This window comes from Leisingera daeponensis, from assembly GCF_019801465.1.
In the GTDB taxonomy this organism is placed as follows: Bacteria; Pseudomonadota; Alphaproteobacteria; order Rhodobacterales; family Rhodobacteraceae; genus Leisingera; species Leisingera daeponensis_A.
Window position 1 is genome coordinate 1 of sequence record NZ_JAHVJA010000002.1, and the last position, 54,956, is coordinate 54,956.

A 54,956-nucleotide genomic window follows, 5' to 3' on the forward strand; every position below is an offset into this window, starting at 1 on the left:
TGATCGACGGGCTGGCGGCCAACGGTGAAGAAGGCAACGCCGACGTGGAAGCCGCGGTGCGCGCCAAGGTTGCGGACCTCTGCGCCCGCTTCCCGCTGTACCCCAACCTGTAAGCCGTATCGGCATTGAAGAAACCGAACCGCCGCGGCAGCCCAGCCGCGGCGGTTTTCTTTTGGCCCGATCAGGGGAGCGCCCGCAGAGCAAGCCGCACCACACCAATTCTGTTTACTCCGGACATCCGGTCCCGGCGGTAAGCCTCCCTGGCCGTGAGGCGGGTCAGAACCTCTGCGGCGGCGGCGCTGTGAAGCGGAAATTCAAACCAGGCCGCGCCAGCGCAGAACCACCACCAGCAGGATCAGCACGCAAAGGACGGAAAACGCCATGCTGCCCAGGACACCCAGCCAGAATCCCTTGCGGCGGTCCGCCAGATCGATCTGTTCCAGATGCGCCTTCACTTCCCGCGCAGCACCGCGCAGCGGCTTCTCGTCGACCGTCAGCCGCAGCTTCGGGTGATCCAGGAGCGGCAGGGCGGCGGCAAGCCTCATGCCCTGCTTGTAGACCCTGCGCGGCAGGCGGCGGCGGACATGCTTCAGGGCAGCGGCAAGATCGCCTGACGCGTGCTCGCGCTCTTTCAGGAGGGAACGGATGTCTTCGATGTCCTGGTCCAGACTGGCGGCCATTCAGGCACTCTCCCCTAGCTGCGGTGCCAGGCCACCCTAGCCTGCCCCTGCGGCTGCCTCAATGGGGGTGGCAAGCCTCCGCCTGCGACGCTATCAAGGCGGCATGCTGAACACGATCACTCATGGCTCCGCCACCGGAAAAACCCCGCTTCTGATTGCCCACGGGCTTTATGGCTCGGCCCGCAACTGGGGCGTCATCGCCAAGCGCCTGTCGGATGAGCGGCAGGTGGTTGCGGTGGACATGCGCAACCACGGCGACAGCCCGCGCGAGGACAGCCATACCTATCCGGAGCTGGCCGGGGACCTGGAGGAAGTGATCGGCGCCCATGGCGGCCGGATGGATGTGATCGGCCATTCGATGGGCGGCAAGGCGGCGATGATGCTAGCGCTGAACCATCCGGAGGCGGTGAGAAAGCTAGTGGTTGCCGACATCGCGCCGGTCGCCTACGGCCATACCCAGATCCAGTATATACACGCCATGAAGTCGCTGGACCTGGAGACCATCGAGCGCCGCCCCGAGGCCGCCGCAAAACTGGGCGAGGCCGGGGTGGAGCCTGCGCTGCAGAGCTTCTTCACCCAGTCGCTGGACCTGCCGAACAAGCGCTGGAAGCTGAACCTGGACACGCTGGCGGATCAAATGCCGAACATCATGTCGTTTCCGCAGACGGACGCCGCCTGGGAGGGCCCTGCCCTGTTCCTGTCAGGCTCCGAGTCGGATTACGTGCTGCCGGAGCACCGTGAGGAGATCCGCGCGCGGTTCCCCAATGCCCGCTTTGCCAAACTGCCCGGCGCGGGCCATTGGCTGCACGCGGAGAAGCCGCGGGAATTCGAGGCCGCCGCGCGGGTGTTCCTGAACGCCTGATCCGGGGCAGGCGCCGCGGGCATAGAGCTGTTTCGCCACCAGCCAGGCCACCGGCAGGGCCAGCACCGCGCCCGCTGCGGCGGCACCGATGATGGCCTGGGTGGTGACCAGCCCGGCGGCCAGCACCGCAATCACCCCGGCCCCTGCCAGGCTGCTGCCGATCAGTGAATACAGGATGGATGCAAGGCGCAACATGGGCTTTCTCCTATAGCTGCCGGGTCTCTTCGAATACAGGCATAGGGGGACCGGGCCATCGCTGCCTTGATCCGGATCAGATGGCAGCCCGCCAATATCAAACGGCCCCAAGGGGGCCGCCGGCCGCAGACTAATCCGGGAAGAGCCGGTCAGCCGGTATTCACAAAAACCCGGCCGCCCTCGACCTTCACCGGATAGGTTTTGAGGTCTTCATGCACCGGTGCCGACAGCGCCTTGCCGGTGCAGATGTCGAAGCGGCCGCCGTGCAGCGGGCATTCGATGACGCAGTCGATCACCAGACCGTCCTCCAGGCTCTGCTCCTCATGCGTGCACATCAGGCCGGAGGCAAAGAAGCCCCTTTCGGTGTTATAGATCGCATAGGATTTTCCGTCATGCTCCCAGGCAATCAGGTCTTCCTCGTCGATGTCATCAGTGGCGCAGGCGTCAATCCATTGGCTCATTCTTGCGGCTCCTGGTCTTGGGATCGGGCGGGAATTACATGGTCCGCTGCGCAACGCGCTGCATCGGACCACCGTCGGTAATCATATGCGGCGCCTGCCGGATGGTGGCGGCCTTGGTCGGGCGGCCCAGAGTGCGGCGCAGCACCACAGACAGCACCTCGAGGTTGGTCCTGAAGAACCCCGGGTCCGGTTCGGGAAGCTGGTCCTGCACCGCCTCGGCCAGTTTTGGCAGCGCGTGGAACGGCACCTGCGGATACAGATGGTGTTCAACGTGGTTGTTCATCTTCAAATAGAGGAACTCAGCCAGCCAGTTGCTGCGGAACGAGCGGGTGCTTTCCAGGATCGAGGGCGAGTTTTCCTGCAGCTCCACATGCTGGATCAGGGTGAACAGCAGCATGACAGGCGCGCCCAGCACCCGCGGGATGGCAATCAGCCAGACCGGCCACCAGACGCCGAAGAACGGTGCTGCGGCGATCAGCGCATAGATCATCAGCATGATGCGCGCGTTGCGGGTCATCTTGGCGAACTCGCCCTCGGGCGTGACCATCTTCATCGTGTCGGTGTAATGGCCCGCCGCCAGATGCACGAAGACCTGCATGTGGAAGCGCAAGAGCGCAAAGCCGGTGATTTCGGCCAGCCAGCCGCCAAAGCCCATCGGCGTGTCGAACGGCATCTGGCTGTCCCTGCCGACCCACCAGGTGTGGGTGTGGTGGTTGGTGTGGGTGTAGCGGCGGTGCAGCGGCTCCTCCATGTAGAGGAGCGAGGTGACCCACAGCACCGTCTCGTTCAGCCAGCGGCTGCGGAAGGCGGTGCCGTGCGCGGTCTCATGGCTGAAGGAATAGGCCGGAACGGTCAGGAAGATGCCGTGCAGCAGCATCGCGGGCCACATCCAGATGGTGCCGAGCGCGGCCCACACCAGGGTGCCGGTGGCGGTCAGGAAAGCAAGCCATTGCGCCAGGTAGATCAGCCCGGGCCTGTCGCTGCGGGCGGCGATGGATTTCAGCGTCTTCTTGTCGAGCTTCACACCCGAGGACGCAGCATTGGTGGGGACGTAATCAGGCATCTGGACCCTTCTGGATGGCTGAAGTGAAGTAACGATTGGATGCAGCAAACCGCCGGCAGCTGAATCAACTGCCCGTGGCGTCACTGCCTGGATTGAAAGCCTATTCAGCTGGCGTAATTGGAGCCTTCGCCGTCGAGGATCGCCTTCAGCTCCGCCAGGTGTCGCTCCGCCTGGTCCGGATAGTCCTCAAGCTCCTGCGCGGTCTTCTCGGCGATCTCATCGCTCAGCACCCGCAGCTTCTGGCCGGTTTGCAGCGCCCGGATATAGGTCTCTGCGGCACGCTCGAAATAGTAGAGGCGGTTGAAAGTGTCCGCGACTGTGTCGCCGATCACCAGCACGCCGTGGTTGCCCATGATCATCACTTTGACCTTCGGGTCGCTCAGCATCGAGGCGCAGCGCTCGCCTTCGCTTTCAAAGGCCAGTCCGCCGAACTCGCCGTCGACCACATAGCGGTTGTAGAAGGTGGCGGTGTTCTGGTCGATCGGCGGCAGGGTGCTGTCGGCGAGGCAGGCCAGCACGGTTGCATGAATCGAATGCACATGCATCACGCAGCGCGCATGCGGGCACAGGCGGTGGATCGAGCCATGCAGCCCCCAAGCGGTCGGATCCGGCGCGTCGGGGCGCTGCATCGTCTTGGGGTCGTTGGCGTCCAGGAACAGGAGATCCGAGGCTTTGACGCGGGCAAAATGCACCTGATTCGGGTTCATCAGGAACTGGCTGCCATCCTCGTTCACGGCTAGGCTGAAATGATTGGCCACGGCCTCATGCATGTTGAGCCGCGCGGTCCAGCGGAAGGCCGCGGCCATGTCCACCCGTTCCTGCCAATGGGTGAGGTTCGGGCTGAGTTCCGCTTGCTTGTTCATTCTGAAGCCTCCCATAAGTTGCTGCGCCATTAGTGCCAGCTGCATTCTTAGCTGACAAATGATTGATTCAGCCGTTATGCATTAAGCAAACTAATGCATAGGTCATGCGTCGATGTCTTCGCCCGGTTCCCCTTCGCCCTCCCTGCCCCCGCTCACCTGGCTGCGCGCCTTTGAGGCCAGCGCCCGGCATCTTTCATGCACCCGAGCGGCAGGCGAGCTGAACCTGACCCAATCAGCGATCAGCCAGCATGTGCGCAGCCTGGAGAACTTTCTGGGCCGGGAGCTGTTCATCCGCAAAACCCGCGCGCTGGAGCTGTCGGAGGCCGGAGCGAACTATCTTCCCATCGTGCGCGAGGCCTTTGACCTGATCGCCGCCGGCACCCAGGCTTTTACCGGCGGCGATCAGGGGCGGCATTTGGTTCTCCAGTGCAACATGGCGTTTTCAGTGTTCTGGCTATCACCGCGCCTGCCCCGGCTGTACGAGAAGTACCCCTGGCTGGTGCTGAACATCGTTACGCCGATTTGGGACCCGGAGCGCCACGCCAGTTCCGCCGGGACCGAGATCCGCTTTGGCCGCCCGAATGATATGTCGGCGGCAGCGGTGCGGCTGACCCGGGACCGGTTCTATCCTGTCTGCGCACCAGGCTACCAGGGCGGCACGGTGGACTTCAGCACCGCAACACTGCTGGATTGTGCTGGGGTAACGGGATCTTGGGGGGCTTGGTTCAAGTCGCGGGAGCTGCCGTTCGAGCGCAATCACGAGATCAATCTGGCCTCGACCTACGTGATCGCCATGACCGCGGCGGTGAACGGGGCTGGAATTTCCATGTCGCACGACACCCTCGCAGGCGGGCTGCTGAAAAGCGGCCAGCTGGTGCGGGCCAGCCAGCACTCGGCGGAACTGCTGGAGAACTACTTTCTGATGCCGCCGCCCAGCCATGCCAGCACCCCGGCGTCGCGGGCGTTTCTGGAGTGGCTAAAGGGGGAACTGCCTCCCGTTTAGGAAGCCCGGCCCGGCTAATTGCCACTTTCAAATTTCCCCAACAAGTCCTGCCAAATGTTCGCAATACGCCCGCAGCTTGCACCATTCCCGCCATGCTGCTAAACGCGCGGCACCGGTCGCAGCCTACCCGGTCACCAAAACAAGGGTTCAAAAATGAAAACTATCGTTATCTGCTCGGGCGGGCTGGATTCCGTTTCGCTTGCCCATATGGTCGCTGAGGAGCATCAGCTGACCCGTCTTGTCTCCTTCGATTACGGCCAACGCCACAAGAAGGAACTTGACTATGCCGCCGCCGCTGCCAAACGGCTGGGCGTGCCGCATGACATCATCGACATGAGAGGCATCGGCGCCGCGCTTTCCGGCTCGGCGCTCACCGATGACATCGACGTGCCGGACGGCCACTACGAGGAAGAGACCATGAAGGTCACCGTGGTGCCGAACCGGAACGCGATCATGCTGACCATCGCCTATGGCATTGCCGCTGCAAACGGCGATGAGGCCGTGGCAACGGCGGTGCATGGCGGCGACCACTTCATCTATCCGGACTGCCGCCCGGCCTTTACCGAGGCGTTTGATGCGATGCAGCGGGCGGCGCTGGACGGCTATGCCAACGTGCGGCTCTACACTCCGTTTGTGCACCGCACCAAGGGCGACATCGTCACCGCGGGCGCCAGGCACAACACCCCCTTTGCCGAGACCTGGTCCTGCTACAAGGGCGGCGAGAAGCACTGCGGCCGCTGCGGCACCTGCGTGGAGCGGCGCGAGGCCTTCCACCTGGCAGGCGTCGAAGACCCGACAGACTATGCCGACCCGGACTTCTGGAAAGCCGCCATTGCAGGCAAGGACGGCGCCTGATGTTCCGGATCACCAAGGAGTTTCATTTCTCCGCCTCGCATCAGCTGACTCATCTGCCATCCGACCACCAATGCGCCCGGCTGCACGGCCACAACTACATCGTGGTGGTGGAACTGGCAGCCAAGGAGCTGAACAGCGACGGGTTCGTGCGCGATTATCACGAACTGAAGCCGCTGAAGGATTACATCGACGGCACCTTCGACCACCGGCACCTGAACGACGTGCTGGAGGGTCATTCGACGGCGGAGAACATGGCCAGGCACTTCTATGACTGGTGCCATGCGCGCTGGCCGGAAGTGACTGCTGTGAAAGTCTCGGAGACGCCCAAGACCTGGGCAGAGTACCGGCCATGACCCTGCGCATTGCGGAAATCTTCGGCCCCACGATCCAAGGCGAAGGCGCCCTGATCGGGGAGCCCACGGTGTTTGTGCGCGCCGGCGGCTGCGATTACCGCTGCTCCTGGTGCGACAGCATGCATGCGGTCGACAGCGCCTACCGGCACAACTGGGCGGTGATGGCGCCAGAGGAAGTTATGGCAGAGGTGCGCCGCCTGTCGGGCGGCAAGCCGTTGACGGTGTCGATTTCCGGCGGCAACCCGGCGATCCAGGACTTCGCCCCGGTGATCGCCTATGGCAAGGCCGAGGGCTACCGGTTTGCCTGCGAGACTCAAGGATCGGTGAGCAAGCCCTGGTTTGCGGATCTCGACACGCTGGTGCTGAGCCCCAAGCCGCCCTCCAGCGGCGAAACCGTGGACTGGAAGGCCTTTGACCAATGCCTTGAAGCGGCCAAGGGCTGCGGCCAGGCGGTGATGAAGATCGTGATCTTCGACGACAAAGATTACGCCTGGGCCAAGGCCGCTGCCGAACGCCACACGGAGCTGCCGCTGTACCTGCAGCCCGGCAACCCTGAGGTCGACCCGGAGCTGCCGGTCGATCTGAACCAGGCCACCGAGCGCCTCCTGTGGCTCATCGAAAAAGTGACCGGCGACGGCTGGTTCACCCCCCGCGTCCTGCCGCAGCTGCATGTGCTGGTCTGGGGCAACAAGCGCGGCGTCTGACAACAAGGAACCCTGACATGTCCGACAGCATCTACAGCAACCTGAAACAGCTGGGCGGCGACACCATCGTGCCGCAAAACCCGGAAGAGGCGGAACTGGAGCGGGTGCAGAACCCGCAGTCCGACGTTGCCTACAACGTGCGTTTCACCGCGCCGGAATTCACCTCGCTCTGCCCGATGACCGGCCAGCCGGACTTTGCCCATCTGGTGATCGACTATGTGCCGGGCGAGTGGCTGGTGGAAAGCAAATCGCTGAAGCTGTTCCTCACCTCCTTCCGGAACCACGGCGCCTTCCACGAGGACTGCACCGTCTCCATCGCCCGCCGCCTGGCGGATTTCCTGGAGCCCAAATGGCTGCGCATCGGCGGCTACTGGTACCCGCGCGGCGGCATCCCGATCGACGTGTTCTGGCAGACCGGCCCGATGCCGGAGGGCGTCTGGATCCCGGACCAGGGCGTGCCGCCCTACCGCGGCCGCGGCTGACACAACCCTAAGCCACTCTGACACGACCAGGCCCGGCAGCATGTCTGCCGGGCTTTTTCTTTTCAAAACAACCCCTACCGCGGGCGGCCTGCGGCACTTTGCGATGCCGCGCTTGCACAGAGAAGAAAGCAATTTACCGCAAAGGTGGTTAGGATTTTATTCAATCTGCGCGCCATGGCGGTGTCAGCGGACAAACCGGAATATCCCGGAATGAATTATTTGAGACGGGGGGCTTAATGAACGCACTTGATTTGGGGAAGGCGCTTTCGGTCTACCTGCACGCGCTTTCGCAGGCAGGCCTGCAGGTCGAAATGTTCACGGACTTTGAAAGAATTCCCGAAACGGCCGCCGCAACCGGGCGGCCGTTTCAAATGCCCGGCTTTGCCATTGAGCGCGCCGACCATACTCAGAACTCAGCCTTCTGGCTGTTCCTGCGGGAGGGCGGAACCTATATCGGCGGCGCTGCCTCCATGCTGCAGGACCTTGGCCGCGAAACATTGGCGGATTACCTGATGCGCACGTCCCGCCATCAGTTCCCCAACAACAAGGGCGGCGGGGTGGAAAGCGTTGCGGAACCTTTGGCCCGCGAAGTGCGCGGCCGGCTGGCATACATCGGCGAGCTGACCTTCCTTCCCGGCCATCGCGGCAGGCGGGCCGAGCGTCTGGAACCCTTCATGCGGATCTTCCAGATCCTTGCGATCCAGAAGTGGGACGTAGACTGGATCTATGCCTTCATTCCGGACCGCCACATGCAGGCCCGCCTGGACCTTGTCTACGGCTTCACACGGGCAATCCCGCGGGCCCAGAAATGGCGCGCCCCGGAACCGGAGGTGCGCAGCAGCACGGAATGGTTTGTCGGCGCTCCCAGGCTGGAGATGGAGCACATGCTGCAAAGCGATCTAGCCAAATTTGATGTCCTGTGAAAAATTGACCACCAGCAGCTTGCCGTCAGGCAGATAGACCGGGGCCAGCACCCGCCGGTACTGGCGGGTGAAGCGGCGTCCGTTCAGCAGCTTCACGTCGATGGACGGATGCGTGATCACCGGCTCGCCCCGGCTGATCGCCTCGCTGTGCGCCATCACCAGATCGGCGTTCAGCTTGGCACTGAACCCGTTCAGCGTGCTCCGCAGCTGGTCACTGTCTGAAATTTCAAAGCAAATCGACGCCAGGCTGGCCGGGCCGGACCGGATCGGTTGGATGCGGTTTTGCTCCTGATCCGGCGGGTCGAATATGTCGACCGCGTGCTGCAAACGGTCAAACCCTTCCAGCCTGCCGCTGTTTGCAAACCACCAGTCCAGGAAGTCCTGCAGCGAAACATCGCAGCCGCTGTACTGCCGGGTCCGAGCCGCAGCCTGCAACCGGGCATCGAGTATCTCAAACGCCTTGCGTTCCGCCAGATCGTCGTGGAGTTTCGGCAGCAGCTCCAGTTCCGCAGTATCCGAAGAGAAGTAATGGAAGGAGACGCCAAGCCCGCGCGCCAAAGCATCCAGCATGCTCCAGCCGATTTCCCGCTCATGTTTCAAGGCACTGTTGAACGTCCCATAGGGAATGCCGCACCTCAGTGCGGCCTGCCGGTTGGACAGATTCTTGTCAGCGAGAAGAGCTGAAATTTTTTCGTGAATTAGCGCCATATTTGCAGGATCTTTCACATTTTGCGAAACATCTTGCACAAAACCACTATCACAGCAACGCAGACCCTGTGAGACGGGCCAGGTTGCTATCCCATAGGACTGCCAGTATGAGGCACTGGCTTTTACCAAGGGTAAACAAATGGCCGCTGTGGCAGCCTCCATCAGCAGAATTCAGGATCTGGTGCGGACGGCGGGACTCGAACCCGCACGGCCATACGGCCAGGAGATTTTAAGTCTCCGGTGTCTACCATTCCACCACGTCCGCACACGGCGCCGGCACAAGGCGCCCTGGCCGCAGGTCTAGCCTCCTGATTTCAGGCGGACAATCCGTTTTCGGTCAGAATGGCAAAATTTTCCCGCAGCGCAGGCTGCGCTACAACTTCATATCGCCGCCGCCGGGCGGCGCCAGGGGCCCGCCGGGCTCCGCCAGATAGCGCTCCGGCAGCCATGGGTTCAGCGCCAGCGCCTCTGCCAGCGCGGAGCGCGCTTCCTCCAGCCGGGACAGGCCGTAAAGCGACAGCGCCCGACCGCTCATCGCGGCGATATGGCGGGGCGACAGTTCCAAAGCGCGGTCCAGATCGGTCAGGGCAGATGAAAAATCACGGCGCAGGTAGTGCACAAATGCGCGCTGGTTGTAGCCCTCGGCATAGTCCGGGCAGTAGGCGATCAGCTGATCGAAGTCCTGTATCGCGCCGAGGAAATCGAAGGCGGAGCGCTTGGTCATGCCGCGGTCGAGAATAGCCTGCGCCTGCGCATTGGGGGCATCGGCCCAGTATTCCCACATGCGGTTGGCGATTTCCCGCGCCTGGGCTTCGGTTTCGGCTTCCTGCACTTCGGTTAGCAGCGCCTCCAAAGGTGTGCTGTGGTCGGGGGCGTCTGGGCAGTCCGACGCCTGCACCGGGAAAGAAGCGGCGGCGAGAACCGCAGCACAGGCGGCGGCGGGAAACGGGGCGCGAAGAAAGGCAAACAACATGCCCCATGCTCGCACAATTCCGGTTTCAATCAAGTCAACTGGGCGTGCGCCGCCCGTGCCCCTCTTAAAGCGGACCCAGTGCGCCGTCTTCCTTGACCGCCTGCATCGCCACGTAGGTAGAGGTGGAGGCGACATGCGGCAGCGAGGAGATCTTCTCCCCCAGCACCGCCCGGTAATCGGTCATCGAGCGGGTGCGCACCTTCAGCAGGTAGTCGAAATGCGAGGCCATCATATGCGCCTGCTCAATCTCCGGCAGCCGCGCCACGGCGGCATTGAACTTGGCCAACGCCGCCTCGCGGGTGTCGTCCAGCTTCACCTCGACAAAGGCGACATGGTCCAGCCCCAGCCGGATCGGATCCACCAGGGCGCGGTAGCCTGTGATGACCCCTTCCGCCTCGAGCCGCTTGAGCCGGGTCTGGGTCGGGGTTTTCGACAGACCGATCCGCCGCGCGAGGTCGGCAATCGAGATGCGGCCGTCCACGCTCAGCGCATTCAGAATCGCCCGGTCGAAGCGGTCGAGATCAATGGAGTTCATTTGGACCTTCCTGAGTTATTTTTTCACTCATTTGACCTGTATATATCACATCTTCAGGCGATTGTCCTTTCTGAAAGGGTGTATTCTCCACAAAAGCCCTGCACGCATTTTGTGGAGTTCCCTGCATGACCGCTCAAACCAAGCTGCGCTACCGGATTGACGCCGGCACCTATGCCGATCAAACCGCGATGCGCGACCAGCTGGTGGCCCAAGCCGCCCTCACCGACGCAGACCGCGAAAAAATCTGCGCCAACGCCGCTGCGCTGGTGCGTGATATCCGGGGCCATTCGGCACCGGGGCTGATGGAGGTGTTCCTGGCCGAATACGGGTTGTCCACCGACGAGGGCGTCGCGCTGATGTGCCTGGCCGAGGCGCTCTTGCGGGTGCCGGATGCCGATACCATTGACGCGCTGATCGAAGACAAGATCGCGCCCTCCGACTGGGGGAAGCATCTGGGCAAATCCACCTCCTCGCTGGTCAACGCCTCCACCTGGGCGCTGATGCTGACCGGCAAGGTGCTGGATGAGGAACGCAGCCCGATCGGCGCCCTGCGCGGCGCCATCAAACGCCTGGGCGAGCCGGTGATCCGCACCGCCGTCAGCCGCGCGATGAAGGAAATGGGCCGCCAGTTCGTGCTCGGCGAAACCATCGAAAGCGCGATGAACCGCGCCGCCGGGATGGAGGCCAAGGGTTACACCTATTCCTACGACATGCTGGGCGAGGCTGCCCGCACCGAGGCCGACGCATCGCGTTACCACCTTGCCTACTCCAAGGCGATCTCTGCAATTGCCGCCGCCTGCCACAGCGACGACATCCGCAAGAACCCCGGCATTTCGGTGAAACTGTCGGCGCTGCATCCGCGCTATGAGCTGGCTCATGAGCACAGCGTGATGGAATCGCTGGTGCCGCGCCTGAAGGCGCTGGCGCTGCTCGCCAAGGCCGCGAAGATGGGCCTGAACGTCGATGCCGAGGAGGCCGACCGTTTGTCGCTGTCGCTTGAGGTGATCGAGGCCGTGGTCTCCGACCCGGCACTGGCGGGCTGGGATGGTTTCGGCGTGGTGGTGCAGGCCTACGGACCGCGCACCGGGCTGGCGATTGATGCGCTGCACGAAATGGCCGAGAAATACGACCGCCGCTTCATGGTGCGGCTGGTGAAGGGCGCCTATTGGGACACAGAGATCAAACGCGCGCAGGTCGAGGGCGTGGATGGCTTCCCGGTCTACACCTCCAAGCCGCTGACCGATGTGTCTTACATCTCCAACGCCCGCAAGCTGCTGGGCATGACGGACCGGATCTATCCGCAGTTCGCCACCCACAACGCGCACACGGTTGCCGCCATCCTGCATATGGCCGAGGGCAAGGACAAAGCCGCGTATGAGTTCCAGCGCCTGCATGGCATGGGCGAAACACTGCATCAGATGGTGCTGGAGCAGAACAAGACCAACTGCCGGATCTACGCGCCCGTCGGCGCCCACCGCGACCTGCTGGCCTACCTGGTGCGCCGCCTGCTGGAAAACGGCGCCAATTCCTCCTTCGTGAACCAGATCGTAGACGAAAACGTGCCGCCGGAGGTGGTGGCCGCGGACCCGTTTGCTGCCGTTGCGGATGTGACCCGCAAGATCCCGACCGGGCCGGAGCTGTACGCGCCGGAGCGCCCGAATTCCAAAGGGTTCGATCTGGGCCACGCGCCGACCCTGGCAAGGATTGAAGAAGCCCGGGCGCCCTGGCGCGGTCACCAGTGGCAGGCCGCACCGTTGCTGGCCGGCGACGCCCAGCCGGAAGCTGCAAAGGACGTGACCAGCCCCACCGATCAGAGCGTGGTTGGCACCGTCAGCCAGTGCAGCCCCGAGGATATCGAGCTGGCGCTGGCGCTGGCCGATCCCTGGGACGCCTCCGCAGCGGAACGCGCCGCGATCCTGAACAAGGCCGCTGATCTTTACGAGGAAAACTTCGGCGAGCTGTTTGCCATCCTCGCCCGCGAGGCCGGCAAAACCATCCCGGATGCGGTCGCCGAACTGCGCGAGGCGGTGGATTTCCTGCGTTACTATGCGGCACGCATTCCCAGCGATCCGCCTGCAGGCATCTTCTCCTGCATTTCGCCCTGGAACTTTCCGCTTGCGATATTCACCGGCCAGGTCTCGGCCGCATTGGCTGCAGGAAACGCGGTGCTGGCGAAACCCGCCGACCAGACCCCGCTGATTGCCCATCGCGCCGTGCAGCTGATGCATGAGGCCGGGGTGCCGCGCAGCGCAATGCAGCTGGTGCCGGGCCGCGGCAGCGTGGTTGGTGCCGCCATCACTTCCGACCCGCGGGTGAATGGCGTTGCCTTCACCGGCTCCACCGCCACCGCCCTGCGTATCCGCAAGGCGATGGCCGAAAACCTGCAGCCGGGCGCGCCTCTGATTGCGGAAACCGGCGGGCTGAACGCGATGATCGTCGATTCCACAGCGCTGCCGGAACAGGCCGTGCAGGCAGTGATCGAAAGCGCCTTCCAGTCGGCCGGCCAGCGCTGCTCGGCGCTGCGCTGCCTGTATCTGCAGGACGATATTGCAGACAACGTGCTGAAGATGCTGAAGGGCGCGATGGACTGCCTGAATCTGGATGATCCCTGGCACCTGTCCACCGACAGCGGCCCGGTGATCGATGAAGGCGCCCGCGCGGGCATCCTGGCCCATATCGATAAAGCCCGCAGCGAGGGCCGGGTGCTGAAAGAAATGCGCGCCCCGCAGGGCGGCACCTTCGTCGCCCCCACGATGATCGAAGTCCCCGGCATCAGCGCGCTGGAGGAGGAAATCTTCGGGCCGGTGCTTCATGTTGCGCGGTTCAAGTCGCAGGACCTGGACAAGGTGATTTCCGATATCAACGCCACCGGCTACGGTTTGACCTTCGGACTGCACACCCGCATCGACGACCGGGTCCAGCATGTCTGCGACCGGGTCCATGCGGGCAACATCTATGTGAACCGCAACCAGATCGGCGCCATAGTCGGCAGCCAGCCCTTCGGCGGCGAAGGGCTTTCGGGCACCGGCCCCAAGGCCGGCGGCCCGTTCTACCTCAGCCGCTTCTGTGCGCCGGACCGCCAGTCCAGCAGCGGCAGCTGGGAGGCGAGCATCACGGAACTCAAGGCACCCAGCGGCGTGCCTTCCGGTCCGGTCACGACCTCCCTGCCCGGCCCGACCGGCGAGTCGAACCGCCTGACGGTGTCGGCGCGCCCGCCGCTCCTGTGCATGGGACCAGGGCCGGAGGCCGCCGCTGCGCAGGCCAGAGAGGTGATCAGCCTCGGCGGCACCGCGATTGAAGCGCACGGCCTTCTGGACCTGCGCCAGCTGGAAACGATCCAGGGCATCGGCGGCGTTCTGTGGTGGGGCGGCGAGGCGACGGGGCGGGAGATCGAGCAGAGCCTGGCCAAACGGGACGGCGCAATCGTGCCGCTGATCCCGGGCAAGCCCGACCGCGCCCGCGTGCTGGCCGAGCGCCACGTCTGCGTCGACACCACAGCCTCCGGCGGCAACGCGCAGCTGCTCGGCGGCATGGCCTAAGCTCCCGGTGCTAAGCACTTGACGCTGGGCCGTTTCCGGCCCAGCGTTCCCCCATGTTTCCGATCCGCGACCACAACCCGTCCGGCCAGAGGCCCTATGTCGTCTATGCGCTGATTGCCGCGAATATCCTGGCCCACATCTACTATTCCGCCAGCTACGCCTCGCCCCGCGCGCTTGCCTATTTCTATGACTCTTACGCGGTGGTTCCCGCCGAGATCAGCCACGGCTACGGCTACGAAACGCTGCTCACCTCGCTGTTCATTCACGGCGGGCTGATGCACCTGGGCGGCAACATGCTGTTCCTGTGGATCTTCGGCGACAATCTGGAGGAGGAGATGGGCCGCCTCCCCTTCTTCCTGTTCTACCTCCTCAGCGGCATCGGCGCCGGGCTGATCCATGTTCTGTCGGCGCCAGGGTCGATGGTGCCCACCGTCGGGGCCTCCGGCGCCATCGCCGGTGTGATGGGCGGCTACCTCTTGATGTTCCCCAAGGCGCGGGTCGATATCCTGCTGGTGCTGATCATCTATTTCCGCATCTTCACCATCCCCGCCTTTGTCATGCTGGGAGTCTGGCTGGCAATGCAGTTCTTCGGCGGCCTCGGCGCCGACCCCAACCAGGGCGGCGTTGCCTATTGGGCCCATGCCGGCGGTTTTGCGGTGGGGCTGGTCCTGTGCCTGCCCCTGTGGCTGCGCCGCGGCGGCCCGGCGTTCTGGGACCGGACACATGGCACCCCGCCGCATCCGCAAAGCGAGTATGAGATTTCTGCCAGCCGCATTCCGAAGCTGCCGAGGAAGAAGCGGAATCCGGGGCCTTGGGGGAAATAGTGTTAAAACTGGAAGCCAATGAATGAAGAACTATACCGCCCAGGAGGGGCATCAAAAACCTTTTCTCAGTAGGTTTTGGGCCGAGATTAAGAACGATTTTCCACTTGCGACGAGCTTGTGGGCAGTACTTTTTTACGGGGTAAATTACGTTCCCCTAAGCTCACCTGACTCCGGATACCGTCTACCGGTATTATTCTACATTTATTACGGATTTCCGATCGTTTTGATTCAAATTGTTTTTCAAGGAATTAGGAAAACTCGACGCCAGTAGAACCAGGAAGTCCTGCAGACAACTCAGAAAAGCCAAAGATTGGTTGGAGTCCCATGCCCCACTTGAAAGCCACCTGCCACTGCGGCGCCGTTGAGATCGAGGCGGAGTTCCCCGAGGGCCTCGCCTCTGCCGCGCGCTGCGACTGTTCCTTTTGCCGCCGCCGCGGGGCGGCGGCTGTCACCGCCATTGCCGCCAGCCTGAAGGTGCTCAAAGGAGCAGAGAACCTCAGCCTATACACCTGGGGTTCTCACACGGCGAAACATTACTTCTGCAAGACCTGCGGCATCTACACCCACCACCAGCGCCGCTCCGACCCCAAGGAATGCGGAGTCAACCTGGGCTGCATCGAGGGCGCCAACCCGCGGACGCATCCGGAAACCTACGGCGAGATCCCCTGGAACGACGGGGTGAACCATCCATCGGATCAGTAGTTTTGCACGCTGAGGGCAGCACCCAATTCTCGGGGCGGGTGCAATAGCGCCCTCCCCGTAGGGAGGGTCGGGCGCTGCCCCGCCTATCGGCCATGCGAAACAAAAAACGCGGCACAGCGGCCGCGTTTCCAACACTCAAAGCTCCGCGGTGATTCAGCCGCGGATCACCTTGGCAAAATTCTCGAAGATCGGCTCGTTGGAGCAAACCACGGACCCGCTGTCGATGATGCCCGCTTCCGGGTCGATCGCCTCGGCCAGGCCGCCGGCCTCCTTCACGATGATGATGCCTGCCGCCAGGTCCCAGGGGTTCAGGCGGCGTTCCCAGAAGCCCTCGTAGCGGCCTGCGGCCACATAAGCCATGTCCAGTGCAGCAGAGCCCCAGCGGCGCACGCCGGCGCAGGCGGGCATCAGGCGCGCCAGATCCTGCAGCGTCAGCGGCAGGTCGGCCCGGCCGCCGAACGGCACGCCGGTGGCAAAGATCGATTCAATCATCCGGTGGCGGCCCGAGACGCGGATACGAGTGTCGTTCATCCAGGCGCCCGCACCCTTTTCGGCAAAGAACATCTCGTCCTTGGCGGCGTCATAGACCACGCCCGCGACGATCTTGCCCTTGTGCTCCAGCGCGATGGAGATCGCCCAGTGCGGCAGCCCGTGCAGAAAGTTGGTGGTGCCGTCCAGCGGGTCGACGATCCAGCGGCGGGTCGGGTCTTCGCCTTCGATCTCACCGCCTTCTTCGGCGATCCAGCCATAGGTCGGGCGGGCGTTGCGCAGCTCTTCCTTGATGATCTTTTCGGCGGCGATGTCGGCTTTGGAAACGAAGTCGCCCGCGCCTTTCATCGAGACCTGCAGGTTTTCCACCTCGCGGAAGTCCTTCACCAGGGAACGGCCTGCCTTGCGGGCGGCCTTGATCATCACATTGAGGTTTGCGCTGCCAATCATATCTGCAGAATCCTGTCACGTCGGGGAGATGCCGGGGTCAATGCGTGCCTATACGCGCCCTGCCCCAGAATGCCAAGGGGTTATGCCGGAAACAGCATTTCTGTGCTGACGCCGCGGCGCCAGGCATCCGGGCGGTTGAAATCCGCCCGAACGCCCCCCAGACTTTGCTGCAAACAGAACAAGGAATGCCCCATGCCCGACCAGATGCAGCGTGTCGTCCTGGCCAGCCGCCCCGAAGCCCAGGCCAGCGAAGAGAACTTTCGCCTTGAAACCGTGGACCTGCCCCGGCCCGGCGCAGGGGAAGTGCTTGTAAAGGTGCACTATATGTCGCTGGACCCCTATATGCGCGGGCGCATGAACGCAGGCAAATCCTACGCTCCTCCGGTGGAAATCGGCGAGACGATGACCGCGGGCGGCGTGGGCGAAGTGATTGCCTCCAACAGCCCGGATTACCAGCCCGGCGACTTTGCCCTTGGCATGTTCGGCTGGGCCAGCCACGCTTGTGCGCAGGCCTCTGAAATCCGCAAACTGGACCCGGAGATGGCGCCGCTCACCACCGCGCTTGGCGTTCTTGGCATGCCGGGGTTTACCGCCTGGCATGGCTTGGACGCCTATGGCCGCCCGCAAGCGGGCGAAACCCTGGTGGTTGCCGCGGCGACCGGCCCGGTCGGCTCCTTGGTGGGGCAGCTGGCAAAACAGAAAGGCCTGCGCGTTGTCGGCATCGCGGGCGGTGCGGACAAGTGCAAGCTGGCAGTTGACACCTTCGGCTTTGACGCCTGCCTCGATCATCGCGCCCTGAACTCGGCGGAGGCTCTCAGCGCAGCGCTGGCGGCCGCCTGCCCGGACGGCATCGACATTTATTACGAGAACGTCGGCGGCAAAGTGCTGGAAGCGGTGCTGCCGCTGATGAACAACTTTGGCCGCATCCCGGTCTGCGGCATGATCGCCTGGTACAACAGCGCCGAAACCGGGCTGACCGCCCCGGCGATCTGGCGGTCGGTGCTGACCAGGTTCCTGTCGGTCAATGGCTTCATCATCTTTAACCATTACGACCGCTACCCGGCCTTCCTGCAGGACGTCGCGCCAAAGATTGCCAGCGGCGACATCAAGTATCTCGAGGACATCGCCGAAGGGCTGGAAAATGCCCCCAAGACCTTCCTGTCGATGATGCAGGGCGGCAATACCGGCAAGCAGATCGTCAAACTGGTCTGAGCCGCACTCCGGCACCCGCCGGATCACGCAACCGCGCGGAGCGGGCACTGGCGCCGGAACGGCGCGGGCCGTTCCGCGCCTGTCACACGTGCTGCAGCTTGCGGGCTTCGACCTTAGCCAGGCGGATCAATTCCTGCATGTACGGCTTCTCAAGATCTTCCGCCCGGATCGCCGCATAAAGCCTGCGGGTGATTCCGGACCTGGTCAGCGGCCGGGTCACATAGTCCGAAGAGTACTTCACCTCCCGCACCACCCAGTCCGGCAGCACTGACACACCGCGGTTGGAGGCAACCAGCAGCAGGATCACGGCGGTCAGCTCCACCTGCCGGATTGAGGCAGGCTCCACGCCCGCCGGAATCAGCAGCTGGCTGAATACATCCAGCCGGCTCCTTTCCACCGGGTAGGTAATGAGGTTTTGGCCGATGAAATCCTCGGCTTCCACATAAGGCTTCTCCGCCAGCGGATGCTGCGCCGAGGCGACAAAGACGGCATTGTAATCGAACAGCTCGATGAACTCGACGCCGTTGATATCCTCCGGGTCGGAAGAAACCACCAGATCCACTTCTTCCTTCAGCAAAGCCGGCAGTGCATCGAAGGCCAGGCCGGGGCGGATATCCACATCCACATCGCCCCAGTTCCGGCGGAAGCCCTCCAGCACCGGGAACAGCCACTCGAAACAGGCGTGGCATTCGATGGCGATATGCATCCTGCCGGTATTGCCGTCGCGCAGGGACGAGAATTCCGCTTGCGCCGCCTCCACTTGCGGCAATACCTGCTCTGCCAGCCGCAGCAGCCGAAGGCCCGCCGGCGACAGCTTCATCGGCTTGGACCGGCGGATGAACAGCTCCACGCCGGCCTGATCCTCCAGCCCCTTCACCTGATGGCTCAGCGCGCTTTGGGTGATGTTAAGCTGATCGGCAGCCCGGGCCAGACCGCCGGCCTCATGGATGGCCTTGATGGTGCGGAGATGGCGGAATTCGATATGCATTCTATCAGATCGCTCATGTTAATCTTGAGTATTATGAAATTGTCTCACATTGCTGCGCGTGCAACAAGAGCTGACATCAACCTAGCGAGAGACCTGAGATGACGACGCCCAAGATTTCCTTTGAATTCTTCCCGCCGCAAAATCTCGAAGCCTCCTTCCGGCTTTGGGACACCGTGCAGGTACTCGCCCCGATGAGCCCGCGCTTTGTTTCGGTGACCTATGGTGCCGGCGGCACCACCCGCACCCTGACCCGCGACGCGGTGTCGACGCTGCACAAAACCTCCGGTTTGAACGTGGCCGCGCATCTGACCTGCGTGAACGCCTCCAAGGCGGAGACGCTGGAGATCGCGGACCAGTTCGCCGAGGCCGGTGTGACCGAAATCGTTGCCCTGCGCGGCGACCCGCCCAAGGGGGAAGGCAAGTTCACGCCGCATCCCGACGGCTTTGCCAACTCGGTTGAGCTGATCAAGGGGCTGTCGGCACGCGGCAACTTCAATATCAAGGTCGGCGCCTACCCGGACCGCCATCCGGAAGCTGCCGATCAGGCTGCGGATGTGGAATGGCTGAAACGCAAGCTGGATGCCGGCGCCGACGAAGCCCTGACCCAGTTCTTCTTCGAGGCGGAGACCTTCTTCCGCTTCCGCGATGCCTGCGAGAAGGCCGGCATCGACGGCAGCAAGCTGACCCCCGGCATCCTGCCGATCGAGAACTGGAAGGGCGCACGCAACTTCGCCAGGCGCTGCGGCACCATCATTCCCGACTGGGTCGAGGACGCCTTTGACAAGGCGCTGCGCGACGGCCGCGAGGAACTGCTGGCGACCGCGCTGTGCACCGAACTGTGCTCGGACCTGCTGGAAGGCGGCGTTGACAAGCTGCACTTCTACACGCTGAACCGTCCGGAGCTGACCCGCGACGTCTGCTTCGCCCTGGGTGTCACCCCCAAGGTTGCGCTTCAGAACGTGGCGTAAGCGTTGCGCACACCGGCGCGCGGTTTCTAATGGCAGGGATTTCCCGCCAAGGACCCGCGCGCCATGTTTTATGCCAAACAGCCCTCCGACCTTCTGACGATCGATCAGATCACCCGGATTTCCGGACTTGATTTCATGCAGGGCATTCTCGACGGCCATCTGCCCGGCCCGCCGATTGCGGAGACTCTCGGCTATCACCTGCACAGCGTCGAAGACGGTGAGGTGGTGTTCCGCGGCACTCCGGAGTTCCATGTCTGCAATCCGATGGGCACCGTGCATGGCGGCTGGTACGGCACGCTTCTGGACAGCGCCATGGCCTGTGCAGTGATGACCAAAGTACCCTTGGGTGCGGTCTACACAACGCTGGAATACAAGATCAACATCCTTCGGCCGATTCCGCTGGGCACCACCATCGACTGCACCGGCAGCATCGACCACGTGGGCCGTTCAACAGGCGTGGCGCATGGCGAGATCCGCGGGCTGGAGGACGGCAAACTCTACGCCACCGGCTCCACCACCTGTATCGTGATGCAGATCGCTCCGCGCTGAGCACACGGCAGGCGGCCGCGGGCTTGCCACCTGCGGCTTTTCACCTAAGTCTGTGCAAGCATATGAAAAACAGCAGAAAGGCAGGCCATGCCGCCAAACAGCCTCGCCCGCGCCGCAACTGCCCGCATCCAGGTTCTGGCCCCTGTTGACAAGCTGGATTTCCTGGACACCCAATCGGCAGTTCTGCCGGTTCAGGTCACGCCGCTGGAAGCCTGGAACATCATGCACGCCACGCCGCTGCCCGGCCTGAAGCTGGCCTTCCGGCTGCGCGATGCCGTTTCCGCCTTGTTCGGGGTCAAGCGCATCGGAGGCTTCTCCGGCCGGGGCCGGCTGAATGTGGAGGCCGGGGAGAAACTGGATTTCTTCCTGGTTGAAGCTGTATCAGACGACGTTTTGACACTCACGGTCCGGGACAGGCATCTGGACGTGATGACCTGCGTCACCAGCAACAGCGGCGTGCTGAGCATCACCTCTTCTGTGAAAACCCATAACCTGTTCGGCCGGATCTACATGCTGCCGGTCCGCCCGGCGCACAAGCTGATCGTCGCGCTGTCTCTGAAACGGCTGCAGAAAGAATTGCAAAGGCGCCGCGCGGGCGGCCGGTAAAACCGGCTCAGAAATACGGTTTCAAGGTCTCCAGGCTGCCGGCGCCCCGCCCGGTCAGGTTTTCGAGAACCTGGCCAGCCATCCCCCGGCCGGCGAAGCGTCGGGGCGGACTGCATTTGCACTGCTGTGCAGACGCTCGCTGGGATCCAGCCCGACCCGCCTGCGGCTGCGCAGCAGAAAAATCTTGGCCCAGCCTTGCCAGGTTCCGACGGACGGCGCGTTCGGGTCCACAGGGAACCGCATGCGCCAGTCACTGGGCAGCGGGAGGCCGCGCTCCTCTGCCTTCTCCAGCATCCAGATCAGCGAGACATTGGCCAGCGGGCGCGCGTCTTCAAAGCCGCCAAGCTGACCGCCCACATCGCCGTGCGCGCCGCGGAACCAGACCTGCTCGACATGGCCGTTCCAGCCCTTCGGGCAGTCCCAAAGAACCGGTTTGAACACATCTCGTGTCTCATCCAGAGCCAAGGCGTGATAGCCGCTCTTGATATGCGGCCCCAGTGTATGGTTGTGGAAGTTGTGCTGCTTCTCCGCCCAGCGCCACAGAAGCGGCAGGCGAAGGCCCAGCGCCTTCACCGTATCCCAGGCGCCGACCATCTCGATTCCGACCTCTTCATGGCAATACGCCTTGCTGAACGCCGCACCCGTCTTGGACCGCCCGTTCAGCCGGTAGTGACGGTAGGCGGTGCGGATGTGGCGCACGGTGGCATGTTCGGGTTTCAGCAGGCCGATCCGGTCGATGACTCCGGCCAGTGACCGCACCGCATAGGCGCCGCGGGAATATCCGAACAAATAGATCCTGTCCCCGGGGCGGTACCGGGAGGCAAGGTAGCCATAGGCGCGGCGGATCTGCCGGTTGATGCCGCGCCCCATCATCACATCCGGTGCGCTGCCCCACCCTTTCCACTGCACCCCGGATTCATAGAAGACAGACACCTGGCCGCCCATTTCCCGGCACAGGCGGTAAAGCTGGCCGGCATGGGTTTCACGGCCGGTTTCCAGTGTCGACATGGTGCCATCCAGGATGATCACATGGGCCTGCGGCCCGCGCAGCTTGGTTTCGCCGGAATGCTCCGACCGAAGCGGCCGTCCCAGCCATTCTAAAACCCGTCTACTCAGCTGCCTCAGTAACATCCTTAAGCACTTCCCAAATCCTCAGCGGGGTGAACGGCATGTCCACTTGCCGCACGCCGCGGTCCCAGACCGCGTCCTGCACCGCGTTTGCAACTGCTGCCAGCGCGCCGACGGTGCCCGCCTCGCCGCAGCCTTTCATCCCCATCGGGTTTTGTGTCGAAGGCACCGGCTCGGAGGTGAATCCAATCATGGGAACGCCGCTTGCCCGCGGCAAGGCATAGTCCATGAACGAAGCTGTGAGCAGCTGTCCGTCCTCATCGTAGACAACGCGCTCCAGCATGGCCTGTCCCAGCCCCTGCGCCACCCCGCCATGCACCTGGCCTTCGGCCAGCATCGGGTTGATCAGATTACCGAAATCGTCAACTACAGTGTAGCGCTCCACATCCGCTTGCCCAGTCTCCGGATCGATAACAATTTCGGCAATATGCGCCCCATTCGGAAACGAACGGCCCGGCAGCCGGGCCCGCGCCGCGTGACGCAGCAAATCATGCCGCCCTTGCGCGCGGGCCATCTCTGCCGCCTCCAGCATGCCGGGGGTCATGTTCGACCCGGGCGCGCGGAATGTTTCGCCATCGAATTCAACAGCTTTCTCTTCCACCCCCATCTCCTGCGCCAGGAAGGGCTTGAAGGCCGCGATCATCTTTTCCACCGTCGCGAGGGCCGCATTGGCCTGCGTGGTGACAGAGCGCGAGCCGCCGGTGCCGCCGCCCTGGGCGATGCGGTCGCTGTCCCCCTGGATCACCTGGATGCTTTCCGCCGGAATCCCGCTCTGGTCGGCAAGAAACTGCGCATAGACCGTCTCATGGCCCTGCCCGTTGCTTTGGGTGCCGACATAGATGTTCACCCGGCCATCCTCCAGAAACTCCACTTCCGCGCCTTCTGAAGGATCGCCCAAAATGCTTTCGATATAGTAACAGACCCCGACGCCCCGGTACTTGCCGCGTTTACCGTCCGCTGCGCGGCGGGCCGCGAATCCCCCGAGGTCCGCCTCTTCAGCCGCCCGGCTCAGCACTTTGTCGAAATCGCCCACGTCATAGGTCTCCCCGGTCACGGTGCTATAGGGAAACGCCGCAGGCCTGATGAAGTTCCGCCGCCGCAGCTCAAGCGGATCAACGCCCAGCTCCCGCGCCGCGCGGTCCATCGCCCGCTCCAGCACATAGATCGCCTCCGGCCGCCCGGCGCCGCGATAGGCGTCCACCTGGGTGGTATTGGTATAGATCCCCTCCACCTGCAGCCAGGCGGTCCGGATGTCATAGACACCGGCCAGCACCCGGCTGAACAGCTGGGTCTGGATCGGCTGCCCGAAATGGGAGTTGTAAGCGCCGAGGTTGCAACGTGTGCTGACGCGGTAGGCCGTGATCTTCAAATTCTTGTCAAAGGCCAGCTCCGCCAGCGAGGTCAGGTCCCGTCCGCCGTTGTCGCTCAACATCGCCTCCGAGCGGTCCGACATCCAGAACACCGGGCGGCTCAGCACGGTGGCGGCGTGGGCCACGGCAAAATATTCCGGGTAGGCAAAAGCCTTCATGCCGAAGCCGCCGCCGACATCCGGCGTGCTGACTTTGATGTCATCTTCATTCAGCCCCAGCTTCGCCGCCAGTTGGGACTTCATGCCCCAGACGCCCTGACCGCCGAAGGTGAAGTGCAGCCGCCCCTGCTGCCATTCGGCAAAGCAGCCGCGCGGCTCCATGGTGCTGACCATGATCCGGTTGTCCTCGACCTGCAGTGCCACGGTATGGGCAGCGGAGCGGAATGCCTCTGCCGTTGCTGCCTCATCCCCCATGCCCCAGTCAAAGGCGCGGTTGTCCGGCACGCCGTCATGCAGCGGCTCGCCGCCGGGCACCAGGTCCAGTTTGATCGGCAGATCGTCAATATTCAGTTCGATCAGCTCACCCGCGTCGCGGGCCTGGTCCAGCGTTTCGGCCACGACAACCGCAACCGGCTCACCGACATAGCGCACCCGGTTGCGCGCCAGCATCGGGCGTTCCGGCGACGCGCCCTCCGACCCATCCCGGTTCTTCACCGTGGTGCCATCCATCGAAACATTGATGCCCGCCGCCTCAAGCTCCGCCAGGGTGATAACCGCATGGACCCCTTCGGCTTCCAGCGCATCCTCTGTGTGCAGCGCCGTAATCACCCCGTGCGCCACCGGACTGCGCAGCACCCATGCGCGCAGGGCGCCTGCCGGGGCAGCGTCTTCGATATAGTTACCCTGCCCGGTCAGGAACCGGATGTCCTCGACCCGTTTTACCGGCTGGCTTTTCCCGAACTTGTCCATGCTCGCCCCCCTGTCCGTGCTGACTGACCTTAAGGGGGCGAGAGTACCTTCAGCTGACGGCTTGTCCAGCCAGCTCAATGACCGTCGCCACGTCAGACAGGCCGTAACCGTTGAATTGCGTGCTCATGGCGGAAGAATAGGCGCCCAGTCCCGGGAACAGAACATAGTCCCCGGTCGCCGCATCGCACGGCAGCGGCAAGCCGTCCGGCAGCCGGTCGAGGCTGTCGCAGGTCGGGCCGAACACCACCCGCGGTTTGCGCTCGCCCCGGCGGAGCTTGCCGTCAGCGCCGACAACCTCGACCCGGCCCGGCAGACCCATATCGCGGATATCAACCAGCCCGCCATAGATGCCGTCGTTGAGGAACACCACCTCGCCCGCCTTGCGCATTCCCTTGATGCGCGCCGCCAGGGTGAAGCTTTCGGAGACCATTGCCCGGCCCGGTTCGCAGATCAGCCGGGGCTTGTCCGCACCAAAGGCCGCATCTGCGGCCGCGCCGATGGCAGCAAAGACCTTCTCAAGATCCGGCGCCACGCCATCGCGGTTGGCGGCAAAGCCGCCGCCGACGTTCAGCCGGGCGATCCGGACACCGGCCATATCAATGATCCGTTTGGCGGCGTGGACATATTCAACCCAAGCGCTTTCGTCCTCGCACTGGGTGCCGGGGTGGAAGCACAGCGCCGGGGTCCAGCCGCGGGCAGCCACTTGTTTCAGCAGGTCAACGGCCTCCTCCGGCGCAGCGCCGAACTTGCTGCCGAAGTCATAGGCCGCACCCGCCACGGGCAGGGCAAAGCGCACGGCGATTTCACAGGAGCGCGGCACCGCGTCCAGTTTTTCCAGTTCGCTCAGCTCATCCACCGACCAGCTGGCAACGCCGTATTCTATTCCGGCGGCGATCTCTGCCTCGGAGCGCATCGGGTTGTTGTAATGCATGACCGCATCGGGGCTGGCGGCGCGCACTGCCTCCATCTCAGCGGGCGAGGCCACGTCAAACGCCGTTATACCGGCAGCCACCAGATTGGACAGGACCGCCGGGTGCGGGTTTGCCTTCACCGCGTATGTCACCAGCCCCGGAAACCCCTCGCGGAACCGCCGCGCCACCTCATGCAGGACCCGCGGCGAGAAATACAGGATCGGATGATCCGGCGCGCTGCGGGAGAGGTGGGATTCAGGCGAAAGCCATAGCGGGGGAATCTGCTGCATCGTGTAACCCTCATTCGTTTTACACATTTTCCGAGAATATCTCGTCGATTCCGCCCGTCACATTGCCTATAGTGACGAAATCTTTCGGCAAATCGCAGGACACACATGCAAACCGACGAAACAGATCAGCGGCTTGTCATTCTGCTGCGGGAAAACGCCCGCCGCCCGGTGGCCGAACTTGCCCGCCACCTCGGTCTCGCCCGAACCACCGTGCAGGCACGGATAGAGCGGCTGGAAGCCACTGGGGTCATCGCGGGCTACACGCTTAAATCTTCCGCCGCGTCCCGCCCGCCTTTGCAGGCGACCGTTCTGATGTCGATCGAACCGCGTTCAGGGCCGGAGGTGCTTGCCCGCCTGCGCAGCCTGTCCGGCGTGGAAGTGGTGCACACGACGTCCGGCCGGTTCGACCTGCTGGCGCAGGTGGTGGCGCACAGCACCGCGGAACTGGACGATACCATCGACCGCATTGCCGAGGCCCGCGGCGTGCGCTCTTCCGAAAGCCTGATCCATCTCGCAACCAAGCTGGACCGGACCGGGCAATAGGCATCAGCCGGTTCTTACGTAGTCCAGCAGCCAGTCCCGGAACAGCCTCGCGGCTGGCCGCATGGCGCCGCGGTCCGGGTAGATCAAATGGTAAGCCTCCCGCCCCGGCACTTCGACCTCTGGCAGGCAGCGCACCAGCCCGCTGGCCCTGACCACTGCGTCTGATGCAGGCGCCCGCGCAAGCGCAATCCCCATTCCCTGAGCCGAAAGCTCAGCCGCCATCAGTGAGTTGTCGGCAAAGAAATAGCGTGCCTGCCTGTGGGACAGCCGCAGGTTTTCGAACAGCTGCACCCAGCTGGCCCGGTGGGTGGAGACTTCGATCAGCGGAAAGCGGAACAGATCCTGCGGCGACCGGATCTGCGCAGCAATCTCCGGCGGTGCCACCGGATAGAGCACCTCGCGCAGCAGCTCGTCGCCCTCGGTTCCGAACAGCGACGGATTGCCGAAAACGATCTGCAAGTCTGTGAACTGATTGGCAAAGTCCGCTGCCATATTGCCGGTGCTGAGCGCCAGGCTGACCTGCGGATGCCCGGCTTGGAACTGCGGCAGCCCGCGCGCCAGCACCCCGTGGGCAAACAGCAGCACCGACTGCACGAACAGCCGCTGCTCCCGGCTTTCTCCGAACAGACCGGTGGTGGCGGTCTCCAGCATCAGCAGCGACTGCTGCACCGAGGGCAGATAGGCCCGCCCGGCCTCTGTCAGCGTCACCGCATGGGCGTGACGGTGAAACAGCGGTGTGCCCAGCTGCGTCTCCAGCGCCTTCACCTGCTGGCTGACGGCGGCAGCCGACATGTTCAGCTGCGCCGCCGCACGGGCAAAGCTCTCGGTACGCGCCGCTGCTTCGAACACGCGCAGCCAGTTCAGGGACGGGATCCGGGTCGCCATGCAAAGCAGGCTAAGCAGAACTTAGCCTTACCGGCAAGACATACCGTGCTGGGAAATTCCGCCACTCGCCTAGGGTTCTCTGCAGCAAACACCCCGCCGCCACGGCGGCATATCCACCATCCAGATGAGAGACGAGACATGACAAGTCCCGCCAACACCCCGCGCCCCAAACGGAAGATTTGGAACTTCACCCCGCATCTGCCAATCCAGACCTCCCCCTATTGGGATTGGCCGATGAAACCCCTGGCCTCGATCAGGTACCTGCTGCAAAGCTGGAACCCGCTGGCACTACGGGCGCTCTTGCTGGTGTTTGCGACTATTACCTGGAATTTCTTCACCCCGTCACTGGACCGCATAGCCACCTTCAGCTGGCATTGGGTCGCTGAAATCTGGTTCCGCAATTTCTGCATCCTGATGGTGGTGGCCGGCGGGCTGCACCTGGCGCTGTGGAAGTTCCGGACGCAAGCGGATGAATACCGCTATGACATGCGCCCGATGATGAAGGGCGCCAAGGTCTTTACCTTCAGGAACCAGGTCTGGGACAACATGTTCTGGACCCTTGGGCCGTCGCTTACCTTCTGGACCTTCTGGGAAAGCCTGATCCTTTATGCCTATGCCAACGGATGGGTGACGATGATCTCGCTGGAAGACAACCCTGTCGCCTTCATCCTGATGACCATCTTCATCCCGATCTGGGCAGGCTTCCACTTCTACTGGCTGCACCGTCTTCTGCATGTTGGCGTTCTCTATACAAAAGTGCATGCCTGGCATCACCGCAACATCAACACCGGCCCCTGGTCCGGCCTGGCGATGCACCCGGTGGAGAGCTTCTTCCTGATGTTCGACACGATGATTTTCTTCCTGCTGCCCGGGCATCCGGTTCTGGCAATCTTCCTCCTGTTCCACCACGGCATCGGCGCGCCGACCTCGCATGCCGGGTTCGAGCATGTGAAAATCGGCAACACGGCCAAATTCCTGGTCGGCGATTTCTTCCACCAGCTCCACCACCGGTTCTTCGACTGCAACTACGGCACTTGGGAAACCCCGTGGGACGAATGGTTCAACACCTTCCACGACGGCACCGATGCGGGCAACGAAATGGTCAAGGAACGCCGCCGCAAGATCTGGAACACCGGCTGAACCGGTCAGCTTGCCATAGCACAATGAGTAAAATCGTGCGCCCGGCCCCTACCGCGGAAGCCGCGTCAGCAGGGGCCGGGCGTCTTTGATTGCGGCGCCGCTGCCGGACGCCTGAAACCGGATGCGCCACACCCGGCGGCGCAGCGCATAGTGCAGGGAAAACGCATCCGCCTGCATCCGGTTCCGGAAAATCACGCCCCGGCCCGCGGCGTGCCTGCCCCGGCGCGGCTGGGACTTTCCCTTTGCCGCCCCTTTCGGTAAGGGATAGCCCGACCCGAAATAACACGCACGCAGGATCGAGCGCATGGCGATGGAAAAGACATTCAACGCGGCCGAAGCCGAGAGCCGGCTTTACAAGGCCTGGGAAGAGGCTGGCTGCTTCAAGGCAGGCGCAAATGCCAAGCCCGAGGCCTCCACCTACTGCATCATGATCCCGCCGCCGAACGTGACCGGCGTGCTGCACATGGGCCATGCTTTCAACAACACCCTGCAGGACATTCTGATCCGCTGGAAGCGCATGCAGGGCTATGACACCCTGTGGCAGCCGGGCACCGACCACGCGGGCATCGCCACCCAAATGGTGGTGGAGCGCGAGCTGGCCAAGACCCAGCAGCCGTCGCGCCGCGAGCTGGGCCGCGAGAAATTCCTGGAGAAGGTCTGGGAGTGGAAAGAGAAATCCGGCGGCACCATCGTTGAGCAGCTGAAGCGCCTTGGCGCCTCCTGCGATTTCTCCCGCACCGCCTTCACCATGGCGGGCGCCCATGGCGACACCCGCGTGGGCCACGAGAACTCCCCCAATTTCCACGACGCCGTGATCAAGGTCTTCGTGGAGATGTACAACAAGGGGCTGATCTACCGCGGCAAGCGGCTGGTCAACTGGGACCCGCATTTCGAGACCGCGATCTCCGACCTTGAGGTCGAGAACATCGAGGTTGCGGGTCACATGTGGCACTTCAAATACCCGCTCGCAGGCGGCGCGACCTACACCTATGTGGAGAAGGACGCCGACGGCAACGTGATCCTCGAGGAAGAGCGCGATTACATCTCCATCGCCACCACCCGGCCCGAGACCATGCTGGGCGACGGCGCTGTGGCCGTGCATCCCTCGGATGAGCGCTATGCACCCATCGTCGGCAAGCTGTGCGAAATTCCGGTTGGCCCCAAGGAGCACCGCCGCCTGATCCCGATCATCACGGATGAGTACCCGGACAAGGACTTCGGCTCCGGCGCGGTGAAGATCACCGGCGCGCATGACTTCAACGACTACCAGGTTGCCAAGCGCGGCGGCATCCCGATGTACCGCCTGATGGACACCAAGGGCCAGATGCGGGCCGACGGCGCGCCTTATGCCGAGGCCGCGGGCATTGCCATGGCCGCTGCCAAGGGCGAGCAGACCCTGAGTGAGAACGAAGCCGACGCCGTCAACCTGGTGCCGGACGACCTGCGCGGGCTGGACCGGTTCGAGGCGCGCAAACTGGTGGTCGAGCAGATCACCAGCGAAGGCCTGGCAGTGATGGTCAGCGAGACCAAGACCGTCAAGGGCGAGGACGGCGAGGAGACGCAGGTCACCGAGACTGTGCCGTATGTCGAGAACAAGCCGATCATGCAGCCCTTTGGCGACCGCTCCAAGGTTGTGATTGAGCCGATGCTTACAGACCAGTGGTTTGTGGACGCGGAAAAGGTGGTCGGCCCGGCGCTGGACGCTGTACGCAACGGCGATGTGAAGATCCTCCCGGAATCCGGTGAGAAGACCTATTACCACTGGTTGGAGAACATCGAGCCCTGGTGCATCTCGCGCCAGCTGTGGTGGGGCCACCAGATCCCGGTTTGGTATGGGCCGAGCCTTAAGATCGTTCACGAACCCGGCATGGCGCAGGGCGAAGCTGAAGACTGGGATAACCCAGTAAGCTTTTGCGGTGCTACCTTCAACGAAGTAAAAGAAAGGGCTCAAGCATACTACAATGAGCATTCGCACTTCCCTCTGACAGTTGCAGGTGAAGCAGAAAGCGCTCAAGACGCCATCGCCAAGAATGATGACGGGGATTATTCCGAAGGTGATCCCATTTATCTCTACCGCGACCCCGACGTGCTGGACACCTGGTTCTCCTCCGGTCTCTGGCCGATCGGCACGCTGGGCTGGCCGGACACCACTCCGGAAATGGAGAAGTACTTCCCGACCTCGACCCTGGTGACCGGTCAGGACATCCTGTTCTTCTGGGTCGCCCGGATGATGATGATGCAGCTGGCGGTTCTGGATGAGAACCTGCCGGTCAAGAAGCGCATCCCCTTTGACACCGTCTATCTGCATGGCCTTGTGCGCGACGCCAAGGGCAAGAAGATGTCTAAGTCCACCGGCAACGTGGTCGACCCGCTGGAGATCATCGAGGAATTCGGCGCCGACGCGCTGCGCTTCTCCTCCGCGGCGATGGCGGCCCTGGGCGGCGTGCTGAAGCTGGATATGGAGCGCCTGAAGGGCTACCGGAACTTTGGCACCAAACTGTGGAATGCGGTGAACTTTGCCCATTTCAACAACGTCTATGACGAAACCGTCCCGGCCTATGCCTGCCCGGATGCCAAGGCTGCGGTGAACCAGTGGATCATCGGCGAGACCGCCAAGGTGCGGGTCGAGGTGGACGCCGCACTGGAAGCCTACCGTTTCAACGATGCCGCCAATGCGCTTTATGCCTTTGTCTGGGGCAAGGTCTGCGACTGGTACATCGAGCTTTCGAAGCCGCTGTTCGGCTCCGAGGACGAGGCGGTGATCGCAGAGACCCGCCAGACCCTGGGCTGGGTTCTGGATCAGTGCATGATCCTGCTGCATCCGATCATGCCCTTCATCACCGAAGAGCTGTGGGGCAATACTGCCAGGCGCGAAAGCATGCTGGTGCATCAGGACTGGCCCGCCTACGGCACCGAACTGGTAAACCCAGAGGCCGACGCCGAAATGAACTGGGTGATCACCGCAATCGAGAACATCCGCTCCACCCGCGCGCAGATGCATGTGCCGGCCGGCGCCAAGATCCCGATGGTGGTGACCGAGTTCTCCGACCAAGCGCGCAGCGCCTGGGAGAAGAACGAGGCGATGATCCGGAAACTCGCCCGCATCACCTCGCTGGAGCAGGTGGAGAGCTTCCCCAAGGGCTGCGCGTCGGTCGCCGCCCCCGGCGCCTCCTTCGGCCTGCCGCTGGCGGATGTGATCGACGTGGACGCCGAAAAGGCGCGTCTGGAGAAAACCCTGGGCAAGCTGGCCAAAGAGCTGGGGGGGCTGCGCGGGCGGCTGAACAACCCGAAATTCGCGGCCTCCGCGCCGGAAGAGGTGGTGGCCGAAGCCCGCGAAAACCTCAGCCTCCGCGAGGAAGAGGAAGCTAAGGTCAAGGAAGCGCTGGCGCGGCTGGCCGAACTGGGCTGATCCTGCCTTTGACGATTACTGCAAACGCCCGCCCCTATGGCGGGCGTTTCGCTTTGCCCCGCAGCGCCATGAAACCATTCGGCTTTTCACGGGTACGGGAAAATTCCCGGTATCCGCCCCATTGTCTTTGCAGCGGTTTTGTATCAGCCTGCCCGCAACCATAATAAGACAGGAGGCTGCAGCCCATGCCCGATGGCTCCAGACCCAAGGGATACTGGGTGGCCCATGTGGATGTGCACGACATGGAGCGCTACAAGGATTATATCAACGCAAACGGGCCTGTCTTTGCCGAATACGGGGCTAAATTCCTGATCCGCGGCGGCGGCCGCGAAGTGCGTGAAGGCCAGTTCCGTGCCCGCACAGTGGTGATCGAATTCAAGGATTTCGAAACCGCAAAAGCCTGCTATGATTCAATGGCCTATCAGGACGCCAAGGCGCTTCGCGATCCGGTCTCGGCGGGTGATATGCAAATCATTGAGGGCTATGGCGGCTGACCCCGCCTGCCCTGCTGCTCTGCCTGAGGTCTGCCGATGCCCTTGCTCAAGAAGTTTTTCCAAGCCTTCCGCCCGTCCGAGCCGCCCGCTCTGCCGGATCCGGATGCCGAACTGGCGCTGGGGGCGCTTCTGGTCCGTGTCGCGCAGTCGGACCGGGAATATCAGCTGGAGGAGATCAGCCTGATCGACCGGATCCTGGCCCGGCTCTACCAGCACAATGCGATCGAAGCCGCCAAGGTGCGCGCCACCTGCGAGAAGCTGCATGCGGCGGCGCCGGAGACCGACACCTTCGGCCGCCTGATCCGCGAGACCACCGGACTGGAGGAACGCCTGGCCGCGCTCGATGCGCTGTGGGAGGTGGTGCTGGCAGACGGCAGCGCCCATGAGGGCGAGGTCACCATCGTCGAGGATGCACGCAAGGCCATGGGGCTGTCCTACTCCGACAGCGAAAAGGCCCGCGCCCGCGCGGCAGAAAAATTCGGCGGCACAGCGGAGGGCAGCTGATGTTCAAGGAACTTCTGAACCGGTTGCTGGAACCGGCGCCCGCACAGCTGGACGATGAAGGCGCCCGGCTGGCGCTGACGGCGCTTCTGGTGCGGATCGCCCGCTCTGACCACAATTATTCCGAGGTGGAAAAGGACCGCATCGACCGCATCCTGGCCGCCCGCTACCGGCTGGATACCGGCAGCGCGCTGATCCTGCGCGAACAGGCCGAGGCGATGGAAGCCGAGGCTCCCGATACCGTGCGCTTCACCCGTGCAATCAAGGATGCCGTCGCCTATGAGGACCGCGCCGGTGTGATCGAGGCATTGTGGCAGGTCGCTCTGGCGGACGGGCACCGGGACGCCAACGAGGATGCGCTGCTGCGGCTGTCCGCCAGCCTGCTGGGCGTTTCGGACGTGGACAGCGCCATGGCGCGCAAACGGGCAGAGGCCGCAAAATGATTGCACATCTTGGAATGTACGACCGCCCGGAAACCGCGGCGGCCAACGACAGGTTCTGGGCTGAGATCCGGAAGCATCTGACCGGCGGGCCCGAACAGCTGACCAGAGGCGCCGATTTCTGGGAAGTGTGGAAATCCCCGGACCTCTTGCTGTCGCAAACCTGCGGCTGCCCCTACCGCACCCGGCTCTATGGCGAAGTGGAGCTGGTAGGCACCCCAGATTACGGCCTGCCCGGCTGCCAGCCCGGCTATTACAACAGCGTCTTAGTTGCCCGCAGGGAAGATGCGGGCCAGCCCCTCTCAGCCTTTTCCGGACGTCGCTTTGCCTACAACGAACCGCTGTCGCAGTCGGGTTGGGCAGCGCCGATGGTTCATCTGCATGAGCGCTCCATCCTGCCCGGCACACTGCTGGAAACCGGCGGCCACCGGCTGTCCGCGCAGGCAGTCGCGGAAGGCCGCGCCGATTTTGCCTCGCTCGATGCACTGTCCTGGGAAATGATCCGGGAACACGACGGATTTGCAGCCGGCCTCTGCGAGATCGAACGCACCGAACCCACGCCGGCCCTGCCCTATATCTCAGCCCTCGGCAGGGACGCGGATGAACTGTTCAGCGCAATTGAAGCAGCCATCGGCGGCGTGGACGGGGACACAAGGGCGCAGCTGCACCTGAAAGGTCTGGTGCGGCTCACCCCCGGCGACTACCTGGCGGTGCCAACCCCGCCCGGACCGGTACTGACTGAACAACGCATCCGCGCCGCAGAGCTGACGTAACACCTCTTCCGGAATGGGCCTCCGAACCCGCCGATTTGACACCTGAAGCGCCAGCTTGTGCGGTTTGAACGTTGCATTCGGTCTTTTTTTCGGTCCAATAAGAACGAATTTCCACTCACAGGGACAAAGACACCTTGACCGATACAACGCCCGTTCTGCAAATCCGCGGCCTGCATAAATCCTATGGCGAGCTGGAAGTGATCAAAGGCGTCGACATCACCGCCAGGAAGGGCGATGTGGTGTCGCTGATCGGGTCCTCGGGGTCGGGCAAGTCAACGTTGCTGCGCTGCTGCAATCTGCTGGAGGACAGCCAGCAGGGCGAAATCCTGTTCAAGGGCGAGCCGATCACCTGGACCGGCCAGGGGCTGGCGCGCCGCCCTGCCGACGCCAAGCAGGTGCTGCGCATCCGCACCAACCTATCGATGGTGTTCCAGCAGTTCAACCTGTGGGCCCATATGACCATCCTGCAGAACGTGATGGAGGCCCCGGTCACGGTGCTCGGCCGCGACAAGGCCGAGGTCGAGGAAAAGGCCCGCCACTATCTGGCCAAGGTCGGCATCGGCGACAAATGCGACGTCTACCCGGCGCAGCTGTCGGGCGGCCAGCAGCAGCGCGCGGCAATCGCCCGCGGCCTCTGCATGGAGCCCGAGGCGCTGCTGTTCGACGAGCCCACCTCGGCGCTGGACCCCGAACTGGAGCAGGAAGTGGTCAAGGTGATCAAGGACCTGGCCGCCGAAGGCCGCACCATGCTGATCGTGACCCACGACATGAAAATGGCGGCGGACGTGTCCAGCCACGTGGTGTTCCTGCACCAGGGCCTGATCGAGGAAGAAGGCTCTCCTGACGAAGTCTTTGGCGGCACCCGCTCCGAACGGCTGCGCGCGTTCTTGTCATCGACCCGCCACGAGCAATAATAATGAAATTAATAACCAACCAAAATGGGAGTAACCTGATGAAATCACTGATCCTTGGCACCGCCGCCCTGGCGCTGACCGCGGGCATGGGCCTGGCGGAGACCGTTCGCCTGGGCACCGAGGGCGCCTATGCGCCGTGGAACTTCGTCAACGACGCCGGCGAAATCGACGGCTTCGAGCGCGAACTGGGCGATGAGCTGTGCAAGCGCGCCGAACTGACCTGCGAGTGGGTCAAGAACGACTGGGATTCGATCATTCCGAACCTGGTGTCCGGCAACTACGACACCATCATCGCCGGCATGTCGATCACCGACGAGCGTGACGAAGTCATCGACTTCACCCAGCCCTACACGCCGCCGGACCCGTCCGCTTATGTGGCACAGTCGGCTGACGTGGACCTGGAGAACGGCGTGATCGCGGCCCAGGCCACCACCATCCAGGCGGCCTTCGTGGCCGAGCAGGGCTGGACCCTGGTCGAGTTTGCGACCCCAGAAGAAACCGTCGCGGCCGTGCGCAACGGCGAAGCTGACGCGGTTCTGGCCGACAAGAGCTTCCTCGACACCGTGGTTGGCGACGGCCTGGTGATGCTGGAGAAATCCGAGTCGCTGGGCGGCGGCGTCGGCATGGGCTTCCGTGAATCGGACGCTGAACTGCGCGGCAAGTTCGACGCAGCCATCCAGTCGATGAAAGACGACGGTTCGCTGAATGAACTGATCGCCAAGTGGGAAGTTTCCTCCCAGTGGTAACCTGATCCTGGTTCAGGATCTTGCAGGCCCGCCGCCGCGGCGCGCGGGCCTCATTCATTCTCTTCCAGCGCGCACCGCGCCGGGCACGACCGGAGAAAGACAGGCTCAAACATGTTTTCCTACTGCACGGACCCATCAACGCTTGAGGGGCTGAGCTGGCTCAGCTGCTACCTGACCACCGGCAAGCATGTGAACCTCTACATCTCGGTCTTCGTGGTCTTGACCCTGCTGGCCATCACCGCGCCGACAGCCCTGGTGTTCGGCTTTGGCGCTGCCAGTGCCGCTCGCTCTAAATTCCTGCCGCTGCGCTGGTTCGGCAAAGGCTACACCAGCATCGTGCGCGGCGTTCCCGATATCGCCTTTTTCCTCTTCTTCGTCATCGCGCTTGACCAGGCGTTTGAGTGGATGCGCCACAAGGTGAAATGCCCCGACTGGGACCAGCCGATCCGCCAGGGCATCGACTTTGTGGTCTGCGACGCGGCCAAGCTGCCGCTCTCGACCTCGCCGCAGTGGGTGCATGAAACCTACGGCTTCTTCCTGGCGGTGCTGACCTTCTCCATCGTGTTCGGCGCCTTTGCGGCCAACGTCCTGTACGGGGCGATGCGCGCCGTGCCGCGTGCTCAGATTGAAACGGCTGAGGCCTATGGCATGACGCACCGCCAGGCGTTCTGGCGCATCCTGGTGCCGCAGATGTGGGTCTATGCCCTGCCCGGCCTGTCGAACCTGTGGATGGTGCTGATCAAATCCACGCCGCTGCTGTTCCTTTTGGGGGTTGAAGACATCGTCTATTGGGCCAAGGAACTCGGCGGCACCAAGACTGCGCGCTTCACCGACTACCCGCACCCGAACTGGCATGTTGAATACTTCTTCGCGCTGCTGGTGTTCTACCTCTGCTTCACCAAAGTATCTGAGGTTGTACTGGACCGTGTCATGACCCGCCTGACCAAGGGCCAGGCCACCGCAGCGGGCGAAGCACAAAGAAAGGCAGCGGCATGAGTTGCGTTGAAACCATCCAGGCCTATGCCTTCCGCTCCCTCGGCTTTGGCGAACGGCTGCTGCCGCGCGGCGAATATACCCTGTGCGAGCATTTCACCCTGATCGGATCGGGTCTGATCTGGAACGTCTACTTCGGCGCACTGGCGCTGATGACCGGCTTCTTCCTCGCGGTGGCGCTGGCAGTAGGGAAATCCAGCCCGAACCCTATGTTCCGCAAGCCCGCGGAGTGGTTCATCTTTGTGTTCCGCGGCAGCCCGCTGTTCATCCAGTTCTTCTTCGCCTACGCCTGCTTCCTCAGCCTGAAGGGCGTGTCCGGCTTCTTCGATCCATTCACCTCTGCCTGGCTGGGGGCGCTGATTGTGCTGTTCTGCAACACCGCGGCCTACTCGGGCGAGATCTTCTACGGCGCGCTGCTGTCGATTCCCAAGGGTGACATCGAGGCCGCCGACGCCTACGGCATGACCGGATGGAACCGGTTCCGCCGCATCACCTTCCCAACCATGCTGCGGCTGGCCTGGCCTGCCTATACCAACGAGGCGATCTTCCTGTTCCACGCCACCACGCTGGTGTTCTTTTCAGGCTTCCCGGCCTGGCGGCAGCAGGGCGACGCGCTCTACTATGCCAGTTATTTTGCGGACAAGACCTTCAATCCCTTCATCCCCTACCCGATCCTGGCCTTCTACTTCATCCTGCTGACACTGGTGATCATTTCCCTGTTCGGCGCAGTGAACCGACGGCTGAACCGGCACCTGCCGCAGGAACGGCGGCAAAGATTTCGCTTGCGTCCTAATCTGATCCGGTAGTATCCAATATTTGATCAAATTCAAAACGGCCTCCTGGAAACGCAATCTCAATGCTGTTCCTGATAAATCGGCGGCACCGAGAATTTATGATCAAATAGTGGAACAGGGGGCTTGCCCTACCCTGGCCTGATGCGCAACCCTTTGCGGGACGTGTGCGCGGGCCGCCGGCGCCCCGAAACCGTCAGGTGATTGGATGAAGAACTGGCTCAGGAAAAACCCGCATGTACGCACAATCCGCGTGGCAGCGGCAGACATCAACGGTCAGGCCCGGGGCAAGCGTGTCCCGGCGCGTTTCGCCGACAAGGCGGTTGAGGATGGCACAAGGTTCCCGCTGTCGGTCCTGAACCTGGACATCTGGGGCGAGGACATCGACGACAGCCCGCTGGTGTTTGAAAGCGGCGACGCCGATGGCGTGCTGAAGCCGACCGAGCGCGGCTTTGTACCGATGCCTTGGCTGGACGCGCCTTCTGCCCTGCTTCCGATCTGGATGTACCGCGAAGACGGCCGCGCCTACGAGGGCGATCCGCGGCATGCGCTGCGGGCGGTGGTGGACCGCTACAAAGCGCTGGGGCTGACCCCGGTTGTGGCGGTGGAACTGGAGTTTTTCCTGATCGACGACAGCGGCAAGAACCTGCAGGTGCCGACCTCGCCCCGTTCCGGGAAACGCCGCAAGGCGGCCGAGACCATGTCGATCCGGGCGCTCGACCAGTTCGACACCTTCTTCACGGATCTTTATGACGCCTGCGAGGAGATGGACATCCCCGCCGACACCGCCATCTCCGAGGCAGGCCTGGGCCAGTTCGAAATCAACCTGATGCACGGCCCGGACGCGCTGCGCGCTGCCGACGACGCCTGGCTGTTCAAGATGCTCGTCAAGGGCCTGGCCCGCCATCACGGTTTTGCCGCCAGCTTCATGGCAAAGCCATACGAGGATTATGCCGGCTCCGGTCTGCACACCCATTTCTCGGTGCTGGATCAGGACGGTAACAACATCTTTGACGATGGCGGCCCCAAGGGTACCGACGCGATGCGCCACGCCGTCGGCGGCTGCCTCAGCGCAATGAACGATTCAACGCTGGTCTTTGCCCCGCACGGTAACAGCTATGACCGGATGGTGCCGGGCGCCCACGCCCCCACTGGCGTCTGCTGGGCTTATGAAAACCGCACTGCCGCCATCCGCGTGCCCTCCGGCAGCCACAAGGCGCGCCGGATCGAACACCGCGTTGCGGGCGGCGACGTGAACCCCTACCTGATGCTGACCGCAATCCTGGGGTCCGCGCTGTACGGCATTGAGAACAAGATCGAGCCCCCGGCGCCAATCACCGGCAACGCCTACGCGCTGGACCTGCCGCAGGTTCCCAACACCTGGAAGGATGCCATCGACGCCTTTGAGGGATCCGAGGTGGTTCCGCATTTCTTCTCGGCGGAAATGATCCGCAACATGGTCCTGACCAAGCGGCAGGAGCTGCGCTACATGGAAGAACTCACCCCGGAAGAGCGGGTGGAGATCTATCTGGACACGGTCTGACACCGGCCCTTGCCCGCCGTCCCAGCGGCGGGCTACCTTCCGCGCAGCGAACTCTATCTATCTGGTGACTCATGAAAATCGGCATCCTGCAAACCGGCCATTCCCCCGAAGACCTGTTCGGCTCCTTTGGCGATTACGACGCCATGTTCCGCGATATGCTGGACGGCAACGGGTTCGAATTTCAGACTTGGGCCGTGGTGGACGGCATCCTTCCCGAAGGCCCTGAAGCGGCAGACGCCTGGCTGATCACCGGCTCCAAGCATGGCGCCTATGAGGGACACGCCTGGATTCCGCCGCTGGAAGACCTGATCCGCGCCATTCACGCGCGCAAGCAGCCGCTGGCCGGCATCTGTTTCGGCCACCAGATCATCGCCCAGGCGCTTGGCGGCAAGGTCGAGAAATATGAGGGGGGCTGGGCCGTGGGGCCCGTCACCTATCAGGTGGACGGCAAGGATCTGACATTGAACGCCTGGCACCAGGATCAGGTGGTGAAACTGCCCGAAGAGGCGCGGGTGCTCGGCGGCAACGATTTCTGCCGCAACGGCATCCTCGCCTATGGCGATCACATCATCTCCTGGCAGCCCCACCCCGAATTCCCCAATGCCTTTGTCGGCGGCCTGATTGAAAAACGCGGCCGCGGCGTGGTGCCGGACGACCTGCTGGACCGTGCAGCCGCTGAGCTGGACGCCCCCGTGGACAACCAAGAAATCGCAACCTTCCTCGCAGAGTTTTACAGGAAAGAGAGGACCTAATGTCAGCCTGGCTCGACGCCCTTCCCGAAGCAGCAAAAACCTATCTGGAGGGCCGTCGTCTCGACGAAGTTGAATGCGTTATCTCGGACCTTCCCGGTATCGCCCGCGGCAAGGCGGTACCGGCATCGAAATTCGCAAAAACCGACTATTTTCATCTGCCTGACAGCATCTTCTACCAGACCATCACCGGCGACTGGGCTGATGCGGCGGACGAAGACGGCTGGATCGAAAAGGACATGATCCTGCGGCCTGACATGTCCACAGCAACCGCCGCGCCCTGGACCGGCGACTGGACCCTGCAGGTGATCCACGATGCCTATGACAGGCACGAAAAGCCGATCCCCTACAGCCCGCGCAACGTCCTGAAGCGGGTGGTGCAGCTGTACCGCGACAAGGGCTGGAAGCCGGTCGTGGCGCCGGAAATGGAGTTCTTCCTGGTTGCCCGCAACATCGACCCGGCCAAGGAAATCGAGCCGATGATGGGCCGCTCCGGCCGCCCGGCCGCCGCACGCCAGGCCTATTCCATGACCGCCGTGGACGAATTCGGCCCGGTGATCGACGACATTTACGATTTTGCCGAGCATCAGGGCTTTGAGATCGACGGCATCACCCAGGAAGGCGGCGCCGGCCAGCTGGAGATCAACCTGCGCCACGGCGACCCTGTCAAGCTGGCGGACGAGGTGTTCTACTTCAAGCGCCTGATCCGCGAGGCAGCTCTGCGGCATGACTGCTTTGCCACCTTCATGGCCAAGCCGATCGAGGATGAGCCGGGTTCGGCCATGCACATACACCATTCGATCCTCGACATCGAAACCGGCCATAACATCTTCTCCGGCCCGCAGGGCGGCGAGACGGATGCGTTCTACAACTTCATTGCCGGTTTGCAGAACCACCTGCCTGCGGGCCTAGCGGTGATGGCGCCCTACGTGAACTCCTACCGCCGCTACGTGAAGGACCATGCCGCGCCGATCAATCTGGAATGGGCGCGCGACAACCGCACCACCGGTATCCGCGTTCCGCTGTCCGGGCCCGAGGCCCGGCGGGTGGAAAACCGCATCGCGGGCATGGACTGCAACCCCTATCTGGGCATCGCCCTGTCGCTGGCCTGCGGCTATCTTGGCCTGATCAACGAAGAACGTCCGCGCAAGCAATTCAAGGGCGACGCCTATGAAGGCGACGGCGATATCCCGCAAGTAATGGGCCAGGCGCTGGACCTGTTCGACGAGGCCAAGGAACTGCACGAAGTGCTTGGGCCGGACTTCGCCCGTGTCTATTCCGTCGTCAAGCGGGCGGAGTACGAGGAGTTCCTGCAGGTGATCTCCCCCTGGGAGCGCGAGCACCTGCTGATGAACGTGTAAGGCGTCCGGCGCTGCGCCCCGGTGCAGCGCCAGTGCAATTAGGTATTTACGGAAAGATGTAGTGCAGGCTGCCCAAGCGGGTGCCTGCAGTCAGAAGAGGTGCGTGATGGGCATGAACCTGCTCTATTCCAATGACCGCAAGGGCGAATACCCGGACAGCTGGTATGCCGCGACCGCCGCGCCGCTGGAGCGGTTCCCGGCACTGGACAGCGATGCAAAGGCAGATGTCTGCATCGTTGGCGGCGGCTACACCGGCCTGTCAGCCGCCCTGCATCTGGCGGAAGCCGGCCTGTCCGTCGTGCTGCTGGAAGCGCAGCGGGTGGGGTTCGGCGCCTCGGGCCGCAACGGCGGCCAGCTGGGCAGCGGCCAGCGGATGGAGCAGGACGGCCTGGAAAAGCTGGTCGGCCGGGATGATGCCCGCAAGCTCTGGGAGCTCGCAGAAGGTGCCAAGAACCTGGTGAAGCATTTGGTTGCCCGCCACGAGATCGACTGCCACCTGAAGCCTGGCGTCGCCCACGCCTGTTTCTCCAAGGGCGAAACGGCGCATGAGCACGCCTATGCGGAGCATCTGCAAAACCGGTACGGCTACGACCAGATCGAATTGCTGGACCGCGACGCGATGCAGGCCCTCTGCCCCTCCCCGGCCTATGTGGGCGGTTCCCTGGACATGGGGGCGGGCCATCTGCATCCGCTGGCCTATGTTCTGGGCCTGGCCCGTGCGGCTGCCGCGGCCGGTGCCAGGATCCATGAAGGCAGCGAGGTGCTGGACATCCAGGAAGGCGCCAAGCTGCGCATCCGCACCGCGGGCGGCACCGTTACCGCGGATCACCTGATCCTGGCCTGCAACGGCTATCTCGGCGGGCTGAACGGTCAGGTCGCAGCGCGGGTGATGCCGATCAACAACTTCGTGGTGGCCACCGAACCGCTGGGTGAGGACGCCGCCCGGGTGCTGACCCGCGACGTTGCTGTTGCGGACACCAAATTCGTGGTGAACTACTTCCGTCTCAGCCATGACAAACGGCTGCTGTTCGGCGGCGGCGAGAGCTATGGCTACCGCTTCCCGGCCGATATCTCCGCGACCGTGCGCAAGCCGATGACGGAGATCTTCCCGCACTTGAAAGACGTGAAGATCGATTACGCCTGGGGCGGCACCCTGGGCATCACCATGAAGCGGATGCCGTATCTGGCGCGGCTGTCGCCCAATGTGCTGACCGCCTCCGGCTACTCCGGCCACGGCGTCGGCACCGCCACTCATGCGGGCCAGCTGATGGCGCAGGCCATTCAGGGGCAGGCCGAGGGGTTCGAAACCCTGGCCCGCGTCCCCGCCCCGCGTTTTCCCGGCGGGCCGCGGATGCGCTCGCCGCTGCTGGTGCTGGCCATGACCTGGTTTGCCATGCGCGACCGGCTGGGGGTCTGACGCCCCCGCGAGGCCGGCTGGTTTCCGCGCAACTCCGCAACAGTTCTGTGAAATTTCGCCGGGCGCGGCAAATTCCGCCGCGTCCGGGCTTGGCATCCCGGAAAGTTAGTTTTAAATTTCTCAAAGAAACTATTCAGGATTTTGAAATATGGCCCTGCCGCCCAACGTTCATGACGCTGAACCCATCCCCGCAGCTGCCCGCGATGCCATCGACGCCCTGATGCAATCGGGCGACCTGTTCCGCTACACCGCGCCGGAAGATGCGCCAGTGACGCTGCTGGAACAGGAATACGCGGCGCTCCTGGGCAGCAAATACGCGCTGGCGGTCTCGTCCTGCTCGGCGGCGCTGTTTTTGTCGCTGAAGGCGCTTGGCCTGCCCCGCGACGCCCGGGTTCTGATCCCCGCCTTCACCTTTGCCGCGGTGCCCTCCTCGGTGGTGCATGCAGACTGCGTGCCGGTGCTGTGCGAGGTGGGCGAGAATTACCGCATCGACATGGACGATTTCGCGGCCAAGCTGGACAGCGTGCAGGCTGTGATCATCAGCCATATGCGCGGCCATACCTCCGACATGGACGCGATCATGGCGCTGTGCGACGCCCGCGGCATCCCGGTGGTCGAAGACGCGGCGCATTCGCTGGGCACCACCTGGCACGGCCGGAACATCGGCACTATCGGCAAGGTGGGCTGCTTTTCCTTCCAGTCCTACAAGATGGTCAACGCCGGCGAAGGCGGCATCCTGATCACCGACGACGCCGACCTGATCGCCCGCGCCGTGATCATGTCCGGCGCCTATGAGCACAACTGGAAAAAGCACAAGGGCCCGCACGGTGAAAACACTCCGGACCTTGAGCAGGCCTTTGCCAAGTGGCAGAACCAGCTGCCGCTGTATAACCTGCGGATGAGCAACCTCTCCGCCGCCGTGATCCGCCCGCAGCTGCCGGAGCTGGCGCGCCGGGTGCGAGACGGGCTCGCCAATCACGACTATGTGGGCGAACGGCTGAACGCCTCACCCTACTTTGACGTTCCAGCACCACTGGCTCCGGAACGCCGGGCGCCGGACTCGATCCAGTTCAACCTGGCGGACCTCAATGAGGCGCAGACCCGTGCTTTTGCCGCCGCGGCAGAGGCCAAGGGCGTCAAGGTGCAGGTCTTCGGACTGTCCACTGACAACGCCCGCGCCTTCTGGAACTGGCAGTTCCTGCGCGACATTCCCGACCTTCCGCAAACCCGCGCGATGCTGATGAAAGCCTGCGATGTGCGGCTTCCGGTGCGCCTGACCCGGGCTGAGCTGGACGTGATTGCCGACATCCTGCTGGCTGCGGCCGAGGAAACCATGGGCCTGGCCGCGGCCTGAGAATACCTGGCGCTTCAGAGAGACACAGCCCCGGCCCTGCGCCGGGGCTTTTTCATGATTGCAATCCAAGCTTGTGCCATCCACGGTGCCGCGCATGAAAGGCCCATTGAAATTCAAGCGGCGCCCGGCCACCGCGCTGGTTGCCATGGCAAACTCCCTGAGCATGGGGGACGCCGTCCCCGGGGACGACCTGGGCCAGATCATCGGCGCAGTGGTGACGGACCGGGCGGAACGGGCGGCGCTGCTGGCCGCCATCCGCGCCTCCAACGACCCGGACTGCGGCCTGGCGGTGGCCGACCTGCTGACTGCTTTTGCCGTTGAGGCAGCGGAGGCCGAGGCCCAGGCAAGCGACGCGGATCAGGTCATCGGCCAATGGGCCCAACGGCTCGCGGCCGGCGCGCTCCTGGCAAGCTTTGGCGCGGCGATTGCCGGAACGGTGACCGGCGGACTGGCCTTCGGCCTCACCCTCCTGTCGTTTTCAGGTTTTGTCTTCGCCACCGCCTCCCGGATCGGCGGCCGGGTCAAAATGCGCCACCGCGCCCAGGAACGCGAAAGCGCCGACACCCTGGCCCGCCACGTCCTGGAAGCCGGCAAACTCGGCGCTGACGGGAAGTGATATGGAATTTTCAGCTTTCCTCCCTTATATTGCCAATGCAACCGGAGAAACGCATGTTTGAAGCCATGGGACTTGAGACTGTCATCGTCAGCACGATCATCGGCGCCTGCGCCCTGTCTTTTGGCGCCAGTGCCTATCTGTTCATGCGCGCGCGTCCGGCGCCGGAGGCAAAGGACCTGGACAAGATCGTGAAGAACGCGCCCTATCACCGGCTGCACAATGTGCTGAAGGTCGAGGCCGGCTCCTGATCTTTAACTGCATGCGGTAACTGCATGCGGTTGCGCATCAAAAAAAGCCCCCGCCGAACCGGACAGGGGGCTTGTATGCGGGCTTCACTGCCAGCGCCAGGCGCCGGGCTTCACTTCATCTTCGACAGTTTTTCCTGCAGCGCAGCCAACTGTTTTTTGATGTCGTCCAGATCCTCGCCGCCGCCCTCGGACTTTTCGTCCTCCTGCGCGCCGCCGGTCCAGCCAGCAGCGCCAAAGCCGCCGGTCATCGCCTTCAGGAAAGCCTCCTGCTGCGCCTTCATCGCCTCGAAGCCCGGCATCTTGGACATCGGGTTCATCGCGTTCATGTTTTCCATCATCTTCGACTGGCTCTCGCGCAGCATGTCGAACGAAGACTGCAGGAACTGGGGCATCACCCCGCCGCCCGGCACCATGTAGCTGCGCACCAGATCATTCAGCACATTGACCGGCAGCACATTCTCGCCGCGGCTTTCGTGCTCGGCGATGATCTGCAGCAGATACTGGCGGGTCAGGTCATCGCCCGTTTTCAGGTCAACGATCTGAACTTCCCGCCCTTCCCGGATGAACCCCGCGATATCTTCCAGCGTGACATAATCGCTGGTCTCGGTGTTATAGAGCCTGCGGCTCGCATACCGTTTGATCAGCAAGGGTTTGTCCTGTTCTGCCATGTGATCCCTCCCCGGTCATGACGCATTGCAGCGAAGCCTATGCCACCGCAGAACAAAAGGGAAGCCTTGGCGTGTTTTCCGCAACAATTGTTCTGTACAGCCCTGCTGCATCTGCATCGGAAAGCGCTTGACCTGAACCAGGCTTGAGCTTTTATCAGTACGCCCGCACCAAAATTTGCAGCGGGAGACCCCATAGAAATGAACATACTGATCCTGGGCGGCACCGGCACGATCGGCACTGCGGTCACCCAAGAACTGCTCCGCCATGGCCATGACGTGACCGGCCTCAGCCGTTCAGACGCTTCGGACCGGAAACTGGAGGCGATGGGCGCCCGCCCCTTGCGCGAGGATCTGGCGCGAGCCTACCGGCTGCTGCTTGAGGCCCCCGGCCTCACCGGCCACTTCAATGCCAGCGCCGAAGCAGGCGTGCCGGTGGCGGACATCACCCGTGAGATTGCACGCCGCCACGGCCATGATGGCGGCTACGTGGTGCGCAGCCTGAAACATGTTCTGCTCAAGTACGGAGCTTGGGCGGAAGGCCCGGCTCTCGACCAGCAGATGGGGTCCGCAAAGCTGCGCAGCCTGACCGGCTGGCAGCCGCAATTTTCCAGCTTCCGGACCGCGCAGTTCTAATGCCGGAACGGAACCCATTGAGCCAAATAAATAATTTTTTGCATCTAAATTTCAGCAATAGATTCTCAATGTGATATAATGGGCGGCAAGTCTTTGAGTCTGTGGTGGCAGGAAAGATGGCTGACCAAGGGGACAGACAGAGACAAGCTGCCGTTCTGATTGCCGACGTGGCCGGGTTTTCCGCGATAGTGGAGACCGGAGAGGCCGAAGCTGTAGCCGCGGTCCGCAATCTGGCCGACCAGATCATCGTGCCTGCGGCGCAGCAGTATGCGGGCCAGCTTGTCAAAACGCTGGGGGACGGCTTTCTGCTGGAATTCCCCACAGCCGTGCAGGCGGTGAAAGCCGCCCTGCTGATTTCCAAGAAAACCGCGAACCGGAACGCCCTCCGGGCGCAACCGCGCCTGGCGCTGCGCATGGGCATCCACACAGGAAGCGTAATCTCTGCCGGTGACGATCTGTTCGGCAATTGCGTAAACATCGCGGCCCGTCTCGAAAGCCTGGCCGGGCCGGGCGAAATCTGCGTCTCGGGCACGGTGCAGGAACAGGTCAGGGGCCGGATCAATGCGGCCTTTGACGATCTAGGCCTGCAAGTCATCCGCAACATCTCGGACCCGGTGCGGATCTTCCGCATTGCCGAAAACCTCCTGCCCCGCCTGGAATCTGAAGGCCCTGCCTACGAGATCTCCGTCGCAGTCCTTCCCTTCGCCAGCAAATCCCCCGAGTCAGCGGCGGCGGCCAGCCTGGCGGAAACCCTGACTGAGGATATCACGATCGGCCTCTCCCGCTTCCGCGACCTGCGCGTCATCTCCCGCACCACCGCGCTCCGCTTTGCTGCCAGCGCGTCCGAAACATCCGTGGCGGCGGTGGAGCTGGGTGTCCGCTACCTGGTCGAAGGCACCGTGCGGCAATTGCCGGACAAGCTGCGGGTAAATCTTTCCCTGGCAGATGGCTGCAACGGCATATCGCTGATCAGCGAACAGTATGACTGGGACGACAGCGCCGGGTTTTCCCAGCAGGATGCGCTGGCCCGGCAAATCACACAAGTCCTGGCAGGGCAGCTTCAGGCCACCGCGAAACGCAAATCGGCGGAGCTTCTGGCCCGCGGCGGCCCGCTGACGTCCAAGGAGCTGGCCTTGCAAGCCAAAGCCCTCATCCTCGATACGCGGGAGACGCTGAACCAGTGCCGGGAGCTGTACCGCCAGGCCTGCGACAGCGATCCCGGCAACGCCTCTGCCTTTGCGGGACTTGCGCTCACCTATCTTGTGGAATGGATGAGCGGATGGGGCTCGTCCCCGGAGACGACCCTGGATATGGCCTTTCCGCTGCTGCGCCGCGCAGCCCGCATTGATCCGCTGGACAGCGTCGCGCAGCGCCGTCTCGCCGTCATGCATCTGTTCAAGGAGGAGTTTTCCCTGGCGGAGGAGCATTTCCAGCGCGCGCTTGCCCTGAACCCGAACGACACCGACGCCATGGCCTTCCGGGGCCTGTCATTCATCTATCAGGGGAAGCCGGAAAAGGCGCTTGCCGAGCTGCAGGAAGCCAGCGCCTGCAACCCGTTCCATCCGACCTATTTTCACTGGTTCAATGCACTGGCGCTGTACATGTGCCGGGAATACCTGCCGGGGATCACCGAAGTGAACAAGGCCATCGGCCTGTTTCCCGGCTTTCCGGCGCCGCGCCGCCATCTGGCAGCCTGCTACGGCCAACTGGGCGACAAGAAGGCTGCAGCCCAGGAATGCGGGCGCATTCTGCAACTGGAACCCGGGTTTTCAGTCAGCCGCATCCGCGAGACGCTGCCCTTTGCCAGGGAGGATGATCTGGAGCACTACTGCGAGGGCCTGAGGCGGGCCGGGCTGCCCGACTGATCCCTGAAACGCAAAAGGACAGGCCTCGCGGCCTGCCCTTCTTCACGTACCGGCTCCGTCAGGGAGGAGAGCGAGGGCCGGTTCGTGGTCGTTCTTACTTGGCGGCAGCCGAAGCTTTCTTCGCTGCGGAGGTTACCTCTTCGGTGGCCTTTTTCACGGCAGCGGTTGCTTCTTCGGTTGCGTCCTTGCCGGCAGCCATCAGCAGCTCAACGGTGTCCATCTGGACTTTCTTGGCGACTTCAGCAAAGGCAGCCAGGTTTTCGGCAGCCACTTCGGCGGAAGCGGAAGCGAAATCGGTTGCGGCTTTGGCGTAGTCTGCCGGCTCAGCCTTGACTTTGGAAACGTCGCCCAGCTTGGCGATGGTTTCTTTGGTCCACTTGTTCGAGATCTCGGCGGATTTGCCGGCAGCGTCCAGCGCAACGGCGGACAGCTTCTCGTTCAGGGCTGCGGTGTTCTTGAAAACGTCTTCCATCGCTTTGGTGTCGACCGGGAAGGCGCCCATGAAGTCTTTCATCATCGCGGTGAAGTCTTGGGTCTTTGCCATAGTTCTAATTCCTCAGAAAGCTGCGGCAGGACCATCCTGCGCTGTTCAGCATGAGAGGAATATGCGTGCTGCACCGCAGCATTTCAAGAGATTTGATGCTGCGGTGCAGAAAAAATTCACTCAGCCAGAAAAATCAACGGCTTGCCTTCACTTTCACATAGGAACCCGGAGCCGGCATCAAAGAGGGATAGCCCGAATCTCCGACATCGCGGGCAGGAACCTGTTTGCCGGAGCGCTTCTTCAGCCAGTCGTTCCAGCGCGGCCACCAGGAGCCTTCATGGAATTCCGCTCCTTCCAGCCAGGCTTCGCAATCGCCCTTAAGGTCATCGTTGGTGTAATGGCCGTACTTCTTTTTGCTGGGCGGGTTGACGATGCCGGCAATATGGCCGGACTCCGACACGATGAAGCACTTGCTGCGCGACCCCATCTGCTGCACCCCGCGATAACAGTCCTTCCAGCGCGCGATGTGGTCGGTCTCGCAGGTGATCGCCATCAGCGGCACATCCACATCCTTGATATGCAGCTTGTGCCCCATCAGCTCGAACCCGTCGCCGACAAACTCGTTGTTCTGGCACAGGCCCCGCAGATACTGCACCGCCATCCGGCCCGGCAGGTTGGCGCCATCGCCGTTCCAGTAGAGCAGGTCGAAGGCCGGCGGCGTCTCGCCCATCATGTAGCTTTTGACCGCTGGGCCATAGATCAGGTCCTTGGATCGCAGGAACGACATGGTGCGCGCAATCACCCAGGAGCGCAGCAGCCCCTCCTCCTCCACCTGCGCCTCGATCCCGTCGACGAAATCATTCTGCAGGAACGGTGTGAACTCACCCTGGTCGCCGAAATCTGTCAGCGTGGTGAAGAAAGTCGCCGACTTCACCGATTTGTCGCCGCGCTGTTTCAGCAGCGACAGCGTCAGGCTAAGCGTTGTGCCAGCGATGCAATAACCCACTGCATTAACCTGATCGGTCTTGCAGATCTCCTTGGCGGTCTCGATTGCGGTCAGGAAGCCCTCCTGTATGTAATCCTCCAACCCCACGTCGGCATGGCTGGCATCGGCGTTGACCCAGGAGACGACGAACAGGGTATAGCCCTGCTCGGTCACCCATTTGATCAGGCTGTTCTGCGCCTTGAGGTCGAGGATGTAGAACTTGTTGATCCAGGGCGGGAACAGAACAATCGGGGTTTCATGCACGGTTTCGGTCGCCGGCTTGTACTGGATCAGTTCCATCATCCGGTTGCGGAACACGACGTCGCCCGGCGTGGTGGCGATATTGCCGCCCAGCTCAAAGGCGCTCTCATCCGCCAGCCGCACCACCAGTTCGCCGTTGTTCGCCTCCAGATCGGTGACCAGGTTCTCCAAGCCGTCGATCAGCGACTGGCCTTCGGTCTCCACCGCCTTCTCCAGCGCGTCCGGATTGGTCGGCAGGAAATTGGTCGGCGCCATCATCTCAATGATTTGATCGGCAAAATACGTCAGCCGCTGCTTGTCCTTCCGGTCCAGATCAGCCGTTTCCTGCACGGCCTTGCGGATCGCGTCGGCGTTGGTCATGTACTGCTGCTTCACGAAGCTGAAGTAGGGGCTGCTCTCCCACAGCGGATTCGAAAAACGGCGGTCCTTGGGGCCGCCGTCATCCGTTCTTTCCTGTTTTCCAGCCATGGCTTTCTGCGCTTCGGCAAAATTCAGCACAGACTTGCTCCAGTATTCGACCTGCTGCTCCAGTATCTTGGCCGGGTTCTGCATGGCTTCCGCCCAATAGGCCGTTGCTGCACGCGCATAAAGCTCTTGATTCGGGCCGTCCAAAGCCGGGTTATGGGGCACCTTCCGGGACATGACATCGGCCAGACGCTTGCTTAGCTCTTCGACGCGGCTCATGTTTTCCTTAAGCTTTTCAATGCTCTCAGGATTGGCCGCGGCGGATAATTCGTCACTAGTTGTCATATAAAAGAATCCCTCATAGGCTTTCTGCTATGCAGAATACTCTTCTGCATTTTTCAGGGCAAAGCGGCGATTGGTCCGAAAGTCCGGATCTGCTGGTCCGATGACGCTGGGGCAAAGCCCGAAGGAGACGCGCATGCGATACATGATGACCTACGACCTGATGGAGACCGTCCGCAACACCAACCAATGGTTGGGCGCCACCGCCCTCTCCATGGCATCTTACCCGGTCTTTTCCGCCTTGCCAAACCCTGCGCTCAGCTGGATGGCCGCCTGGGGCGAAGTGACGGAACGTACTTACCAGCGCATGGTGGTGAAACCCGACTGGGGCATCCCTTCCTTCACCTGCGAGGATGGCAAGGACCATCTGGTCGAAATCGCCACTGTGGTCGAGCGCCCCTTCGGCGACCTTATCCATTTCAAGGTCAGCGGCCGCGAGGAACAGCCCCGCAAAGTGCTGCTCGTTGCCCCGATGTCCGGCCATTACGCGACCCTCCTGCGCTCCACCGTGCAAAGTCTGATCAGAAACTGTGAAGTCTATGTGACGGACTGGCACAACGCCCGCGACATCCCTGTTTCCGCTGGGAAATTCGACGTCGAGGATTACACGCTCTACCTCGTCGACTTCATGCGCGAGCTGGGCCCCGACACTCATGTGGTCGCGGTCTGCCAGCCGGTTCCGCTGACGCTGGCCGCAACCGCCTATCTGGCCGAGCAGGACCCCAAGGCACAGCCGTCGTCGCTGACCCTGATCGGCGGCCCGGTGGACCCGGATGCCACCCCGACCGAAGTCACCGATTTCGGCCGCCGCGTGACCATGGGCCAGCTGGAGGAAACCATGATCCAGCGCGTCGGCTTCAAGTACAAGGGCGTCGGCCGCAAGGTCTACCCGGGGCTGCTGCAGCTCGCCTCCTTCATGTCGATGAACGGCGAGCGCCATTCCAAGGCCTTCATGGACCAGATCCAGCGCGTCTCCCGCGGGGAGGCCTCGGACCACGACGCCCACAACCGCTTCTATGACGAATACCTGGCGGTGATGGACATGACCGCCGAGTTCTACCTGTCGACGGTGGAGCGCATCTTCAAGAAGCGCGAGATCGCCCGCAATGAGTTCGTCGTGAACGGCCACAGGGTTGATTTTTCCAAGATCACCGATGTGGCGGTCAAAACCGTCGAAGGCGCCAAGGACGACATCTCGGCCCCTGGCCAGTGCATTGCCGCGCTGGACCTCTGCACCGGCCTGCCTGAAGAGAAGAAAGCCAGCCATGTCGAGCCTGGCGCCGGTCATTACGGCATTTTCGCGGGCCGAAGCTGGCGCGACAATATCCGCCCTCTGGTGATCGATTTCATGAACGCCAACAGCCGCAGCAAGCCGGGCCGGAAACCGGCCAACAAGAATACGGCGGCCTGATTGCTTGGCGGAGGGGCTGGCGTTCTCCTGCAATTGCGGGGCCTTGCGCGGCGAAGTTGCCGCGCAAGGCATCAAGACCGGCACCCGAGTGGTGTGCTTTTGCGCCGACTGCCGCGCCAATGAGCTGTACCACGGCCGGCCTGACCCGGCCCCCGATCCGGTCGACCTGTTTCACCTGTCGCCCGATGCAATATCCATTACCCAAGGCTCGGAGCACCTGAAGGCGCTCCGCCTCGGCCCCCGCGGCCCCTTGCGCTGGTATGCATGCTGCTGCGGCACGCCGATTGCCAATACGCTGGCCAAACCCGGCCTGCCCTTTGCCGGGATGCGCTCCGATGTGTTCCTGGACAAAACCGCCCTGGGCAAGATCCGCGCCAGGGCCTTCATCCCGTCTCCTGGAAAACAGCCGCGCACCAAGGGCGGCGGTTCCATGGCGTGGAGCATCCTCAGCCGGATGATCACTGCACGGATCTCAGGGCGGTGGAAAGATACGCCGTTTTTCCTGCCCGAGACCGGCGAGCCGGTGGCAGAACCTCAGCTGATCAGCAAAACTGAGCGCGCCAGGCTTTATCCCTGAGCGCAAACCGCAGGCGGAGCTTCAGGTGCCGCCGCAGGCTCCGCCAGCCAGTGCAGCAGCGCGCGGTTAACCGCGTCGGGCTGCTCCAGCACCGGGAAATGCCCGGTCTCAGGCAGTATTTTCAGCTGCGCTCCCGGGATCAACTGCGCAAGCAGGTCCAGCTTGGACGCAGGCACCAGCGTGTCGTGCTCGCCGCCCAGAACCAGTGTCGGCACCTGAACCCTCCGCATCACGGCCTGCTGATCCGGCCGCCGCTGCAGGGCGCGGGCCTGAGCGACGTACATTTCCGGCCCCAGTTCCATCCCCATCCGGCAGAACAGCTTGTGCACCTCCAGCCGCAAGGGGCCCGGCGCAAGGGCTTCCATCGGCAGCGTTTCGCGCAAAACGTCCTCCAGCCGCCCGGCACGCGCCGCAACGATCTGCGGCTCCCGCCCGGCGGCCTGGTCCGGCGTCTCAGCCAGCGGGCTGGCGCCCATGATGCATAAGCGGCTGATCCGTTCCGGTGCCCGCCGCACCAGTTCCATTGCCAGAATGCCGCCCATCGATAGCCCGGCCAAGGCAAAACGCGGCGGCAGATGGTTCAGCATCCGGGCGGCGATCTTCTCCACCGTGTCGCCGCCAGCCAGCGGCAGCACCATCACCGGCATGCTGCCGGAAAACGTCCTGACCTGAGCATAAAATATCCGGCCGTCGCACATCATGCCCGGCAGCAGAACCAGGGGTTCGCGGCACGGTTGCTGGTCATAAGGCATGTCCTGCCCTCGCGGTTTGCCTCCCACCCGTCCCTCGACACTGAGGGCGGCATATGCCTCGATCAAGCAAAACCTCTCCGCGGCGGCGTTTTACCGAAGCCCTGCCGCCGCCGCGCCACGCTCAGTAGCCGTTCCAGCGGAACGCGCCGTTGTCTGCCAGCGGCGAAAACGGGTTGAAGGCAATCTCCCAAACATGCCCGTCCGGACTGCGGAAATAGCCGTGATGGCCGCCCCAGAATGCATCCTGCGCAGGCTTCAGAACCTCCGCCCCGGCGGCTTCGGCCGCGGACAGCAGCTCCGCCACCTCTTCCCTGCTGCGGGTATTGTGGCTCAGTGTCATGGCGCCGGTTCCCAGAGTGACTTCGGGAAGGCCGATATCCTCCGCCAGCGCCGCCAGCGGAAAGAGGCCAAGCGTCTGCGAAATCAGGTCGAAGGCGATCACCCCATCGGGGCTCTCGGCCCGCGTCCAGCCCAAAGCCTCGTAAAATGCGGCTGCCTTCTCCATGTCCGGCACACCCAGTGTAATCAGGCTTACCCTTTGTTCCATCACTCCAACCCTTGTGTTTTCAACCAATTCAAGATGCCATCGACCGTTGCCTGCGTCTGGCTGGGCGACACCACGTCACCGGCCAGAACATGCCCGTGCGCGTCGTCCGCCAGCCCCGGCGGCACCAGGTGTACCGCCACCGTGCCGCCCCATTGCGCGGCGATCCCGGCGGTAAGGTCCGGCCGCACCACCTTATCGCCATCCGAATACCAGAACAATACAGGAACATCTGTGCGGCTAAAATCCATACCCCGGACCGTTTTCAAGAGGGCAGCCAACGGCATAACGGCCGCTGAAGGGTAACGCGTGGTCCAGAACCGCCCATACTCCTCGCTGGGCACCGGCAGCTCGATCTCCTGCCCGGCCAGCGGCGCCAGCCAGTAGCGCGCAGCAGGCCAGGTCAGCAGCGGCGCAAAAACTGTATTCAACCCGAAATTCGGCGACATCAGCACCATTGCGTCGATAGGCTTCGACAGCTCCGCATCCAACGCCGCAACAGCGGCCAGGGTTGCCCCCGTGGAGTTGGCAATCACAACAACCCGCTCCCCCACCAGGGCCGCTGCAGCCAGCGCCTCGGCGGTGTCCTGCATCCAGGCCTTGGGCGAGCCGTCCAGCATCGCTGCACCGGACCGTCCGTGCCCGGTCAGCCGGGTAAAGACCAGATTGGCGCCCAGGGCCTGCGCCACACGGTCCGGCACCGGGCGGATTTCTTCCGAAGTCGCGGAAAACCCGTGGATGTAAAGGACGGACACAGGCGTGCGCGTTTCTGCCTGCCCGGCCCAGACCACCCGCTTCTCGACCCCAGGGGTAATGTCCTTGAACCGGCTCTCGACGCTTTCGAAATAGACCTCGACGCCTTCGCCGAACTTGCGCGCGTCGAAACTGGCGCCCAGGTCCACTTCCTCATAAGGGCCGAAGCCCCAGAGCCCTGCCGCCGTGAGGGCAAGCCCCAGCAGCCCTCGCCCCAAAGAGCGCCCGAACCGCCGCATCAGGCCCCGCCAAGAACGTCCAGCACCGCGTTTTCGATCATCTTCAGACAGGCCTCATCCGAGAACCGGTGATCAGCGTCCTTCACCAGGTTCAACCGCATGTCCGGGCAGGTCGCATGGTTCAAAAGCCTCAGCGCGGTCTCGGTGGACACAGCCGTGTCTGCCGTCCCTTGCAGGCAGCGGACCTTGAACGGCAGAAACAGCGGCGAGCGCAGCACCAGCCGCTTGCGGCCGTCCTCGATCATCCGCTTGGAGATATGGTAGGGCTCCATGTAATCGCTCGGCAGCTCCACATATCCCCTGGCGTCCAGCTCCGCCTTCTGCGCGTCCGAGAAATTGGCCCAGTAGCCGTCCTCGGTGAAATCCGGCGCCGCGGCGATGGTCACCAACCCCTTGATCCTCTCCGGCATCTCCCGCGCCAGCAAAAGCGCCTGCCAGCCGCCCATGGAGGATCCTACCGGCACGATCTCTCCTTCGGTCAGCTGCGCCACCGCCTCCAGCGTGTCCTCATGCCAGTCCCCGATGC

At 63.1% G+C, this 54,956-nt stretch carries 56 protein-coding genes, 1 tRNA gene and 1 pseudogene (1 of these 58 running past the window's edge); 36 read left to right on the forward strand and 22 right to left on the reverse strand.

What is annotated here, in order from left to right; all coding sequences use genetic code 11:
• Positions 1–314 precede the first annotated feature (314 nt).
• Complete coding sequence (locus KUV26_RS04685) at positions 315–680, reverse strand: hypothetical protein (protein WP_222507527.1); 366 nt, start codon at positions 678–680, stop codon at positions 315–317.
• 61 nt (positions 681–741) lie between these two features.
• On the opposite strand from KUV26_RS04685, the gene KUV26_RS04690 reads away from it, so the two are divergent.
• Positions 742–1,542 carry an alpha/beta fold hydrolase gene (locus KUV26_RS04690; protein ID WP_222507528.1) on the forward strand — a complete coding sequence of 267 codons (801 nt, stop codon included), beginning with the start codon at positions 742–744 and terminating at the stop codon, positions 1,540–1,542.
• Positions 1,543–1,551: 9 nt separating this feature from the next.
• Here the strand turns inward: KUV26_RS04690 and KUV26_RS23540 are convergent.
• The 4 genes and pseudogenes from KUV26_RS23540 to KUV26_RS04705 all read right to left on the reverse strand — a co-directional run.
• A pseudogene (locus KUV26_RS23540) lies at positions 1,552–1,737 on the reverse strand (hypothetical protein); the annotation flags it as partial.
• Between the two features lie 149 nt (positions 1,738–1,886).
• Entirely contained in the window at positions 1,887–2,198 is a 312-nt protein-coding gene (locus tag KUV26_RS04695; protein ID WP_222507529.1) for a non-heme iron oxygenase ferredoxin subunit, read from the reverse strand.
• Between the two features lie 34 nt (positions 2,199–2,232).
• Positions 2,233–3,261 carry a fatty acid desaturase gene (locus tag KUV26_RS04700; RefSeq protein ID WP_222507530.1) on the reverse strand — a complete coding sequence of 343 codons (1,029 nt, stop codon included), beginning with the start codon at positions 3,259–3,261 and terminating at the stop codon, positions 2,233–2,235.
• 104 nt (positions 3,262–3,365) lie between these two features.
• The gene (locus KUV26_RS04705) at positions 3,366–4,124 is read right to left on the reverse strand and encodes a class II aldolase and adducin N-terminal domain-containing protein (RefSeq protein WP_222502911.1); all 759 of its coding nucleotides are present in this window, start codon (positions 4,122–4,124) and stop codon (positions 3,366–3,368) included.
• A 112-nt stretch (positions 4,125–4,236) separates the two neighbouring features.
• Here KUV26_RS04705 and KUV26_RS04710 point away from each other — a divergent pair, with 112 nt between their 5' ends.
• The 6 genes from KUV26_RS04710 (at position 4,237) to KUV26_RS04735 (ending at position 8,444) form a co-directional block, all read left to right on the forward strand.
• The gene (locus tag KUV26_RS04710) at positions 4,237–5,127 is read left to right on the forward strand and encodes a LysR family transcriptional regulator (protein WP_222507531.1); all 891 of its coding nucleotides are present in this window, start codon (positions 4,237–4,239) and stop codon (positions 5,125–5,127) included.
• Between the two features lie 153 nt (positions 5,128–5,280).
• Entirely contained in the window at positions 5,281–5,982 is a 702-nt protein-coding gene (gene queC / locus KUV26_RS04715) for a 7-cyano-7-deazaguanine synthase QueC (RefSeq protein ID WP_222502909.1), read from the forward strand.
• The gene (queD, locus tag KUV26_RS04720; protein WP_222502908.1) at positions 5,982–6,335 is read left to right on the forward strand and encodes a 6-carboxytetrahydropterin synthase QueD; all 354 of its coding nucleotides are present in this window, start codon (positions 5,982–5,984) and stop codon (positions 6,333–6,335) included. The genes queC and queD overlap by 1 nt, the downstream gene beginning before the upstream one ends.
• On the forward strand, positions 6,332–7,039 hold the full coding sequence (queE, locus tag KUV26_RS04725; protein WP_222507532.1) for a 7-carboxy-7-deazaguanine synthase QueE: 708 nt from the start codon (positions 6,332–6,334) through the stop codon (positions 7,037–7,039). Before queD ends, queE begins: the two co-directional genes overlap by 4 nt.
• Before the next feature lie 17 nt (positions 7,040–7,056).
• The gene (gene queF / locus KUV26_RS04730) at positions 7,057–7,521 is read left to right on the forward strand and encodes a preQ(1) synthase (protein WP_174146635.1); all 465 of its coding nucleotides are present in this window, start codon (positions 7,057–7,059) and stop codon (positions 7,519–7,521) included.
• Positions 7,522–7,757: 236 nt separating this feature from the next.
• Positions 7,758–8,444, forward strand: coding sequence for a hypothetical protein (locus KUV26_RS04735; RefSeq protein WP_222507533.1), 687 nt, complete (start codon positions 7,758–7,760; stop codon positions 8,442–8,444).
• Here the strand turns inward: KUV26_RS04735 and KUV26_RS04740 are convergent.
• From KUV26_RS04740 to KUV26_RS04755, 4 genes are all read right to left on the reverse strand, one after another.
• Complete coding sequence (locus KUV26_RS04740) at positions 8,421–9,314, reverse strand: helix-turn-helix domain-containing protein (protein ID WP_261399748.1); 894 nt, start codon at positions 9,312–9,314, stop codon at positions 8,421–8,423. The two genes, KUV26_RS04735 and KUV26_RS04740, sit on opposite strands and share 24 nt — an antisense overlap.
• 17 nt (positions 9,315–9,331) lie before the next feature.
• Positions 9,332–9,417: transfer RNA gene (locus KUV26_RS04745), tRNA-Leu, on the reverse strand.
• 108 nt (positions 9,418–9,525) lie between these two features.
• Positions 9,526–10,125, reverse strand: coding sequence for a tetratricopeptide repeat protein (locus KUV26_RS04750; RefSeq protein WP_261399749.1), 600 nt, complete (start codon positions 10,123–10,125; stop codon positions 9,526–9,528).
• Positions 10,126–10,189: 64 nt separating this feature from the next.
• A complete protein-coding gene (locus tag KUV26_RS04755) occupies positions 10,190–10,660 on the reverse strand; it encodes an Lrp/AsnC family transcriptional regulator (RefSeq protein ID WP_222502905.1) in 471 nt (156 codons plus the stop codon).
• Positions 10,661–10,785: 125 nt separating this feature from the next.
• On the opposite strand from KUV26_RS04755, the gene putA reads away from it, so the two are divergent.
• The 3 genes from putA (at position 10,786) to KUV26_RS04770 (ending at position 15,725) form a co-directional block, all read left to right on the forward strand.
• Positions 10,786–14,199, forward strand: coding sequence for a bifunctional proline dehydrogenase/L-glutamate gamma-semialdehyde dehydrogenase PutA (gene putA, locus KUV26_RS04760; protein WP_222507534.1), 3,414 nt, complete (start codon positions 10,786–10,788; stop codon positions 14,197–14,199).
• A gap of 53 nt (positions 14,200–14,252) precedes the next feature.
• Positions 14,253–15,023 carry a rhomboid family intramembrane serine protease gene (locus tag KUV26_RS04765; protein WP_222507535.1) on the forward strand — a complete coding sequence of 257 codons (771 nt, stop codon included), beginning with the start codon at positions 14,253–14,255 and terminating at the stop codon, positions 15,021–15,023.
• A 324-nt stretch (positions 15,024–15,347) separates the two neighbouring features.
• Positions 15,348–15,725 (forward strand): GFA family protein, encoded by a 378-nt coding sequence (locus KUV26_RS04770; RefSeq protein WP_222507536.1) that lies wholly within the window; start codon positions 15,348–15,350, stop codon positions 15,723–15,725.
• A 153-nt stretch (positions 15,726–15,878) separates the two neighbouring features.
• Here KUV26_RS04770 and KUV26_RS04775 read toward each other — a convergent pair whose 3' ends face one another.
• Positions 15,879–16,664 carry an inositol monophosphatase family protein gene (locus tag KUV26_RS04775; protein ID WP_019295568.1) on the reverse strand — a complete coding sequence of 262 codons (786 nt, stop codon included), beginning with the start codon at positions 16,662–16,664 and terminating at the stop codon, positions 15,879–15,881.
• Positions 16,665–16,856: 192 nt separating this feature from the next.
• On the opposite strand from KUV26_RS04775, the gene KUV26_RS04780 reads away from it, so the two are divergent.
• The gene (locus KUV26_RS04780) at positions 16,857–17,876 is read left to right on the forward strand and encodes an NADP-dependent oxidoreductase (protein ID WP_222507537.1); all 1,020 of its coding nucleotides are present in this window, start codon (positions 16,857–16,859) and stop codon (positions 17,874–17,876) included.
• A gap of 82 nt (positions 17,877–17,958) precedes the next feature.
• Here the strand turns inward: KUV26_RS04780 and KUV26_RS04785 are convergent, their stop codons facing one another.
• Positions 17,959–18,864 (reverse strand): LysR family transcriptional regulator, encoded by a 906-nt coding sequence (locus KUV26_RS04785; RefSeq protein WP_222502898.1) that lies wholly within the window; start codon positions 18,862–18,864, stop codon positions 17,959–17,961.
• A gap of 98 nt (positions 18,865–18,962) precedes the next feature.
• Between KUV26_RS04785 and metF the strand changes: the two genes are divergently transcribed.
• The 3 genes from metF to KUV26_RS04800 all read left to right on the forward strand — a co-directional run bounded on the left by metF (position 18,963) and on the right by KUV26_RS04800 (position 20,987).
• Entirely contained in the window at positions 18,963–19,832 is an 870-nt protein-coding gene (gene metF, locus KUV26_RS04790) for a methylenetetrahydrofolate reductase [NAD(P)H] (RefSeq protein WP_222502897.1), read from the forward strand.
• A gap of 63 nt (positions 19,833–19,895) precedes the next feature.
• Positions 19,896–20,381, forward strand: a complete 486-nt coding sequence (locus KUV26_RS04795; protein ID WP_222502896.1) for a PaaI family thioesterase — start codon at positions 19,896–19,898, stop codon at positions 20,379–20,381.
• Positions 20,382–20,468: 87 nt separating this feature from the next.
• Positions 20,469–20,987 carry a DUF2867 domain-containing protein gene (locus tag KUV26_RS04800; protein ID WP_222507538.1) on the forward strand — a complete coding sequence of 173 codons (519 nt, stop codon included), beginning with the start codon at positions 20,469–20,471 and terminating at the stop codon, positions 20,985–20,987.
• A gap of 54 nt (positions 20,988–21,041) precedes the next feature.
• Here the strand turns inward: KUV26_RS04800 and KUV26_RS04805 are convergent, their stop codons facing one another.
• From KUV26_RS04805 to KUV26_RS04815, 3 genes are read right to left on the reverse strand one after another with little or no spacing between them, the layout of a single operon-like run.
• Positions 21,042–22,118 carry a DUF2235 domain-containing protein gene (locus tag KUV26_RS04805; protein WP_222507539.1) on the reverse strand — a complete coding sequence of 359 codons (1,077 nt, stop codon included), beginning with the start codon at positions 22,116–22,118 and terminating at the stop codon, positions 21,042–21,044.
• Positions 22,096–24,393, reverse strand: coding sequence for a xanthine dehydrogenase family protein molybdopterin-binding subunit (locus KUV26_RS04810; RefSeq protein WP_222507540.1), 2,298 nt, complete (start codon positions 24,391–24,393; stop codon positions 22,096–22,098). The genes KUV26_RS04805 and KUV26_RS04810 overlap by 23 nt, the downstream gene beginning before the upstream one ends.
• Positions 24,394–24,442: 49 nt before the next feature.
• Positions 24,443–25,594, reverse strand: coding sequence for a type III PLP-dependent enzyme (locus tag KUV26_RS04815; protein ID WP_222507541.1), 1,152 nt, complete (start codon positions 25,592–25,594; stop codon positions 24,443–24,445).
• A 105-nt stretch (positions 25,595–25,699) separates the two neighbouring features.
• Here KUV26_RS04815 and KUV26_RS04820 point away from each other — a divergent pair, with 105 nt between their 5' ends.
• Positions 25,700–26,137, forward strand: coding sequence for an Lrp/AsnC family transcriptional regulator (locus tag KUV26_RS04820; RefSeq protein ID WP_222507542.1), 438 nt, complete (start codon positions 25,700–25,702; stop codon positions 26,135–26,137).
• 3 nt (positions 26,138–26,140) lie between these two features.
• On the opposite strand, the gene KUV26_RS04825 is transcribed toward KUV26_RS04820, so the two are convergent.
• Positions 26,141–27,022 (reverse strand): LysR family transcriptional regulator, encoded by an 882-nt coding sequence (locus KUV26_RS04825; protein WP_222507543.1) that lies wholly within the window; start codon positions 27,020–27,022, stop codon positions 26,141–26,143.
• 138 nt (positions 27,023–27,160) lie between these two features.
• On the opposite strand from KUV26_RS04825, the gene KUV26_RS04830 reads away from it, so the two are divergent.
• The 17 genes from KUV26_RS04830 (at position 27,161) to KUV26_RS04910 (ending at position 44,511) form a co-directional block, all read left to right on the forward strand.
• Positions 27,161–28,162: a sterol desaturase family protein gene (locus tag KUV26_RS04830; protein WP_222507544.1), complete on the forward strand. Its 1,002-nt coding sequence runs from the start codon at positions 27,161–27,163 to the stop codon at positions 28,160–28,162.
• A 304-nt stretch (positions 28,163–28,466) separates the two neighbouring features.
• Positions 28,467–31,571, forward strand: coding sequence for a valine--tRNA ligase (locus tag KUV26_RS04835; RefSeq protein ID WP_222507545.1), 3,105 nt, complete (start codon positions 28,467–28,469; stop codon positions 31,569–31,571).
• 185 nt (positions 31,572–31,756) lie between these two features.
• Positions 31,757–32,065 carry a DUF1330 domain-containing protein gene (locus tag KUV26_RS04840; protein ID WP_222507546.1) on the forward strand — a complete coding sequence of 103 codons (309 nt, stop codon included), beginning with the start codon at positions 31,757–31,759 and terminating at the stop codon, positions 32,063–32,065.
• A 42-nt stretch (positions 32,066–32,107) separates the two neighbouring features.
• Positions 32,108–32,569, forward strand: a complete 462-nt coding sequence (locus KUV26_RS04845) for a TerB family tellurite resistance protein (RefSeq protein ID WP_222503200.1) — start codon at positions 32,108–32,110, stop codon at positions 32,567–32,569.
• Positions 32,569–33,009 (forward strand): TerB family tellurite resistance protein, encoded by a 441-nt coding sequence (locus KUV26_RS04850; protein ID WP_222502886.1) that lies wholly within the window; start codon positions 32,569–32,571, stop codon positions 33,007–33,009. Before KUV26_RS04845 ends, KUV26_RS04850 begins: the two co-directional genes overlap by 1 nt.
• Entirely contained in the window at positions 33,006–33,779 is a 774-nt protein-coding gene (locus KUV26_RS04855; protein ID WP_222507547.1) for a phosphate/phosphite/phosphonate ABC transporter substrate-binding protein, read from the forward strand. Before KUV26_RS04850 ends, KUV26_RS04855 begins: the two co-directional genes overlap by 4 nt.
• Positions 33,780–33,913: 134 nt before the next feature.
• Positions 33,914–34,693: an ABC transporter ATP-binding protein gene (locus tag KUV26_RS04860; RefSeq protein WP_222502884.1), complete on the forward strand. Its 780-nt coding sequence runs from the start codon at positions 33,914–33,916 to the stop codon at positions 34,691–34,693.
• A 38-nt stretch (positions 34,694–34,731) separates the two neighbouring features.
• Positions 34,732–35,439, forward strand: a complete 708-nt coding sequence (locus KUV26_RS04865; RefSeq protein ID WP_222502883.1) for a transporter substrate-binding domain-containing protein — start codon at positions 34,732–34,734, stop codon at positions 35,437–35,439.
• Positions 35,440–35,550: 111 nt separating this feature from the next.
• Entirely contained in the window at positions 35,551–36,435 is an 885-nt protein-coding gene (locus KUV26_RS04870; protein WP_222507548.1) for an ABC transporter permease, read from the forward strand.
• Positions 36,432–37,238, forward strand: a complete 807-nt coding sequence (locus KUV26_RS04875) for an ABC transporter permease (protein WP_222507549.1) — start codon at positions 36,432–36,434, stop codon at positions 37,236–37,238. The genes KUV26_RS04870 and KUV26_RS04875 overlap by 4 nt, the downstream gene beginning before the upstream one ends.
• 193 nt (positions 37,239–37,431) lie before the next feature.
• Entirely contained in the window at positions 37,432–38,766 is a 1,335-nt protein-coding gene (locus tag KUV26_RS04880) for a glutamine synthetase family protein (protein ID WP_222507550.1), read from the forward strand.
• A 71-nt stretch (positions 38,767–38,837) separates the two neighbouring features.
• Positions 38,838–39,518, forward strand: coding sequence for a type 1 glutamine amidotransferase (locus KUV26_RS04885; RefSeq protein WP_222507551.1), 681 nt, complete (start codon positions 38,838–38,840; stop codon positions 39,516–39,518).
• A complete protein-coding gene (locus KUV26_RS04890; RefSeq protein ID WP_222502878.1) occupies positions 39,518–40,876 on the forward strand; it encodes a glutamine synthetase family protein in 1,359 nt (452 codons plus the stop codon). The genes KUV26_RS04885 and KUV26_RS04890 overlap by 1 nt, the downstream gene beginning before the upstream one ends.
• A 106-nt stretch (positions 40,877–40,982) precedes the next feature.
• Entirely contained in the window at positions 40,983–42,293 is a 1,311-nt protein-coding gene (locus tag KUV26_RS04895) for an NAD(P)/FAD-dependent oxidoreductase (protein WP_222507552.1), read from the forward strand.
• Positions 42,294–42,441: 148 nt separating this feature from the next.
• Positions 42,442–43,647, forward strand: coding sequence for a DegT/DnrJ/EryC1/StrS family aminotransferase (locus KUV26_RS04900; RefSeq protein ID WP_222507553.1), 1,206 nt, complete (start codon positions 42,442–42,444; stop codon positions 43,645–43,647).
• Between the two features lie 94 nt (positions 43,648–43,741).
• Positions 43,742–44,263 (forward strand): hypothetical protein, encoded by a 522-nt coding sequence (locus KUV26_RS04905; protein ID WP_261398551.1) that lies wholly within the window; start codon positions 43,742–43,744, stop codon positions 44,261–44,263.
• 65 nt (positions 44,264–44,328) lie between these two features.
• Entirely contained in the window at positions 44,329–44,511 is a 183-nt protein-coding gene (locus KUV26_RS04910; protein WP_226429081.1) for a hypothetical protein, read from the forward strand.
• 110 nt (positions 44,512–44,621) lie between these two features.
• On the opposite strand, the gene phaR is transcribed toward KUV26_RS04910, so the two are convergent.
• Positions 44,622–45,179: a polyhydroxyalkanoate synthesis repressor PhaR gene (phaR, locus tag KUV26_RS04915; protein WP_222502875.1), complete on the reverse strand. Its 558-nt coding sequence runs from the start codon at positions 45,177–45,179 to the stop codon at positions 44,622–44,624.
• Between the two features lie 198 nt (positions 45,180–45,377).
• Between phaR and KUV26_RS04920 the strand changes: the two genes are divergently transcribed.
• Positions 45,378–45,812: an NAD-dependent epimerase/dehydratase family protein gene (locus KUV26_RS04920; protein ID WP_222507554.1), complete on the forward strand. Its 435-nt coding sequence runs from the start codon at positions 45,378–45,380 to the stop codon at positions 45,810–45,812.
• A 116-nt stretch (positions 45,813–45,928) separates the two neighbouring features.
• Positions 45,929–47,677, forward strand: a complete 1,749-nt coding sequence (locus KUV26_RS04925) for an adenylate/guanylate cyclase domain-containing protein (RefSeq protein ID WP_222507555.1) — start codon at positions 45,929–45,931, stop codon at positions 47,675–47,677.
• 94 nt (positions 47,678–47,771) lie between these two features.
• Here the strand turns inward: KUV26_RS04925 and KUV26_RS04930 are convergent, their stop codons facing one another.
• Positions 47,772–48,221 (reverse strand): phasin, PhaP, encoded by a 450-nt coding sequence (locus tag KUV26_RS04930; RefSeq protein ID WP_222502872.1) that lies wholly within the window; start codon positions 48,219–48,221, stop codon positions 47,772–47,774.
• A 133-nt stretch (positions 48,222–48,354) separates the two neighbouring features.
• Positions 48,355–50,157, reverse strand: a complete 1,803-nt coding sequence (locus tag KUV26_RS04935) for a PHA/PHB synthase family protein (protein WP_222502871.1) — start codon at positions 50,155–50,157, stop codon at positions 48,355–48,357.
• A 133-nt stretch (positions 50,158–50,290) separates the two neighbouring features.
• On the opposite strand from KUV26_RS04935, the gene phaZ reads away from it, so the two are divergent.
• Together phaZ and KUV26_RS04945 are read left to right on the forward strand one after the other, a co-directional pair.
• Positions 50,291–51,565, forward strand: a complete 1,275-nt coding sequence (phaZ, locus tag KUV26_RS04940) for a polyhydroxyalkanoate depolymerase (protein WP_222502870.1) — start codon at positions 50,291–50,293, stop codon at positions 51,563–51,565.
• Between the two features lie 4 nt (positions 51,566–51,569).
• The gene (locus KUV26_RS04945; RefSeq protein WP_222507556.1) at positions 51,570–52,142 is read left to right on the forward strand and encodes a DUF6151 family protein; all 573 of its coding nucleotides are present in this window, start codon (positions 51,570–51,572) and stop codon (positions 52,140–52,142) included.
• On the opposite strand, the gene KUV26_RS04950 is transcribed toward KUV26_RS04945, so the two are convergent.
• From KUV26_RS04950 to KUV26_RS04965, 4 genes are all read right to left on the reverse strand, one after another.
• Entirely contained in the window at positions 52,133–52,894 is a 762-nt protein-coding gene (locus KUV26_RS04950) for an alpha/beta fold hydrolase (RefSeq protein ID WP_222503198.1), read from the reverse strand. The two genes, KUV26_RS04945 and KUV26_RS04950, sit on opposite strands and share 10 nt — an antisense overlap.
• 121 nt (positions 52,895–53,015) lie before the next feature.
• A complete protein-coding gene (locus tag KUV26_RS04955; protein WP_222507557.1) occupies positions 53,016–53,441 on the reverse strand; it encodes a VOC family protein in 426 nt (141 codons plus the stop codon).
• Positions 53,441–54,430 (reverse strand): alpha/beta hydrolase, encoded by a 990-nt coding sequence (locus KUV26_RS04960; RefSeq protein ID WP_222507558.1) that lies wholly within the window; start codon positions 54,428–54,430, stop codon positions 53,441–53,443. The genes KUV26_RS04955 and KUV26_RS04960 overlap by 1 nt, the downstream gene beginning before the upstream one ends.
• Positions 54,430–54,956: the 3' portion of an alpha/beta hydrolase gene (locus KUV26_RS04965; protein ID WP_222507559.1), read on the reverse strand. The gene runs 223 nt beyond the window's last position; only the last 527 of its 750 coding nucleotides appear in the window; the start codon falls outside the window, past its right edge — the gene reads right to left on this strand; its stop codon occupies positions 54,430–54,432. The genes KUV26_RS04960 and KUV26_RS04965 overlap by 1 nt, the downstream gene beginning before the upstream one ends.

Excerpts from the sequence above, each read along its gene's own strand:
- KUV26_RS04685 (WP_222507527.1), bottom strand. The coding sequence starts at position 680 with ATGGCCGCCAGTCTGGACCAGGACATCGAAGACATCCGTTCCCTCCTG.
- KUV26_RS04690 (WP_222507528.1), top strand. The coding sequence starts at position 742 with ATGGGGGTGGCAAGCCTCCGCCTGCGACGCTATCAAGGCGGCATGCTG.
- KUV26_RS04695 (WP_222507529.1), bottom strand. The coding sequence starts at position 2,198 with ATGAGCCAATGGATTGACGCCTGCGCCACTGATGACATCGACGAGGAA.
- KUV26_RS04700 (WP_222507530.1), bottom strand. The coding sequence starts at position 3,261 with ATGCCTGATTACGTCCCCACCAATGCTGCGTCCTCGGGTGTGAAGCTC.
- KUV26_RS04705 (WP_222502911.1), bottom strand. The coding sequence starts at position 4,124 with ATGAACAAGCAAGCGGAACTCAGCCCGAACCTCACCCATTGGCAGGAA.
- KUV26_RS04710 (WP_222507531.1), top strand. The coding sequence starts at position 4,237 with ATGTCTTCGCCCGGTTCCCCTTCGCCCTCCCTGCCCCCGCTCACCTGG.
- queC (WP_222502909.1), top strand. The coding sequence starts at position 5,281 with ATGAAAACTATCGTTATCTGCTCGGGCGGGCTGGATTCCGTTTCGCTT.
- queD (WP_222502908.1), top strand. The coding sequence starts at position 5,982 with ATGTTCCGGATCACCAAGGAGTTTCATTTCTCCGCCTCGCATCAGCTG.
- queE (WP_222507532.1), top strand. The coding sequence starts at position 6,332 with ATGACCCTGCGCATTGCGGAAATCTTCGGCCCCACGATCCAAGGCGAA.
- queF (WP_174146635.1), top strand. The coding sequence starts at position 7,057 with ATGTCCGACAGCATCTACAGCAACCTGAAACAGCTGGGCGGCGACACC.
- KUV26_RS04735 (WP_222507533.1), top strand. The coding sequence starts at position 7,758 with ATGAACGCACTTGATTTGGGGAAGGCGCTTTCGGTCTACCTGCACGCG.
- KUV26_RS04740 (WP_261399748.1), bottom strand. The coding sequence starts at position 9,314 with ATGGAGGCTGCCACAGCGGCCATTTGTTTACCCTTGGTAAAAGCCAGT.
- KUV26_RS04750 (WP_261399749.1), bottom strand. The coding sequence starts at position 10,125 with ATGTTGTTTGCCTTTCTTCGCGCCCCGTTTCCCGCCGCCGCCTGTGCT.
- KUV26_RS04755 (WP_222502905.1), bottom strand. The coding sequence starts at position 10,660 with ATGAACTCCATTGATCTCGACCGCTTCGACCGGGCGATTCTGAATGCG.
- putA (WP_222507534.1), top strand. The coding sequence starts at position 10,786 with ATGACCGCTCAAACCAAGCTGCGCTACCGGATTGACGCCGGCACCTAT.
- KUV26_RS04765 (WP_222507535.1), top strand. The coding sequence starts at position 14,253 with ATGTTTCCGATCCGCGACCACAACCCGTCCGGCCAGAGGCCCTATGTC.
- KUV26_RS04770 (WP_222507536.1), top strand. The coding sequence starts at position 15,348 with ATGCCCCACTTGAAAGCCACCTGCCACTGCGGCGCCGTTGAGATCGAG.
- KUV26_RS04775 (WP_019295568.1), bottom strand. The coding sequence starts at position 16,664 with ATGATTGGCAGCGCAAACCTCAATGTGATGATCAAGGCCGCCCGCAAG.
- KUV26_RS04780 (WP_222507537.1), top strand. The coding sequence starts at position 16,857 with ATGCCCGACCAGATGCAGCGTGTCGTCCTGGCCAGCCGCCCCGAAGCC.
- KUV26_RS04785 (WP_222502898.1), bottom strand. The coding sequence starts at position 18,864 with ATGCATATCGAATTCCGCCATCTCCGCACCATCAAGGCCATCCATGAG.
- metF (WP_222502897.1), top strand. The coding sequence starts at position 18,963 with ATGACGACGCCCAAGATTTCCTTTGAATTCTTCCCGCCGCAAAATCTC.
- KUV26_RS04795 (WP_222502896.1), top strand. The coding sequence starts at position 19,896 with ATGTTTTATGCCAAACAGCCCTCCGACCTTCTGACGATCGATCAGATC.
- KUV26_RS04800 (WP_222507538.1), top strand. The coding sequence starts at position 20,469 with ATGCCGCCAAACAGCCTCGCCCGCGCCGCAACTGCCCGCATCCAGGTT.
- KUV26_RS04805 (WP_222507539.1), bottom strand. The coding sequence starts at position 22,118 with ATGTTACTGAGGCAGCTGAGTAGACGGGTTTTAGAATGGCTGGGACGG.
- KUV26_RS04810 (WP_222507540.1), bottom strand. The coding sequence starts at position 24,393 with ATGGACAAGTTCGGGAAAAGCCAGCCGGTAAAACGGGTCGAGGACATC.
- KUV26_RS04815 (WP_222507541.1), bottom strand. The coding sequence starts at position 25,594 with ATGCAGCAGATTCCCCCGCTATGGCTTTCGCCTGAATCCCACCTCTCC.
- KUV26_RS04820 (WP_222507542.1), top strand. The coding sequence starts at position 25,700 with ATGCAAACCGACGAAACAGATCAGCGGCTTGTCATTCTGCTGCGGGAA.
- KUV26_RS04825 (WP_222507543.1), bottom strand. The coding sequence starts at position 27,022 with ATGGCGACCCGGATCCCGTCCCTGAACTGGCTGCGCGTGTTCGAAGCA.
- KUV26_RS04830 (WP_222507544.1), top strand. The coding sequence starts at position 27,161 with ATGACAAGTCCCGCCAACACCCCGCGCCCCAAACGGAAGATTTGGAAC.
- KUV26_RS04835 (WP_222507545.1), top strand. The coding sequence starts at position 28,467 with ATGGCGATGGAAAAGACATTCAACGCGGCCGAAGCCGAGAGCCGGCTT.
- KUV26_RS04840 (WP_222507546.1), top strand. The coding sequence starts at position 31,757 with ATGCCCGATGGCTCCAGACCCAAGGGATACTGGGTGGCCCATGTGGAT.
- KUV26_RS04850 (WP_222502886.1), top strand. The coding sequence starts at position 32,569 with ATGTTCAAGGAACTTCTGAACCGGTTGCTGGAACCGGCGCCCGCACAG.
- KUV26_RS04855 (WP_222507547.1), top strand. The coding sequence starts at position 33,006 with ATGATTGCACATCTTGGAATGTACGACCGCCCGGAAACCGCGGCGGCC.
- KUV26_RS04865 (WP_222502883.1), top strand. The coding sequence starts at position 34,732 with ATGAAATCACTGATCCTTGGCACCGCCGCCCTGGCGCTGACCGCGGGC.
- KUV26_RS04870 (WP_222507548.1), top strand. The coding sequence starts at position 35,551 with ATGTTTTCCTACTGCACGGACCCATCAACGCTTGAGGGGCTGAGCTGG.
- KUV26_RS04875 (WP_222507549.1), top strand. The coding sequence starts at position 36,432 with ATGAGTTGCGTTGAAACCATCCAGGCCTATGCCTTCCGCTCCCTCGGC.
- KUV26_RS04880 (WP_222507550.1), top strand. The coding sequence starts at position 37,432 with ATGAAGAACTGGCTCAGGAAAAACCCGCATGTACGCACAATCCGCGTG.
- KUV26_RS04885 (WP_222507551.1), top strand. The coding sequence starts at position 38,838 with ATGAAAATCGGCATCCTGCAAACCGGCCATTCCCCCGAAGACCTGTTC.
- KUV26_RS04890 (WP_222502878.1), top strand. The coding sequence starts at position 39,518 with ATGTCAGCCTGGCTCGACGCCCTTCCCGAAGCAGCAAAAACCTATCTG.
- KUV26_RS04895 (WP_222507552.1), top strand. The coding sequence starts at position 40,983 with ATGGGCATGAACCTGCTCTATTCCAATGACCGCAAGGGCGAATACCCG.
- KUV26_RS04900 (WP_222507553.1), top strand. The coding sequence starts at position 42,442 with ATGGCCCTGCCGCCCAACGTTCATGACGCTGAACCCATCCCCGCAGCT.
- KUV26_RS04905 (WP_261398551.1), top strand. The coding sequence starts at position 43,742 with ATGAAAGGCCCATTGAAATTCAAGCGGCGCCCGGCCACCGCGCTGGTT.
- KUV26_RS04910 (WP_226429081.1), top strand. The coding sequence starts at position 44,329 with ATGGGACTTGAGACTGTCATCGTCAGCACGATCATCGGCGCCTGCGCC.
- phaR (WP_222502875.1), bottom strand. The coding sequence starts at position 45,179 with ATGGCAGAACAGGACAAACCCTTGCTGATCAAACGGTATGCGAGCCGC.
- KUV26_RS04920 (WP_222507554.1), top strand. The coding sequence starts at position 45,378 with ATGAACATACTGATCCTGGGCGGCACCGGCACGATCGGCACTGCGGTC.
- KUV26_RS04925 (WP_222507555.1), top strand. The coding sequence starts at position 45,929 with ATGGCTGACCAAGGGGACAGACAGAGACAAGCTGCCGTTCTGATTGCC.
- KUV26_RS04930 (WP_222502872.1), bottom strand. The coding sequence starts at position 48,221 with ATGGCAAAGACCCAAGACTTCACCGCGATGATGAAAGACTTCATGGGC.
- KUV26_RS04935 (WP_222502871.1), bottom strand. The coding sequence starts at position 50,157 with ATGACAACTAGTGACGAATTATCCGCCGCGGCCAATCCTGAGAGCATT.
- phaZ (WP_222502870.1), top strand. The coding sequence starts at position 50,291 with ATGCGATACATGATGACCTACGACCTGATGGAGACCGTCCGCAACACC.
- KUV26_RS04950 (WP_222503198.1), bottom strand. The coding sequence starts at position 52,894 with ATGCCTTATGACCAGCAACCGTGCCGCGAACCCCTGGTTCTGCTGCCG.
- KUV26_RS04955 (WP_222507557.1), bottom strand. The coding sequence starts at position 53,441 with ATGGAACAAAGGGTAAGCCTGATTACACTGGGTGTGCCGGACATGGAG.
- KUV26_RS04960 (WP_222507558.1), bottom strand. The coding sequence starts at position 54,430 with ATGCGGCGGTTCGGGCGCTCTTTGGGGCGAGGGCTGCTGGGGCTTGCC.